We start from the raw sequence: 57671 nt of genomic DNA on the forward strand, positions 1-57671 counted from the left end.
TGATGCAGGGCCTGGGCGGTGCCGCCGCTTTTGCCGCTGCCATGTCCTCCCTGGCTCCCTTGTTTGAAGGACGTGCACGGGCGCGGGCGTTCAGCTTGTTAGGCACGTCTTTCGGGCTGGGGCTGTCTTTTGGTCCCTGGTTTTTCGGCTGGATTGTGGAGGCGCTGCAATGGCAAGGCGTGTTCTACGCGACCGGGGCTATTGGCGTGGTCGGTTTGTTGCTGGTTCTGATCAGTACCAAGCCCAGTCAGGGCGGCTCGCAGGGTGCATTGGACTGGCCGGGTGCCATCAGCTTTACGCTGGCTTTGGGCCTGTTTACTTATGGCATGTTGCTGATCCCGGAACGGGGCTGGTCCGATAGCTGGGTGCTGTCCACCCTGCTGGCCTCTGTTGTCGCCTTTGTGGGCTTTGTCTGCATAGAGCGCCGCGTTGCGCAGCCCATGATTGATTTGAGTTTCTTTCGTGACCCCGGCTTTGTGGGTGTGCAGGCTTTGGCTGCAGCCCCTGCATTCCTGTTCATCGTGCTGATTGTGTTGTTGCCCGGTCGCTTTATGGGTATTGATGGTTACGGTGCATTGGAGGCCGGGCAGATGATGGTTTGGCTGGCTGCGCCCTTGTTGATCGTGCCTTTTGTGGCGGCCTTGCTGACTCGCTGGCTATCGGCAGGCACCTTGTCCAGCCTGGGTTTGCTTCTGGTGGCCGTGGGTTTGTGGACTCTGGCTGAAGGCTTTGAGGCAGGTGGCGGTCCAGCCCTGCATCTGCCTTTATTGCTGATCGGCGTGGGTATCGGTTTGCCCTGGGGCTTGATGGACGGGATGGCGGTCAGTGTGGTCAGCCCGGATCGGGTCGGAATGGCGACGGGTATCTTCAATACGGTGCGAATCTCTGCGGATGGTGTGGCCATTGCCGTGGTCAGCGTGCTGCTGGCTACCTTGATTCAGCATCACCTGAGTGTGGACAGCACTGCTTTTACACAAGCAGCGGTTCTGGAAGCGGCCAGTCGGGCGGCTTTGGGTGAATTGCAGTTGGCCGCGCAACAGCTGCCTGGTTTGGAAGCGCAATTGACTGCCAGTTATGCCGCTTCATTTTTGACGGTGCTGCATGCACTGGCAGGCCTGGCGGCCTTGATTGCCGGTCTGCTCTTTGTCTTGTTGCGACAGCCCAAGCACGCTTTGCAAACGGCCTAGAAGACACCGCGTGCGCTGCACGCGATGCCCAAGGTGAACGGGCCCCAAACGCCTGGGACAGGTATCCAGGTTTTGGGGGCCGTTCTACACCCAGAGCGGCGGCGTGGGTGTGGGTTACGACGGGTGTTCAGGCCTGTTGTTTGGGCAAGGACAACCATTCTTCAGCAGTAATGCGGCTGATGTGCTCAGTCCGGTAGTCCTGCAGGAACGGGTTGTACCTGTTTTCCTCGGTGTGATGATGGCGAAAGCCACACTTGCTTTGCGCGATCTGCGATTGGGCATTGTTGGCAAAGTAGCCGCACCAAAGTGCTTTCAGCTTCAGCGTTTCAAAAGCGTGTCGCATCACTTCGCGCATGGCCTCGGGGATCAAGCCCTGGCCCCAGTAGGGCACGCCAATCCAATAGGCAATTTCGCCTTCTTCTTCGCCGATCTCGAAGTTGCTGTTCTTGCCGATCAGGACGCCGATGCAACCGACAGCTCGGCCATTAACTTTGTGCTCGACGGCATACACTTCGGGCATATTGAAAACTGTGCGGATAATTTCGGCACTTTCCTCAACGCTGGTATGCACCGGCCAACCTGCAATCGGGCCAACTCGCTCGTCTTTGGCGTATTCGTACAAGTCCTTGGCATCGGTGTCCTGCCAGGGGCGTAAAATAAGTCTTTCTGTTTGAAGTGTCATGTTCTTTACTCACCATTCAGCAGAAAACAGAATAGAAGCTGGCTGGTTTGGCGAACAGAGCAGGACCTTGGTAGTTTCGGTACTTTTAGCAAGTCCTGTCGGTTGCCGGGCCATGAAGGGCAGAGGAACACCATGCATCAGATTCCACAACTATTCAGCGCCAAAGATAGCTGGCTGATAGGCCAGACCACGCTGGCCGAAGGCGTGGGAATGCCTTTGTCTTTCGGTCATGCCTATATGGCCTTGATGATCTGCCTGTCGGGTCGCGCTTTGGTCAGCTTGAATTTCAAGGATCAGGTCGTACGGGCCCATGATGTGCTGGTGCTGGCCGAAGATACGATTACCTTGCTGAGACGGCGCTCACGCGGTTTCAAGGTGTTTTTTCTGCTGATGCCCAAGAACCTGGCGTCAGAAGTGGCTTATCAGCTGCCTAATTCCTTATTCGTGTTCCTGCACGACAATCCGCTGTGTGTGCCTCCACAGAAAGATCGAGCTTTACTGGCGGCCTGGTTGCTGCAACTGCACGAGATTGTGCAGACCAGCACGCTGCATCAGTACATCATGCTGCGTAATCAGCTGCAGAATTTCTTTCTACATATTGCCGAGCAGATTCCGTCCGAGTATCAGGGCGGCCAGCCGTTCAGCCGCCAGGAAATGATCAGCTGGCGGTTTTGGGAACTGGTTGGCCAGCAATGCCGGCAGCACAGAGAGGTGAAGTTTTATGCCGATGCGCTCAACATCACCCCGTTTTATCTGTCCCAGCTGAGCAAACAGTTTTTTAACGACAGTCCCAAGGCCTTGATCGACAGGCAAGTGGTTCTGGAGATCAAGGCGCTGCTTTCCTACAGCCAGCTGGCGATCGGGCAGATTGCCGATCAGCTGAATTTTGAGGATCCCTCTTATTTGTGCCGGTACTTCAAGCGCCATACAGGCTTGTCGTTGACCCGCTATCGCCAGCATGAGCAGGCTCGTTCAGGTGTGGTCGGCAAGTGATCAGCTCAAGGGTTAGTCGTGCCAGGTCAATGCGACAAGAAAATGGCGATGGTGTATGACTCAGGAGGCCAGAAGCCTGTGCGCCTGATCGATGCGTTTGGGAGTCAAACTCTAGGCAGAGCAGATTTACGGCTCACATCTTGCCAGTGAATTTGTAGCGATCCCCTGGATGCCACAGTCTGGCGTGCGTTGTGAACTGCTCGCTGGAAAAAGTGCGGCGGTCCATCACCAGACAGGGTTGCTGCTCTTTCATGTGCAGGGCCTGCGCGATTCCGGCGGGCGGCACCAGCACTTCAATGCTGTAAAAGCCGGTTGGCAAGGGGGCAACGCGCACCAAGTACTCATTAGGCGTGATCTGGCTCCAGTCCTGCTCCATGTAATCCGGCGCCATTTGCGCGTCCACCAGACGATCTTCGTACTGGATAGGCAAGCCGTTTTCGGCATGAACAATAATGGAATGAAACAGCGCTGCGCCCGGTGCAATGCCATATAGCCGCGCTTGAGCCGGGCTGGCCTGCAGCCGCTCCATGCTCAGCACCTGACAGCTGTGTTGGTGGCCGCGCTCCCGTATGTCTTGCGCGATGCTGCGTATCTCGATCAGGGTGGACTGGAATTTGGGCTGCGCGACGTAGGTGCCCGAGCCTTTGATGCGGACCAGCAGCTCATCATTCGTCAACTCCCGCAGCGCGCGGTTGACCGTCATGCGCGACACGCCAAATTGTTCGCATAAAGCCAGTTCAGTGGGGATCAGATCACCTTCACGCCATTGGCCGGACTGGATTTTCTCCAGCACAAAATTCTTGATTTGCAGGTAGGCGGGCATGCTTGGTTCAGTTGACGAATGGCTCGTCTGGGGGACATCCATTTTTATGCTTTCCTGTAGGACGTGTTCACACTCAAAAGAGTCTCGCGCAGGCCAGATCTGAGGTCGTGCACCAGGCCGCGAGTGATGCCTTCCCATGTTCGCCTTCACGGGCTTATGCAAGGCTCTCTTTATATGTATAGACAACTTGGAAAAATGACTATACATTGGCATGAGCTTACAAGAAAACCGTTGTTTTGTCGGCGCCAGGACCTGCCCTTCGGGTGTGGAAACAGCCTGCCAGATAGAACCAGCGCGTATCCAGAGACACCTCAGATGGAGGACATCACCATGCCTGATCATCACACTTTGGCGGCCAGCCACGATCCCCGTTTCGATCCTGAGCGGCAGATTCATGCCCCTACGGGTACCCAGCTCAGTTGCAAGAACTGGGTGGCGGAAGCCGCGTACCGCATGATTCAGAACAATCTGGACCCGGCTGTGGCCGAGAACCCCCAGCATCTGGTGGTGTACGGCGGCATCGGGCGTGCAGCCCGGAACTGGGAGTGCTATGACCAGATTCTGGCCAGCTTGCGCCAGTTGGAGGATGACCAGACCTTGCTGATTCAGTCCGGCAAGCCGGTGGGTGTATTCCGTACTCATAGCGATGCGCCGCGTGTGCTGCTGGCCAACTCGAATCTGGTGCCCAAATGGGCTACCTGGGAGAAGTTTCACGAGCTGGATCAGGCCGGTTTGTTCATGTATGGGCAGATGACGGCGGGTAGCTGGATCTACATTGGTAGCCAGGGCATTGTGCAAGGCACGTACGAGACTTTTGCTGAAGCAGGTCGTCAGCATTTTGGTGGTTCGCTGGCCGGGCGCTGGATTCTGACTGCTGGTCTGGGCGGCATGGGCGGCGCACAGCCTTTGGCGGCGACCTTTGCCGGGGCTGTATCGCTGACGATTGAATGCAAGCAAAGCAGTATCGACTTCCGTTTGCAGACCCGTTATCTGGATAAACAGGCGCGGGATCTGGATCATGCGCTGGAGTTGATTGCCCAACACACGGTCGCCAAGGAAGCGGTGTCGATTGGCTTGCTGGGTAATGCTGCCGATGTACTGCCCGAACTGGTGCGACGTGCCCAAGCGGGTGGTTTGAAACCTGATCTGGTGACGGACCAGACCTCTGCCCACGATCTGCTCAATGGCTATTTGCCGTCAGGCTGGACGGTGGAACAGTGGCAGGCGGCGCAGAAAGATCCGGCCCAACACGTCCGCATTCAACAAGCGGCTGCCAAGTCTTGCACAGTTCATGTACAAGCCATGCTGGATTTCCAGAAAATGGGTATTCCGGTTGTGGACTACGGCAATAACATTCGCCAAGTTGCGTTTGATGAAGGCGTGGCCAATGCCTTCGATTTCCCTGGCTTTGTGCCTGCCTACATTCGCCCCTTGTTTTGCGAGGGCAAAGGCCCGTTCCGTTGGGTGGCCTTGTCAGGCGACCCGGAGGACATCTACAAAACCGATCAAAAAATCAAAGAGCTGTTCCCCGACAATCAGCACGTGCATCGCTGGCTGGATATGGCGCAGGAACGCATTGCTTTCCAGGGCTTGCCGGCACGCATTTGCTGGTTGGGTCTGGGCGAGCGTCACCGCGCTGGTCTGGCCTTTAACGAAATGGTGCGTAAGGGCGAGCTGAAAGCGCCCATTGTGATTGGCCGCGACCACTTGGATACAGGCTCGGTGGCCAGCCCCAACCGCGAAACTGAAAGCATGCGTGATGGCACGGATGCCGTGTCGGACTGGCCTTTGTTGAATGCCTTGTTGAATACCGCCGGCGGGGCCAGCTGGGTTTCGCTGCACCACGGGGGCGGGGTGGGCATGGGCTACAGCCAGCATGCTGGCATGGTGATTGTGGCCGACGGTAGCGAGCAGGCTGCGGCCCGTCTGGAGCGGGTCTTGATTAACGATTGCGCCAGTGGTGTGATGCGTCATGCGGATGCCGGCTACGAGCTGGCGATTCAAACGGCCAAGAATTTCGGGCTGAAATTGCCCATGATCAAGTAAGAAAAACAGGACAGATAAATGAGCAAGAGTATCGAGCTTTCTCCCGGCGCACTGACTTTGGCACAACTGCGCCAAATCTGGCAGGAACCGACTGTTCTGACTCTGCCACCAGAGGCGATCGGGGCTATGGATGCGTCCTCGGCCATTGTGGCCAAGATCATCCGGGAGGGTAATCCGGCTTATGGCATCAATACCGGCTTTGGCAAGCTGGCCCAGCAACGCATTCCCGACCATGATCTGGAGCAACTGCAAAAGAACCTGATTCTGTCGCACTCCGTGGGGGTGGGCGAGCCGGTGTCCGATGCAGTGGCCCGCTTGATCATGGCCATGAAAATTGCCAGCTTGGCGCGCGGCTTTTCGGGCATACGTTCGCATGTGGTTACGACCTTGCTGGATATTCTGAATGCGGGCGTGGTGCCTTTCATCCCGTCCAAGGGTTCGGTGGGGGCATCGGGTGATCTGGCGCCCTTGTCGCACATGACCTTGACGCTGATCGGGGAAGGGCAGGCCAAGTGGCAGGGCGAATGGATGCCAGCCCAGCAGGCTTTGGCCAAGGCGGGTATCACTCCCATTGTGCTGGCTGCCAAGGAAGGGCTGGCGCTGATCAATGGTACGCAAGTATCTACGGCCCTGGCCCTGAACGGCCTGTTCCGCACCCAGACCTTGTTCCGCAATGCGATTCTGGCCGGTGCCTTGAGCGTGGACGCCGCCAAAGGCAGTGATGCGCCTTTTGATGCGCGCATCCATGAGGTCCGTGGACAGCCGGGGCAAATTTATGCGGCTCGCCTGTACCGGGAGCTGCTGGCTGGCAGCCAGATTCGTCAGTCGCATCGCGACAATGACAACAAGGTGCAGGACCCCTACAGCTTGCGCTGTCAGCCCCAGGTCATGGGTGCGATTCAGGATCTGATCACACAGAACGAACGCAGCCTGTTGACGGAAGCCAATGCTGTCACGGATAACCCGCTGGTGTTTCCCGGCAAGAATGGCGAGCCGGATCAGGTGATTTCCGGAGGTAATTTCCACGCCGAGCCGGTGGCGTTTGCTGCCGATGGCTTGGCTCTGGCTATTGCTGAAATTGGTGCCTTGGCAGAGCGTCGAGTCGCTTTGTTGATTGATGCCAGCATCTCTGGTTTGCCACCGTTCCTGGTGCCTTCTGCGGGTTTGAATTCGGGCTTCATGATTGCCCATGTGACCGCAGCGGCCCTGGCTTCGGAAAACAAGTCGCTGGCACATCCTGCCAGTGTGGATAGTCTGCCTACTTCGGCTAATCAGGAAGACCACGTCAGCATGGCAACCTTTGCAGCGCGCCGTCTGGAAGACATGGCACAGAACACGGCCGCGATTGTGGCAATTGAATTGCTGTGCGCGGCACAAGGCATTGATTTTCATGCGCCTTTGCTGACTTCCGAGCGCTTGAAGAAGGTGCAGGATGCGATTCGTCAGGCCGTGCCTTTTTACGATCAGGACCGTTACTTGGCTCCCGATATCGAGGCCCTGAAAGCCTTGGTGCTGGATGAGAGCCTGGCGGCGACGGCGGCTGATCTTTTCTAGTTTTCATGAAGTACTGCTGATTGTTTTTGTCTCCACGAACTTGTCCCTGGCATGGGTCCCCACGCCAGGGATTTTTTTGCTTCACGGCGACCCAGCATTGCATTTCTCTGGACTACGCCCTGCTGACATAAGTCCACGGTGAACACGACGGCTGCTGCGTCCCCTACGTAGGCAGGCACGGTATCTGTTATCGAGCGACGGCCTGTATTGCCAACTGAGGCGTGCCAATCAAGATGGATATAAAGCTCACAAGTCACATGGCTGTGGCGATGTGCATGCGCTATGTTCACAAGGAGGATAAGCCCGCGTGGGATGGGCGAGCGGATGGCGAATTGGCTGCTCCACGACGAGAGATTGATAAGTGTGCCCGATACGGGTATAGTTTGGAGGTCGATATGACGCGCGTTCTCAAGCGCAAAGACTTTGCGCGATGGCAGGCGGCCGAGAAGCTGCCTGATATTGCCTTGTGCAAGGCAGTTCAGGAGATGGAAAGCGGTCTGATCGATGTGGACTTGGGTGGCGCCTTATACAAGAAGCGGGTAGCTCGCCCTGGTGGTGGCAAAAGCGGCGGCTATCGCAGCTTGCTTTCGGCCAGAATAGGTAGCCGTTATGTGTTCCTGCATGGGTTCTCCAAGAGCGACAAGGGGAACATCACGCCGGATGAGAAGAAAGCGCTGCAATTTGTAGGGAAGGTGTTCCTGGGCTTGTCGCCTGAAGCCTTGTTGAATGCATTGCAGGCTGACGTGTTATTGGAGGTGCATTGTGAGCAAGATCATCGAATCGCTACGCGGCGACCTGGAGGCGCTCCAGGAGGCAGGAGCGATCGGCAAGGTGACGATGCGCGAGTTTGACGCAATTTGTCCACCGCCAGTTCGGGAGTTCGATGCGGCCGACATCAAGCGGCTGCGAGAAGGCTTGAAGTTCAGCCAGCCGATATTTGCGCTTTATTTGCATACTACGGCGTCGACCATACGCAAGTGGGAGCAAGGTGAAACCCATCCCACTGGCCCGGCACTCAAGCTGCTGAATATCATTGCTGACAAGGGCTTACAGGCCATCATTTGATTTTTTTGTACCTAAGCCTTGTTCAGTAGACTGCTCAATGTTTTTTTATAAGCCGCAAATGCCGCCTCTTCCTGAGGATGATGGCCCTCTGTCACACAGGCCTTACCACTGACGAATACATCACGAATCGGGTTGGCGTGGGCGCGTTCGGAAAAGACCAGAGCCGACAGCCAATGCTGCTTATCCAGCCCCGCCAGACTGGGGTGCTCCAGGTCAATCACCATTAAATCTGCCTGATGACCGGGGCTTAATTGCCCGCTGGCTCGCCCGGACGCCTGTGCGCCACCACGTGCGCAGGTGCCAAACAAGTAGTCCGCGACGAAAGGTTGTTGGGACGAAGTCAGCACATTGCGTTGCTGGCTGATCAATCGTTGACCATATTCCAGCAAGCGCAGTTCGGCGCGCCAGTCTACGCAGATGTGGCTGTCTGAACCTATGCCCATTCGTCCTTGCTCCGCCAGAAAGGCGGCGGCAGGGAACAGGCCATCACCCAGATTCGCCTCGGTGCTTGGACACAAACCTGCTACGGCACCGCTGCGGGCAATTTGCTTGCGCTCCTGCTCGTCAATATGAGTGGCGTGGACCAGGCACCAGCGTTCGTCCACATTGAAGTTGTCATAGAGATAGGCCACCGGACTGCTGCCTTTGATGTCCCGGCAGGCCAGCACTTCGGCTGTCTGCTCGGCAATGTGAATGTGAATCGGGTGGCGTGAGGGCAGGCTGTGCAGGCCGTCGATTAAGGTACTGATAGAACCAACGTTGGCAGCGCGCAGGGAGTGGGGTGCAACTCCGTAACGCCGGTCAGCACTCAAGGGGTGGCTGTTGTGCAGAGACTCCAGCAGGTACAGCAACTGCGTAGGGCTATTCAAAAAGCGCTGTTGATCCTGACGCGGCGCCTTGCTGCCGAAATCGCTGTACTGGTACAGCACGGGCAGCATGGTAATGGCCAGACCGCTGGCGCTGGCCGCCTCCATGACGCCTTGGGCCAGCAGGCCTATGGGTGCGTAATTCTGGCCGTCGCGCTGGTGATGCAGGTAATGGAACTCGCACACGCTGGTGTAGCCCGCTTTCAGCATCTGAATATAGAGCCATTGGGCAATGGCCTGCATGTGCTCGGGCTCCAGACGGGCAGCGAAGCGGTACATCAGGTCGCGCCAGCTCCAGAAGCTGTCCTGGCCTTGCCCCCGGAATTCAGTCAGCCCGGCCATGGCACTTTGAAAAGCATGTGAATGCAGATTGGGCATGCCCGGCAGTACGGCACCTTGCGCTGTGTGGACGAAGCCCGCCGCGTCTATAGCCTGCTGACTGGCTTCGGGCAGAACGTCTGTCAGTGTGCCGTCCTGGTCCCAGCGCAGCAGTACATTCGCTTGCCACTGGCCGTCCAGATAGGCCCAAGGGGCCCAGAGCGCTTCATGTTTTCGGGGGATGCTCATGGCGATTCCTTACGCAGGTCACGGCTGATTGTGCCTTGGTATACGACCAGGGCGCAGCGTGGCAGGCCCAGCCAGTAGGCCAGTTCGGGCAGGGAGTCTATGTCCCAGGCGACAAAGTCGGCGCGGGATCCGATGCTGAGTTCACCACTGATGTCAGGGGCACCCAAGGCCTGAGCAGCATGGCGGGTGACTCCTGCCAGGGCTTCGGGGACAGTCAGCCTGAAAAGCGTGCTGCCCATGTTCAGCATCAGTAATAGGGATGCACAGGGGGACGTGCCGGGGTTGCTGTCAGTGGATAGGGCCATCGGCACGCCGTGTTTGCGCAGCAGTTCAATCGGGGGTAACTGGGTTTCGCGCAGAAAGTAGTAGGCTCCGGGCAGCAGCACGGCCACGGTTCCTGCTTTTTTCATGGCGATGACGCCTGCTTCATCCAGGTATTCCAGATGGTCGGTGGACAGGGCCTGGTAGCGGGTCGCCATTTCCGTGCCGCCCAGATTGGAGAGCTGCTCGGCGTGCATCTTGACGGGCAGGCCCAGTGCTTGGGCCGCTTTCAAAACACGTTCGGACTGCTTCAGGTCGAAGGCAATACGCTCGCAAAAGACGTCAACCGCGTCGATCAGTCCTTCTTGTGCCAGAGTGGGCAGCATTTGATCGCAGACCAAATCCAGATAGGCATCGGTTTGCCCGGCAAATTCAGGGGGCAGGGCATGGGCACCTAAAAAGGTGGTGCGCACCGTGACCGGGCGCAGCTCGCCCAGACGGCGGGCGATACGCAGCATTTTGCGCTCGCTCTCCAGATTCAGACCGTAGCCGGATTTGATTTCAATCGCGGTGACGCCTTCGTCCAGCAAGGCATCCAGTCGGCGCAGGGCTTGGGCCAGCAGTTGGTCCTCGCTCAGGGAGCGCGTCGCTTTGACGGAGGACACAATGCCGCCACCCTGACGGGCGATTTCTTCATAGGAGGCCCCTGCCAGCCGCAAGGCAAATTCCTGGGCGCGGTTGTCGCCGTAGACCAGATGGGTGTGGCAGTCGATCAGCCCGGGGGTGACCCAGCGGTTTCCCAGCTTGTGTTCTTGAGTGGCGTCTTGCCACTGCGCAGGCAGGTCATGACGTGGGCCCATCCAGGCGATACGGTCCGCCTGTACAACCAGGCAGGCATCTTCGATGACGTACTCGGGGTCGGCGGTGGGGGCCAGGCGTAAATCGGTCCAAAGTGTGTAGCTCATCATTTCATTCCGTGGGAGCTATATAGGCGTAGACCAGCGGGGCATCAGCAGGGTCGGCCTGCAGTTGCAGGGACAAGGGGGCGGGTGTGCTGCCTGTCAGGGCTTGCCCGGCGCCCAGGGTCCAGCTGTGTGTGTCGGCCTGGAGTTGATAGCCGCCTTGCGGTGCGTATAGAAAATGCGTACCAGCGGCCAATTTCATGGAGTCGTTTCGTCCTTGCCATGCGTGCAAGCTGCCTTGGGCTCGGCCCCGGCGCAGCATCAGGTTCAAGTCCTGTGTCGGACCGAGTGGTAACAAACAGGCCATCTTGTCCTCGCCAGCGAAGGCGTAGGGCTGGAATGGATGCAGCACATGGATATCTTGCTCGTGAATCAACTGCATGTTGTCGCCCTCGATCAACATGATGTGTCGGTCTATGCCGGGGAAGCGGGAAAAATCGCCGGAGGTCTGGACCTGGGCCAGGCTGATGCGCCAGTCAAAGTGCTCATAGCCGGCATGTTCGGGATGGCACAGCACCTCGCGCGTGGTGCCGCCACCGTTTTTCCAGGGCTGCGCGGGCAGGCTGCTGATGTTTAGCAGGCGAAGCAAAGTGGCAGGGTGGGGCTGGCTCATGGTGGCATGGCTCCGGGCGGTTTTTTAATTGTATATACAATAGCTGAGTATAGACAAAGCGCGACGATCGTCTTGAAGGGCAGGCTGTTTTTTCAGGGTAAATCCCGAGCACAAACCCTTGAGCTACTTGCGCTGCAAGCCGCTTGGTGGCAAGGTATACGCTAATAAACCCGAGTCATAATTCATTCAAAGGTGCAGGATGCCTGGTTTTTTCGGCATCCTGCGTTATTTATTGCAAGCTGGAAAGTTTGCATATGAAGTATTTAATCGTTCTTCTTCAGGACTTCCCCGAATCATGGATACCCTCTCGCAGTCTTTTACCTTTTCCCAACGTGCCCAGAAACTGAGTGGCTCCGCAATTCGTGAAATTCTCAAGGTCACTGCGCGTCCCGAGATTATTTCCTTTGCGGGCGGTCTGCCCACTCCAGTCGGCTTTCCTGTCGAGGAAATGCAAAGCGCGTTCAACAAGGTACTGAGCGAGCAGGGCCGTGTGGCACTGCAATACACCACGACGGAAGGCTATCTGCCCCTGCGCAAATGGCTGGCAGAGCAAATGAGCGCTGAAGGCGCTCCTGTGGACGCCGACGAAATCCTGCTGGTGAACGGTTCGCAGCAAGCCCTGGACATGCTGGGCAAGCTGTTCATTGATGAAGGCAGCAAGGTATTGGTGGAGTCGCCTACTTATCTGGGCGCTTTGCAGGCTCTGTCTGTGTACAACCCTTCTTTTGTGGCTATTCCTACCGATGGCCAGGGCATGATCCCCGAGTACGTGTCGGCTCCTGAAGCCATGGGTGCCCGTCTGCTGTACGCATTGCCCAACTTCCAGAACCCCACCGGCCTGCGCCTGCCTCTGGAGCGTCGTCAGGACCTGGTGGAGCGATGTGCGGCTGCGCATATCCCGATCGTCGAGGACGATCCCTACGGTGAACTGCGTTACGCCGGCGAGCGTCTGCCCAGCCTGCTGTCCTTGGGCCGCAAAGCCGGTGCTACCGTGATACGCCTGGGTACCTTCTCCAAAGTGCTGGCTCCTGGTTTGCGTCTGGGCTACATCGTGGCTCCCGCCAAGATCATCGACAAACTGGTGCAGATCAAGCAGGCCACGGACTTGCACACCTCCACACTGACGCAAATGGCTGTTTACGAAGCCGTACATAACGGTTTCCTGGAAAAGCACCTGCCCAAAGTGCGCGATATTTACCAGAAGCAGTGTGCCATCATGCTGGACGCCATGGACAAGAACTTCCCGACGACGGCCCAATGGACCCGTCCCGAAGGCGGCATGTTCATTTGGGTGACCTTGCCCGAGCACGTGGATGCGACGGCCCTGCTGCAAAAGGCCATTGAGAACCTGGTGGCCTTTGTTCCGGGCGAACCTTTCTACGCCGGCAAGGACGTCAAACGCAACACCCTGCGCCTGAGCTTTGCCACCGTGCCCGAGGAAAAAATTCGCGAAGGCATCGCCATCTTGGGTAAACTCATCAAGGAAGCCTGATCGCCGTTTGGCAGGCAAGGGACGCAGACTGATGGGTCTGCGTCTTTTCATGCGCTGGCCCGGCCAGCGCTGTGGTTTTCAGCGCCGGCCATTGCGTTTTGCTTGCTCCCAGAGCATGAACAGATTCCTGGAATCCACCGCATACCCTCTGCCAGAGGGTATGCCTGTTTTCAGTCTATGGCTTGAGGCCTGGATTTAGGTTTTACCTCTATGACATCTCCATCCGCTTCGGAATCTTCCCCGCGTCCTGATCTGTCCGATATGCGCCCCAACAATGACTGGGTGGCTCGCTATTTGCCAGCATCCTGGGGGCCGTATGCCCGTTTGTGTAGGCTGGATCGGCCTGTGGGCACCTGGCTGACCCTCTTGCCCGCTCTGGCCGCTCTGGTGCAGGCAGCGGACGGTATTCCTACCCTGTGGCGTTTGGTGATCTTTTCTCTGGGCGCCTTGTTGATGCGCGGTATTGGCTGTTGCTTTAACGATATGGCGGACCGTAACTTCGACCATCAGGTTGAACGTACCCGTTTCCGGCCCTTGACCAGCGGCCAGATCACCATGCGTCAGGCGGTGATCTTCGTGCTGGCGCAGATGGCCGTGTGTGCCTTGCTGCTGCTGGCTATCAATGAGTACAGCCGTTGGCTGGCACTGGCCCTGTTCCCGATCGTGATGATTTACCCCCTGTGCAAGCGCTTTACCTACTGGCCGCAAGTGGTTCTGGGTATCTGCTTTAACTGGGGCATGTTGATGGCCTGGTCCGATACGCAGAACATGGTGCCTTTTGGCGCCATCCTGATGTGGGTGGGCGCGATTTTGTGGCAGGTGGGCTACGACTCCATCTATGCCTATATCGACATGGCTGACGATACCAAGCTGGGCCTGCACTCCACGGCTCTGCGTTTCCGCGAGGCAGGCAAAACCTGGATCAGCGGTTTTTACATCGCCGCCATGGCCTGCTGGCTGGTGGGCGGTTTTCTGCTGAACGAGCGGATTTTGTATTACATGGTGATGGCCGTCATCGGCATTCATCTGCTGTGGCAGATGCGGCAGTTTGACGTGCGCTATCCCGAACGAGGCCTGCGCCTTTTCCGTGCCAACATCTGGGTTGGTGTGTTGCTGGTGGTGGCCGCTTTGGCTGGCACGATCAGCCTGGCTTGATCCGTGTTCAAGCAATTTACGTAAAGCTTTAAAGGTTTGAAGAATGGCCTCTCCTCTTGAGTATGTCGCAACGGCGCTATTTGCCATTGCCATCGTCCACACCTTCTCGGTTCCGGTATTTGCCCGCCTGGCCAATAAAGGCGGCAGCCACTCAGGGCTGTGGCACATGTTGTCCGAGGTCGAGGCCGTGTTTGGCGTCTGGGCCTGTGTGCTGGTGGCCTATATGGCCGTTTTTGTGGATTTGCAGTCCGCTATCGAGTATCTGGAAACCCGCAACTTCACCGAACCCATGTTCGTGTTCGCGATCATGGTGGTTGCCGCCAGCCGCCCGATTCTGGAACTGGTGAACAAGACGGTGGCGGTGCTGGCGCGTGCTGTGCCCGTGTCTGACAAGATCTCCACCTACTTCATCACTATGTCGGTAGTGCCTCTGGCCGGTTCCCTGATTACCGAGCCCGCTGCCATGACGTTGGCGGCGCTGCTGTTGCACAAAGCCTATTTCCGTCATCAAGGCCATGCCGGTTTCAAGTATTTGACCGTGGGCGTGCTGTTTGTGAACGTCTCTATTGGTGGCGTGCTGACTGCCTATGCAGCCCCTCCGGTCTTGATGGTGGCCAGTACCTTTGGCTGGGACACCGCCTTTATGGCGACGCATTTTGGTTGGCGTGCTGTGATGGCCGTCCTGATCAATGCCACCCTGGTCACCCTGGTTTGCCGTAAAGCCTTGATGGAAATGGGGCAGGGTATGCCTGAAACAAAACAAGCGCAGCGCCCGGTGCCCATTACCGTCATGGCCATTCACGTGGCTTTCCTGGTGGCGATTGTGCTGGGCGCGCATCACCCCATTGTGTTCATGGCTCTGCTGATGCTGTTTATTGGCTATGCCCACTCCTACAAGCATTACCAGAACCCCTTGCTGGTGCGTGAAGGCCTGATGGTCGGTTTCTTCCTGGCCGGTCTGGTGGTCCTGGGCGGTCTGCAGAAGTGGTGGCTGCAGGATCTGCTGGGCGGCTTGTCGCCCACCGTGCTGTTCTGGGGGGCGACGGCCTTGACGGCAGTAACGGATAACGCGGCACTGACCTATCTGGGCTCTCTGGTGGAAGGCACCTCGGATATCTGGCGCTATATGCTGGTGGCCGGTGCGGTTACGGGCGGTGGTCTGACCGTGATTGCCAACGCGCCCAACCCCGCCGGTTTCTCCATTCTGAAAGGCAGCTTCCCGGATGGTGCGATCTCGCCTCTGCGTTTGCTGCTCAGTGCCATGGTGCCAACCCTGGTCGCAGCCTGCCTGTTTTTGATCTGAACCGGATGGCCGCCAGGGGCGGCCTGTCTGGCCGGGGCGAAGTTCAGTGCGATTGAACGCCAAAAGGGCTAAAATCACGGCAGAAGCGCCCCTGGGAACCCTTTGCGGTTGCTGATTGAGCGGGTCTCCGGCTTGAATTTGCTGGTTTCGACCCTACTTATTTGTATCTCGAAGTTTGTTTCGGCTTTTTGTTAGGGTGAGTCGTGCCTATCTATGCGTATAAATGCAGCTCGTGCCAATACGAAAAAGATGTGCTGCAAAAAATGTCGGACCCCGTTTTGGAGGTTTGTCCAGAATGTAACCAGCCTACCTTTACCAAACAGGTAACGGCGGCCGGATTCCAGCTCAAGGGTACGGGCTGGTATGTAACGGATTTTCGTAACCAGGGTGGCAGCAAGCCCGCGGACAGTGGCGCTACGTCCACACCCGCGCCTGCGACGACACCTTCTTCCTCATCGTCCAGCTAACACCATTTCTTATGCGCCCCTTCAAGCGTTATTTCGTCACTGGCCTGCTCATCTGGGTGCCCTTGGTCATCACCGTCTGGGTGCTGACCTTGCTGATCGAAACGCTGGAGAGCGTAGTGCCGGAGTTTCTGTCTTCGCAGGCCCTGTTCGGCCTGCGGATTCCCGGCTTTAGAATTGTGCTGGTGCTGGCTGTCTTGTTTGGTACGGGTTTGCTGGCGGCCAATTACCTGGGCCGTGCCGTTGTGGATCGTTGGGAATTGCTACTTGGGCGTATTCCTTTGGTGCGTTCCATTTATAATTCCGTCAAACAAGTCAGTGATACGGTGTTGGCACCCGATGGTCAGGCGTTTCGCGAGGCCGTTCTGGTGCAGTATCCCAGGGCCGGTTCCTGGACCATTGCCTTTTTGACCGGCACGCCGGGCGGACAAGTGGCGCAGATTCTGGGAGAGGACTTTGTCAGCGTCTACGTGCCCACCACGCCCAACCCGACTTCCGGTTTTTTCCTGATGATGCCTCGGGCGGATGTACACAAGCTCGACATGACAGTGGATGCGGCGCTTAAATACATCGTATCCATGGGAGTGGTCAGCCCTACCGAGCCGATCGCTTTGCCCCCTGTTTCTGACCAGCCGGAGGGTCCCAAAGGGACACCCCCCTTGGCTGGAACCTGAATTTTCCAATTTGCAGTTTTTACTATTTCGGAGTCATCCTAGATGCGTACGTGTTATACCGGCGAGGTTTCCAAAGAATACCTGGGCCAGACGGTCAATTTGTTTGGCTGGGTACATCGTCGCCGCGACCACGGGGGTGTGATTTTCATTGATCTGCGCGACCGTGAGGGTCTGGCGCAGGTTGTCGTCAACCCTGACAACGTTCAGGCCTTTGAAGTGGCCGAACGTATCCGTAATGAGTACTGCCTGCGCATTACCGGCCGCGTTCAGGCTCGTCCTGAAGGCACGGTCAATCCTGATCTGCGTTCGGGCGAGATTGAAATCGTTTGCGACGAAATCGAAATCCTGAACGCTTCGGTCACGCCTGCTTTCCAGCTGGATGATGACAATCTGTCCGAAACCACGCGTCTGACGCACCGTGTGCTGGATTTGCGCCGTCCGCAGATGCAGAACAACCTGATGCTGCGCTACAAAGTGGCCATGCAATCCCGTCGCTACCTGGACGACCTGGGTTTCATTGATATTGAAACCCCCATGTTGACCAAGAGCACCCCTGAAGGCGCTCGCGACTACCTGGTTCCCTCGCGTGTGAACGCAGGCGAATTCTTTGCATTGCCCCAGTCGCCCCAGCTGTTCAAGCAGATGCTGATGGTGTCGGGCTTTGACCGTTACTACCAGATCACCAAGTGCTTCCGCGACGAAGACTTGCGTGCTGACCGCCAGCCTGAATTTACCCAGATCGACTGCGAAACCTCTTTCCTGAACGAAGAGCAGATTCGCGATATTTTTGAAGGCATGGTCACGCACATTTTCCGCACTGTGCAAAACGTGGAACTGCCCAAGTTCCCCACCATGAGCTGGACTGAGGCCATGCAGCGCTACGGTTCGGACAAGCCTGACCTGCGCGTCAAGCTGGAGTTCGTGGACGTGGCTGACCTGATGCGTGAAGTGGACTTCAAGGTCTTCTCCGCACCGGCCAACGACCCCTCCTGCCGCGTGGTTGCCCTGCGCATTCCTGGCGGTGGCGCCATGCCACGTAGCGAAATCGACGCATACACCAAGTTCGTCGGTATCTACGGTGCCAAGGGTCTGGCTTACATCAAGGTCAACGATGTGACCTCGATCCCTGAAGGTCTGCAGTCGCCTATCGTCAAGAACATTAATGTTGAGGTTCTGAAACAGGTGATGGAGCGCACAGGCGCCCAGAACGGCGACCTGATCTTCTTTGGCGCTGACAAGGCCAAGATCGTGAACGATGCGATTGGTGCCCTGCGTATCAAGATCGGTCACAGCGAATTCGGTAAGGCGAACGGTCTGGTTGAAGAAGGTTGGAAACCCCTGTGGGTGGTGGACTTCCCCATGTTCGAATACGACGAGGGCGAAAACCGCTACTTTGCAGCTCACCACCCCTTCACCAGCCCCAAAGACGGCCACGAAGACCTGCTGGAAACAGATCCCGGCAAGGCCTTTGCCAAGGCTTACGACATGGTGCTGAACGGTTGGGAAGTGGGTGGCGGCTCGGTCCGTATCCACCGTGCTGACGTTCAAAGCAAAGTGTTCAATGCCTTGAAGATCGGCCCTGAAGAAGCACAACTGAAGTTCGGCTTCCTGCTGGATGCGCTGCAATACGGCGCACCTCCACACGGTGGTCTGGCTATGGGTCTGGATCGTCTGGTCACCCTGATGGCCGGTGCCGATTCGATCCGTGACGTGATTGCTTTCCCCAAGACACAGCGTGCTCAGTGTCTGCTCACCCAGGCCCCATCGGCTGTGGACGAGCAGCAGCTGCGCGAGTTGCATATTCGTCTGCGGGCTGTTGAAAACAAGTAAGTCAGAACGGGGGACGGCGTGTCAGTGATTCGGGTAGTTAGCTACAACATTCACAAAGGCCGCTCGGCTTCGGGCAAACGGGAGTCTTTGGCGGATCTGCGCCTGGGACTTTACGGCCTGTCTCCCGACTTGTTGTTCTTGCAGGAAGTGCAGGGGCGTAACCAGCTGCAAGGCAGTCTGGACGCCCAGCACGAATCCCTGGCCGCTGCCTTGCGCATGAATACGGCTTACGGCTGCAACGTGGTTCGCCCTCATACGGACCACGGCAACGCCTTGCTGTCGCGCTTTCCCATTCTGCAGTACGAAAACCAGGACATTTCCGACCATCGTATGGAGCAGCGCGGTTTGCTTCATGCCGTCATTGATGTCGATGGCCGTCCGGTGCATTGCATTGTGGTGCACCTGGGATTGTTCAACAGCGGCCGAGTTCGTCAGGTTCAGGCCTTGCTCGATCGCATCAAGCGCATTGTCCCTGCGGACGAGCCCTTGCTGATTGCAGGCGACTTCAACGACTGGAATAACCGCCTGGCACCCATCTTTGTGCAGCAGCTGAATCTGTACGAGGTATTTTCGTTCTCGCCTCGTGGTCAGGCCGATAACCGTTTCCGACTGCGTCAGCCCATCAAATGGCTGCGTACCATGCGCAAAAGCGGGCTGGTCGTGCCGGATCAAGGCATTCAGCTGGGCGTGAACGGTGCCGCACGCATGACGCCACCGCCTCGTACCTTCCCCGCGGCATTTCCCTGGCTACGTCTGGATCGCGTCTACCAGCGTGGTTTTGCAGTGCGTAATGCCCGTGTACTGGTGGGAGACCCCTGGAAACAGTTGTCCGACCATGCCCCCATCCTGACCGAGCTGGAGCTGCCGTAAAGGGGCGTTCAGTGGTTTCTTAACGCATAGGCCTAGCAAGCATGCCGAGTCTGAAGCGCGATCCACTATGGCACGAAGGTAATCAAATCACCTTGCTGCAAAACGGCCAGGAGTTCTTTCCGGCCATTTGCGAAGCTATCGATCAGGCGAAAAAGCGTCTGCATCTGGAAACCTATATCTTCAACCTGGATGACAGCGGTCACAGCGTTCTGGACGCCTTGCGACGAGCCTGTGAGCGGGGTGTACGCGTACGTGTGGTGATTGATGGCTTTGGCAGTGATGTGCATGCCTTGCAGATTGCCGAACAGTTGAAGGCCATGCGTGCCCGCTACCGGATTTATCGCCCCAAACCCCAAGGGTGGCGCGAACCGCGCTTGTCCTTGCGACGTTTGCGCAGACTGCACCGGAAAATGCTGGTGGTCGATGAGCGCATTGGATTTGTGGGGGGCATCAATATTCTGGACGACTTTGATGAGGTGCCCCTGATCAATGGACAGGGCAGGCCGCGCTTTGATTTTGCTGTACGCTGCGAAGGGCCCATTGTCGACGATATGGTGCGTGCTCAGCAGGCTTTATGGCTGCGCATGGCCTGGCGCAGACGCAAGGATTGGGACAGCTTCACCCAGCGCTTTACCCTGTGGCGTGAATGGCGCAAGCGGCGTCAGGCGCGCAAGAAGGCGGAGCAGGCCGGGCAGGTTTTTGAAGGAGTACGGGCCTGCTTGCTGCTGCGGGACAATGTGCGCCATCGGCAGCAGATTGAGCAGGCGTATCTGCACTTGCTCGGCAAAGCGCAGGAGCAGGTGGTGCTGGCCAATGCCTATTTCTTTCCGGGCCGTACCTTGCGTCGCCGTATCGAACAGACGGCGGAACGAGGCGTGCGGGTGCGTTTGTTGCTGCAAGGCCATGCCGAATACTTCCTGCAATATCGGGCCTGTAGATTCATGTACGGGAAGTTGCTGGATCATGGCATCGAACTGTACGAGTACAAGGCCAGCTATTTACACGCTAAAGTCGCCGTTATCGACGATTACTCCATGGTGGGCTCGTCCAATCTGGACCCGTTCAGTCTGCTGTTGGCGCGCGAGGCTAATGTGCTGATTCAGGATGTGCCTTTCACCCAGGACCTGCAGGCCAAGCTGGAGTACGAGATCGAGCATAATGCAGCGCGCGTCTACCCGGAGCAGTATCAGCGGCTGGGTTTGTTCAGTCGACTGGGCGATTATCTGGCTTATGGCATGTTGCGCCTGGGCGTGCTGCTGACGGGTAAATCGTCCTTGTATTGATGCCTGCCAGGTGATTTGTACGGGTCTTTACCCATACAAGGTGCCGCCAGCCGGGCAGCGCCTTATAAAATACTCTCTATACTTTAAGAGTTTGGTCCCGAAGGACCGAGTTTGCCGTAACCATAATTACTTTTACCCGGAGGGTGGACCACATGAAAACACGTGCAGCTGTTGCCTGGAAAGCGGGCGCTCCGCTAACGATTGAAGAGGTCGATCTGGCAGGTCCCAAAGCGGGCGAAGTGCTGGTCGAAATCAAGGCGACGGGCATTTGCCATACCGATTACTACACCTTGTCGGGTGCTGATCCAGAAGGTTTGTTCCCAGCGATTCTGGGCCATGAAGGTGCAGGCGTGGTGCTGGATGTAGGTGCTGGCGTGACTAGCCTGCGTCCCGGCGATCACGTGATCCCTCTGTACACGCCCGAGTGCCGCCAGTGCAAATCCTGCCTGTCGCGCAAGACCAACCTGTGTACCGCGATCCGTTCGACTCAGGGCAAGGGCCTGATGCCCGATGGCACCTCGCGTTTCTCCATTGGCGGCAAGCCAGTGCACCACTACATGGGCACATCGACTTTCGCTAACCACATCGTGGTGCCGGAAATTGCCTTGGCCAAGATTCGTAACGACGCACCTTTCGACAAGGTGTGCTACATCGGCTGTGGCGTGACTACCGGTTTGGGCGCTGTGCTGTTCACCGCCAAGGTGGAAGCGGGCGCTAACGTGGTGGTGTTCGGTTTGGGCGGTATTGGCCTGAACGTGATCCAGGGCGCCAAGATGGTCGGCGCTGGCAAGATCATCGGAGTGGACATCAACCCCGAGCGCGAAGCCATGGCTCGCCAGTTTGGCATGACCGATTTCGTGAACCCCAATGAGGTTGAAAACGTGGTCGACCACATTATTCAACTGACTGACGGCGGCGCGGATTACTCCTTCGAATGTATCGGCAACACCAAGGTGATGCGTCAGGCACTGGAGTGCTGCCACCGCGGCTGGGGCCAGTCCATCATTATTGGTGTGGCCGAAGCCGGTGCCGAAATCTCCACCCGACCGTTCCAGCTGGTCACAGGTCGCGAATGGAAGGGCTCTGCCTTTGGTGGCGCTCGTGGCCGTACCGACGTCCCGACCATTGTGGACTGGTACATGGATGGCAAGATCAATATCGACGATCTGATCACCCACACCTTGCCGCTGGAGCGCATCAACGAAGGCTTTGACCTGATGAATGCCGGTAAATCCATCCGTTCGGTGGTGATGTACTGATAGACGTCGCTTGAGAAGGGCGCAGGCAGTCGCCTGCACTCTTTATCCCGGTTTCAGAGCTCGTATGCTGCCCTTGGGCGTGCCACGGGCTTTGGGCCGGATCTGCAATTGAGAACACGAGGGGGCTATGACTCAGACACTGGAACTGCTCAACGAACACCGCTGTTTTAATGGTTGGCAGCGCTACTACCAACACGCTTCGCAGACAATTGGCCTGCCCATGCGTTTTTCTGTGTACATGCCGCCGCAACTACAGGCCAGCGCTCAGAAAGGGGCTGCCAGCCTGGCAGAGGCTATCGGGCAAGGCCGTGTGCCTGTGCTGTTTTTTCTGGCCGGCCTGACCTGCACGGAAGAAACCTTCATGATCAAGGCCGGTGCCCAGCGTTACGCTGCCGAGCACGGCATCATGCTGGTCACTCCTGATACCAGCCCGCGTGGTGCTGGCGTGGACGGGGAGGACGATGGCTGGGATCTGGGAACCGGTGCCGGTTTCTATCTGGATGCCACTGAGTCCGGCTGGAGCAAGAATTACCGCATGGAAAGCTATGTGACCCAGGAGCTGTTTGATCTGGTCACGACCATCTTGCCCGGCGACGCCCGCCGTGTCGGTATCTTTGGTCACTCCATGGGCGGGCACGGTGCCTTGACGCTGGCTTTGCGCCACCCTGGCAAGTACCGCTCCGTGTCGGCCTTTGCGCCCATTGCGGCGCCGACCCGCTGCCCTTGGGGCGAAAAGGCCTTTGGTGCCTATTTGGGTCAGGATCGCCAGGCTTGGGAACAACACGACGCCAGTGCCCTGATGGCCAAGACCAGTACGCCGTATCCTGCCGGTATCTTGGTGGACCAGGGCTTGAGCGATGCCTTTCTGGCCGAACAACTGTATCCGGAAGTATTCGAGCAGGCGTGCGAGCAGGCCAAACAGCCTTTGACCCTGCGCCGTCACGACGGCTATGACCACGGCTACTATTTCATCTCGACCTTCATTCAGGACCATCTGAATTTCCACGCCGAGCGACTGTGATCGCTGGATAAACAAGGTCGCACTTTGTTATTTTCAGGTGGGCGTTAAAGCGTTACTCTCAGGCAGCCACGGTTTTTTGCCTGTTTGTGGCGTCCTGCCCACCGATTTGCCGCAGTTTTCCCTCAAGTAGTGAACTTTTTCTTGCTGCGACGCTCTTATTCCTGTACTCGAAATTTTTAGCACTCCAGACCATCGAGTGCTAAACTCAATGATTGTTGAAATACGTTTTCTGCGGTTTGAGAGCCTTGTTTAGTGCTCTCGCCGGCTGACTTTTGAAGGATTTTCCATGACACAACAAGCGAACGCTTTGGCCCTGACGTCTGGTAATGAACTCGTCGCCGCCGTGTCTAATCCAGGCGCACTGGGGACGATCGAAGCGTATATTTCTGCTGTTAACCGCCTGCCCATGCTCAGCGCCGAACGCGAAACCGAGCTGGGTCAGCGCCTGCGCGACCAGGATGACCTGGATGCTGCGCGTGAACTGATTTTGTCGCACCTGCGTCTGGTGGTCTCCATTGCCCGCCAGTACCTGGGTTACGGCTTGCCGCATGCCGACCTGATTCAGGAAGGTAACGTGGGCCTGATGAAGGCCGTCAAACGCTTTGACCCCGATCGCGGTGTACGTCTGGTGTCCTTTGCCGTGCACTGGATCAAGGCCGAGATCCACGAATATGTCGTGCGCAACTGGCGCATGGTGAAAGTGGCCACCACCAAGGCCCAACGCAAACTGTTTTTCAATCTGCGCCGCATGCGTCCGGACGGTCAAACGCTGGATACGGCCCAGGTAGACGCGATTGCACGTGAACTCGATGTGCGTCCTCAGGACGTCAGCGAGATGGAAGTGCGTCTGTCCGGTCACGATATGGCCCTGGAAGCCCCGGCCAACGACGACGATGACAATTTCGCGCCTATCTCCTACCTGTCCGATGAAGGACACGAGGAACCCACACGCGTGCTGGAGCGTCGTGCCCAGGATATGCTGGAAGGCAGCGGCCTGGAAGAAGCGATCGACACGCTGGACGAGCGTTCGCAGCGCATTGTGCGCGCCCGCTGGTTGCAGGACGATGGCGGTGCCACCTTGCACGATCTGGCCGCCGAATTCGGCGTGTCGGCAGAGCGTATCCGTCAGATCGAAGTGGCGGCGTTCAAGAAGCTGCGCGTCGCCTTGGCGCCTGCGGCTTGAGTCGTTTTAAAGAGTTACAACTTTTTGGGGGAATCCGAAGAACTTAAGCTGATTTTCGCGGACTAAACAATACATTTGCTGATTTTTGCCACCTATGCAATTCGGCATTTGCGCATCCGCTTCGGCTTCTCCTCTTCCCCTCCCTTTTGAAGCGGATGTTTACGGGACACCAGCTAGGTGTCCCTTTTTTTTGTCCTGATTTTTCAGCTGTTTTGCCTGCCGAGTCAGCCCGACCCAGTAGGCAAAATCGATCAGAAGGTCAAAGCGGCACGCAGCCAGACGGTGCGGCCAGGATCATTAAAGCGGCTTGCTGCGCCAAAACCAAAACCACTGTTCCCGGCCAGATTCAGGTGTTCGCCGTAAGTCTTGTCGAACACATTATCCACACCGGCAGTCAGGGACAGATTGCGGTTGATCTTGTAGCCGCCATACAGCGACAAGGTACTGAAACCACCTGTAGGCCCGAAGTCGTAACCCACCACATTCCCTTGTCCCTGCGAATAGCGATTTTGCTTGGCTACAATGCGCCAGACACCGCCGGCAGACCAGGGGCCTTGCACATAATCCGCTGTCAGGCGCAGATCGAGCGGGGGCATTTGCGGCAGGGCTCGGCCATCCGTACTGTTACGGCCCCAGGCGTAGGCCAGGCTGCCGCCCAAAGTCCAGTTGGGCGTCGCTTTCCAGTCCGCACCCAATTCGCCACCCATGATGCGGGCCTTGACGTTTCTGGCCTGGGTTTTCATGCCCATCATGCCACCGGGCAGGTAGTCGAACAGGATGTAATCCTGGATCTGGCCAATATAGGCAGAGGCCCAGGCCGAGACCGTTTCATCCTTGTACTGAGCACCAAAATCCAGCTGTGTGGTCTTTTCAGGCTGAATGCCCAGGAAGGCACTGGCGCTACCTTGCGGGCCGCTGGCCGGGGAAATCAGCTCCCAGTAGTCCGGCATGCGTTGGACATGGCCAATACCGGCGTACAGGCTCAAGGGCAGGGAATCCAGATCATGCTCGATACGCAGGAAAGCACTGGGCAGGGTTTCTCTACGGCGCTCGTTCGCACCGGGGTTGGGCTTGCTCATCATGCCACTGCCCAGGCTGGGTCGCAGGTCGCGGGCACTGGCCCAATCCAGACGTGCGCCACCAATCAAACGGCTGGCGTCGTTCAGGTCCCAACGGGCTTCGGTGAACAGACCAATATTGTCGAACTCGGCATCTTTCACCCAATCCTGATCGCGGTAGTCCTGCATGCCCATGCCACTGCGTTTGCGATGGCGGCTGCGCATCAAATCGGCACCTGTGGTCAAGGTCAGGTCCTCGCTCAAGGCCCAGTCCATGCTTAGACGGCCACCCCAGGTCAGGCGGTCCACATTGGAGGCCATAGGCATGGACATGCCTCCTCCCGGTTTGAAGGTGCGCAGCCCGTAGTTGTCCATCACGTGATCGGCGTAGTTGTAGTAGAGCTGGGCCTCTACATTGCGCAGCACGCCTTCGTGCATATCCTTCTTGAAACGCAGACCCAAGGTTTCACGCTTGAATTTTGTGCCATCCATGCCACGACCAGCATAGCGGGCATAGCCGTCGCCTGTGCCTGCACTGAGCTCCAGCAAGGTATTGGCATCCGGCGTCAGGCCAATGGCGACGTCCGTATTCCATTTCTTCCAGCGCGAGGGCACACGTTCGCCATCACCGTCCTTGTAGTCCTGAGCGCGATCTTGATTGGCAGTCAGGCGGGCATAGTAAGAGGCATTGCCAGCCGCAAAGTCCACATTGCCTGCGTGACGGCCAGCCGAACCGCCCAGAATACTGGCGTCCAGCGTGGCGTCGTTCTCGGTAAAGCCGGGCGCTTTGCGCTCGAAGCGTACCGTTCCGGCAGAAGCACCCGGGCCCCAGCGCACGCTTTGAGGGCCCTTGATGATGGTCAGTTCATCAAAGGATTGGGGCGAAATGTAGGAGGTCGGCGCATCCATGCGTGACGGGCAGGCACCGGGCATGGAGCTGCCATTGGTCAGCACATTCAGACGCGAGCCAAACATGCCGCGCAGCACCGGGTCCCCGTTGCTGCCGCCATTACGAATGGCCGCAAAGCCAGGAATGGTTTTCAAGTAGTCCGTGCCGTCGCTGGCAGGCAAGGGCAGGCGGGGCAGTTTGGGGTTGGTGCTGAACTGCAAAGGGGATTCAGGAGCCACTCCGGTCACTACGATAGGGCTGAGTTGTTCAATAACGGTGGATTGGGCCAGGGCAATAGAAGGCACGCAGGCCAGCACACCGGCGCTGATCAGGCCGGGGTTTATTAATTTCTTCATGACTAAATTCCGAAGAGCAGCCGTCGTCCAGCGGCAAACCCGCTTGGGCGATGGCAACAAAGGAGAAAAGGCGTGGCGGCAGAGCCGAACGCGGGGAATCAGGCAGGAAGAAGAGAGGGTGGGGCGCGTTGCCCCACAGGCGGGCCACGAATAAAGGCCTGCGCCAGAGCGGGGCTAAGAGGGGGAAGCAGCAAGGGCCGGAACTGGCCCAGGCTCAAAGGCGTGACGATAGCAATCGGCGCGGGCGTCAATGCGGCTTGCAGCATGACGCAGAACGGACAGGTGGCGCTGGTGGTAGCCTCGTCCGAATGGGACGTGGTGTCCTCTCCTAACAAGGCCGCCCAGTGCTGAATCATTTCAGGGGGAAGGCTTTGTCCTGAAGGTAGACAGAAGGCCAGCGCATACCCCTGATCTGTCTGCTTGGGCATATAGCCCGCAGGGACCATGCCGCGCAGCACCACAGCCAGCAACAACAAGCACAGGCCCAGACGATGGGGCCAGTGAGTCGCAGCGAGGAAGGTGCGCGGGAAATTCATGATGCGAAAGTATAACGAGTTATGTCAGACGTGAACTTGCGCTGGCGCAGATTTTGGCTTGCCGCCGTATCACCGTCCATTTGTGTTTCTGAATGCGGGTCCATAGGCCAAAAAACGTAAATTTTGCGAGAAAAAGATAATTCGGCGGCTGTGTGTCCGGAAAAAGGCGCTATTCTGATTCATGCGGAAAGCGGGGGGATTTTCCGTGCCGATCTGGCCTGCCCATGCCTGAATGCGTATGTACATGCCGATCGACTCAATGCCGATGACAAAGGATGTCGCGATGCAGATTGGGCAGTTTGTTTTTGGGTTGGCAGGCCTGCTGGGGCTGGTTGCCTTTATGCCGCCTTTGGCTGGACGCTTGCGACTGCCGTACTCCGTACTTCTGGCCTTGATCGGCTTTGCGCTGGGCATTTTGCTACACCTGCATGCCTGGGCGCCCAAGATGGTGTCCGACTTCCTGGATACCTTGCAGGCCTTTGACATCTCCTCCGAGACCTTTCTCTACGCTTTCCTGCCCATCCTGCTGTTCGAGACTTCGCTGGCCATGAACTTGCGCCGCCTGCTCGACGATATCGGCGCCATCTTGATGATGGCCATCGTGGCCGTAGTGGTCTGTACCTTTGCCGTTGGCTACGCCTTGAACGCGGCTTCGTCTTATGGTCTGGTGGTCTGTTTGATGTTGGGCGCGATTGTGGCCACGACGGACCCTGTGGCCGTGGTGGGCATTTTCCGTGAAGTGGGTGCACCCAAACGCTTGTCTACCTTGGTGGAAGGCGAGGCTCTGTTTAACGATGCGGCTTCCATTGCCTTGTACTCCGTGCTGTTGGCAGTCTTGACGGGGGGTGGGGAATTAAGTGGCAGCAAGGTGTTGGGCAGCTTCCTGTTCAGTTTTCTCGGCGGTGGTGTCGCGGGTTTCTTGATGGGTCGTCTGGCCAGCGGCCTGTTTGTGCTCTTGCGCGGTTGGCCGGCTGCTGAAGTCACGCTGACCATTGCCTTGGCGTACCTGGCCTTTTTTGTATCCGAGCACTATCTGGGCGTCTCCGGTGTGGTCGCCACGGTCATTTCCGGCCTGGTGGTGGGCTCGACAGGCCGCACCCGCATGTCGCCTGCGACCTTCGAGCTTCTGAGCAGCTCCTGGACCCAGATGGGTTTTCTGGCCAACTCCCTGATCTTCTTGTTTGCCGCCATGCTGATTCCACGCCTGATGGCTGAAATCACCTGGATGCAGATCGGCCTGGTGGCCTTGCTGTTTGTGGTGACCTTGCTGGCACGGGCCGTTATGGTGTTTGCCGTTCTGCCCTTGCTGGGGCGCACCCGCTTTGGCACCCGAGTCAGTCGCCCCTATCGGGTGGTGATTCTGTGGGGCGGCCTGCGTGGCGCTGTTTCCCTGGCACTGGCCCTGGCGGTTACGGAACAGCACGCCATTCCGCATGATGTGCGCCAGTTCATTGGGGTGGCCACCACGGGCTTTGTGTTGCTGACCCTGTTTGTGAACGGGATCAGTTTACGCCCCTTGATTCGTCGTTTAGGCCTGAATCAGCTGACCCCGCTGGAGCGCCACTTGCGCGATCAGGCGGTGAGTCTGGCCTTGGAAGAGCTGCGCGACAAGACCGAAGAACTGGGTCGGCAAGAGCAGATCAAGCCACAGGTCATCGAGCGCCTGTGTACGGTGTTCGATGCCAGTCAGGCCGGTGTGGCATCCGGCCAGATCCAAAGCCTGACCGAAGCACAGAAAGTAAAAATGGGGATGGCGATTCTGTCGGCCCGCGAGGTGGAGCTGTTTTACGAACTGCTGAAATCGCAGATTGTGGATTGGAAAACCGCCGAGTCCTTGTTGAGCCGCGCCGAACGCATGAACGATACGGTGCGTCTGGCTGGTTTGGCCGGTTTCGAGGCCGCCATTGCCAATGATTTGCGCTATTCTCGAGGTTTCCGGTCTGCTTTGCGCTTGCACTATCTGTTTGGCCTGCAAGGCTGGCTGGTGCGGGAACTGGACAAGCGTTTCTCGAACCTGATCGCCAAGCGCTCGGTGGCCCAGCGTCTGATACGTTTTGCCGAAACCGAGCTGGCTCCTTTACTGGGACAACAGGCTACGGGCACGATTGTGCAGGCTCACAAGTTGCGTCTGTCTCAACTGGAAGACGCTTTGCATTCCTTGACGCTGCAATACCCGGTGTTCGCGCAGTGGCTGCAAGAGTCCTATTTGGCGCGCGTCGCCGCTTCGCAAGAACGCGCCCACTACCGCACCATGTTGTCCCACTCTCTGATTACCAGCGAGATGTACGCTGATCTGGTCAAGCAGATCACACAACGCTGGCGTTATCTGGACGAGCGTCCCACGCTGGACATGACCATGAGCGCCATGGAACTGATTGCCCAGGTGCCCATGTTCGATGGCATTTCCGAGCAAGCCAAGAAGGAGCTGGCGCGACGTTTACGCCCACGTCTGGCGCTGCCAGACCAGAAAATTCATCTTCGTTATGGTGGCATGCGTGTCATGTTCTTTGTGGCGTCCGGGGCGCTGGAGCTGACTTTGCCTGATGGTAGCCTGGTGGAACTGGGGACAGGGCAAACGATTGGTGAAGTCAATGTCGTGGAACATAGCGACCACGTTGGTGAAGTGCGCTCCCTGGGCTATAGCCGCTTGCTGATGCTGACTGAGCGTGATTTCGATACCTTGCGCGGCAAAGATCCCATCTTCAGTGAAAAGATCGAGGCCGTGGTGCGACAGCGCCAACGCGCGTATCAAGTGTGGCAGGAGTTCGAGTCCGGCCAACGCCAACATGAGGAACTGCCACCGCTGTTTGGTTTGGCTCATGCCTTGAGCGAGGCAGAAAGTTTTGTCGGCCCGCCTTTACCCCCGGACTGGGTACGACAGGCGCAGCCCCCCGAGGGACAGGCATAAAAAAAAGCGAGCCGATCATGGCTCGCTTTTTTATTGGGCGTGATCAGATCAAGCGCACCCAGTGATCCAGCAGCAATGCCCCAAACAAGACCGCCAGATAAATAATGGAAAAGCGGAACAGCTTGCGAGACAGTTCATCGCTGTAGTTGCGGTGCAGTTGGTGGGCGTATTGAATGAAGCGTGCGCCCAGCAAGATAGCCGCAGCCAGGTACAACGGCCCGCTCATGCGGATGATAAAGGGCAGCAGGCTGGAGGCCATCAGGATGTAGCTGTAGAGCAGCACATGCAGCGTCGTAAAGGTCTTGCCGTGGGTGACGGGTAGCATGGGCAGGCCGGAGCGCTGGTAGTCGTGTTGACGGTAGAGCGCCAGGGCCCAGAAGTGCGGCGGCGTCCAGATGAAGATGATCAGCACCAGCAACCAGGCCTCAGCCGGTACGGCGTTGGCAATGGCGGCCCAGCCCAAAGCAGGTGGCATGGCACCGGACAAACCGCCGATCACGATGTTTTGTGGGGTCAGGGGTTTGAGAATCACGGTATAGATCACCGCATAACCAATGAAGGTGGCCAAGGTCAGCCACATGGTCAGCGGATTCACCCAGTAATACAGCACCAGCATGCCCATGCCGCCCAACAAACCGGACATGGCCAGCACTTGCGGCGGGGTAATGGTGCCGCGTGCCGTACCGCGCCGAGCGGTGCGCAACATGCGGGCATCAATCTGGCTTTCGATCAGGCAGTTGATGGCAAAGGCGGCAGCCGCCAGCATCCATATGCCCAGCGTACCCGCGACCACGGTGCCCGGATCGGGCAGGCCGGGAGCAGCCAGAAACATGCCGATAACGGCACAGAAAACAGCCAGCTGGGTGACTCTGGGTTTAGTCAGTACCAGATACTGGCGCAGGAGCGAGGCGGGAGCCAGGGTAGCGGTGTTTGTCATACTGTATTCCTTGGGGGACAGTCGACTTGCGGGAAAGCCGTACCAACAGGGTGACGCAGCATAAAACGAGACCGGCAGCTCCCCCATTATGCAGGACGGCAATCAAAAGAGGCCATTGGAAAAAGATCGTGGTTAACCCCGTGATGAGCTGGGCCAGCAGCAGCAAAAGCACCAAAGTCGCGGGGCGACGCAAGATGGGATCGGCGCGTAATTTCCACGCAACGGAACCCAGAACCAGAAACACCAGAAAGGCCATATTGCGATGGACCCAATGGATGGCGGTCAGCGCGGCCTGGGAAATCATCTCACCGGAAGGCAGCTCGCCCAACGCGCGAAACAGCGAGAACCCGCCGTGCAGATCCATCTCCGGTATCCATTGACCGTGGCATTGCGGGAAGTCCATGCAGGCCAGCGCCGCGTAGTTGGTGCTGACCCAGCCACCCAGACCAATCTGAATCGTCAGCAGGATAAAGGCCCCGATCAGCCAGGGTCGCCAACGGCGGGTTACAGGTGAGACTGGCGGTCCTGGGTTTTCGCGCACGGCCAGCCAGGTCATCAAGGCCAGTACGCTCATGCCACCCAGCAAGTGAGTGGTGACAATAATGGGCATCAGCTTGTGAGTGACGGTCCAGGCACCAAAGGCCCCTTGCACGCACACAGCCAGTAAGGTGAAAGCCGCCAGCCTGGCCGAATGCCCCAGCGTATGGCGATGCCGCCATGCCATCCAGACAATGGCAATGATCAGCATGCCCAAAGCCGCGCCCACGTAGCGGTGGATCATTTCAATCCAGGCCTTGCCCCAACTGACCGGGCCATAGGGCATGGCTTGATAGGCTTGTTCGATATGTGCGCCCGCGCCCAGCGGCGTGAGCTTGCCATAGCAACCGGGCCAGTCCGGGCAACCCAGGCCCGAATCTGTCAGACGCACAAACGCGCCGAACATGATCAGGTCCAGGGTCAGGAACCAAGTCAGGTAAACCAGCTTGCGGTAGCGTTGGCGGATATCGGCCATGAGCTTATCCGATGCGTGAATTGTTCAGCAGTTTGCGAATGTCGGTGCGAACCTTGAGCGGGTCGGCATCGTCGGGGAACAGCATCATCAAATTGCCATTGGGGTCGATGATCCACATGCCATTTTTGACAGCTTGTTCAGGGGCCTTGCCAGTGGCTTCAGGGGCCAGGAATTCGGCCAGCTGGCGCGGATCGGCGCGCAGCATATGCGTACCTTGATAGGCCTCCAGAATTTGCTCGGTTGGCTGGCCCTGGTCAGTCACAAACCAGACGCGTGCCAGGCGTTCCACGTTCTTGCCTTGGCTGGCGTGGGAGTTGCGCAGAATGAACAGCTTGCGCACGCAGCTTTCGGGGCAGGCGCTTTCATCGGCACTGACCAGCACCCAGCGGCCTCGCAGCGATTGCAGATCAAAGGCCTCGCCTTGCAGATTGCGCAGGGGCAGTGCGGCAGGTTCAGGCACGCTGCGTTGAGGCTGAATCAACTGGCCGTAGGCATTGCTCTCGTCTGGCCGCAGTCCCAGTGATGGCATGTAGTAGGCAGCCAGTGCAAACAGTACCGGCGCCAGACTGATCGCCAGCAGCAGATACAGCGGAGTCATGGAACGCGGGCGGGTAGGGGGTTGAGTCGTGTCCACGTCAGGTTTTCCTTGTAGGGGCAGAGTTGAGTCTGGAGCGTCGCAGCCATTTCCACGCTACACCGATCCAGGCACACAGGGCAATCAGGGCAAAACCGAACCATTGCAGTGCGTAGCCACGGTTCTTTTCAAAGTCGATATTCGGGTCGGGCCAATTGGTTTGCAGCTCCGAAGCGGGAGCCGTCTGGGCCAGCACGCGCGGCAGCACAGGCAGATCAATGCGGCTGCGCAGATCTTCCAGGGCCAGGTTCTGCACGACGGGGGGCGTGCCAGACGGGTCGGGCAAGTGTGCAGGCAAGGGGCTGCTACCCAGCTCAAACAGACGCGGTACGCGCTCCATCAACTCGCCGGAAATGGTTTCGGAGCCGGAAGGAGCAGCCGGAACGCTAGGGGTTTGCCCCGGTACGCGAGCCAGCCAACCACGTAGCACGAGCAGGCTGGAGCCCGCCAAATCGCCCTCATCCAGCACAAAAGGGGTGGCAATCCAGTAGCCCGGCTTACCTTTGAAATTGCGATTATCCAGGAGTACAGTTAACTCACTGCGCCAGGAGCCGTGCACCGCGACAGACTGCCACAAGGCACCTTTATCCAGGCTGGCCTGGGAATCAATATGAAGGGGAGCTTGCTGGCGGCCTTGTTCCATTTGTTGCGCCAGGCTTTGACGTTCCTGCGCGCGGCTCAGTTGCCAGCGCCCCAGGCTAATGAACAGCAGCATCAGCAAACCCAGACAAACCAGGGCAAGCAGGGATCGAGTCGAAGAAGAACGAGAATTGTTGCTGGACATCCATTCAACCTGAAGCGGGGGAGACGTAATGCGTGTGCTAGTCCTGATCGTGTTTCTGGGGATTATTGTTTCGCTGGGTTCGGCCCTGGTGTATTTGATGCGGGACCGGGGTAATTCCAATCGCATGGCCTATGCCCTGACCTGGCGAGTGGGCTTGTCCGTGGCCCTGTTTCTGTTTGTGTTGCTGGCCCATCATCTGGGTTGGATTGAAAGCACTGGCGTGCCTTTGGTTTGAAGTAAAAATCCAGGCCCGAAGACACGGGCCTGGAGCATGAATGCCTAGAACCAGTACACGTACAGATACAAGCCCAGCCACACCACGTCCACAAAGTGCCAGTACCAGGCGGCCCCTTCAAAACCAAAGTGGTGCTCGGCGGTAAAGTGCCCGCGCATCAGCCGTATCAGCATCACCGTCAGCATGGTGGCACCGATAATCACGTGAAAACCGTGAAAGCCCGTCAACATGTAGAACAAGGCTCCGTAAGCGCCGGAAGTGAACTTCAGGTTCAGTTCGGCATAGGCGTGCATGTATTCGTAAGCCTGGCAGGCCACGAAGGCAAAGCCCAGCGCAACCGTCATGAACAGCCAGAAAATAGCGCTACTACGCTTGCTGGCTCGCAGCGCGTGGTGAGCAATGGTCAGGGTGACGCCCGAGGTCAGCAGCAAGGCCGTGTTGATCGTAGGCAGCCACAGCGGGCCTACGGTCTGGAAAGGAGCAACAGTGCCCGCCGGGCCTTGATTTGGCCAGGTGCCGGTGAAGTCAGGCCAGAGCAGGGCGCGGTGATCCAGGTCGCTGAGCAGCGGCGTGGCAATTTCGCGGGTATACCAAAGTGCCCCGAAAAAGGCCGCAAAAAACATCACTTCGGAAAAGATGAACCAGGACATGCTCCAGCGATAGGAGATATCGACACGGGTGCTGTTCAGACCCGTTTCAGACTCGCGCACGGCGTCGCTGAACCAGAAGAACAGCACCAGCAAGAAGCTGAGAATCCCGACCAGAAACACCCAGAAGCCGCCCGGCCAGTTATTGATCCAGGTCGCCGCACCCAACAGCGTCAGGCACAGGGAAAGGCTGGCGCGTACCGGATGCCCCGACAAGCCGGGGACGTAGTAATACGGCGCCTTGGACGGGTGAGCCGTAGTCTCGACATGCATAGTGTTCTCCTTCGGGTCATGTGCCCTGGGGCGCAGTATCCGGCCAGGGTTCAGCTGGCCTGACCAATGAACCAGCGGGCCACCATAATCAGGCCCACAACGAAAACAACCGTGGCGATCAAGGCGGCAATAATCAGATAGACCGGATTGATCTTGGCAATGTCCTGCTCATGGTCACGACCACGACGGACTCCAAAAAAACCCCAGGCAATGGCTTTCAATGTCTGGAAAAAACTGAGCTTGCGCCGTGTGAGGTCCCGAAAATCGTCATCCATATCACTGTCCTAAAAATTGACTGCCTTTTAGAAAGGTCCAGGCCATGACGGCAATGACGAACACGGCCAGGAGCAATCCCAGACGGCGGTTGCGACGGCGTTGTTCGGGGGTCATACGGCGTTCCTCCAGTGTTACTTGACGACAGGGGGTACTTCAAAGGTGTGGTGCGGAGCGGGCGATGGAACAGTCCACTCCAGACCTTCGGCACCTTCCCAGGGTTTGGCGCTGGCCACTTCGCCCTTGCCACGCGCCGCCTGGATCACGATGTAGATCAGCAGCAATTGCGACAGGCCGAACCAGAAGGCGCCAATGGTGGCAATCTGGTGGAAGTCCGTGAACTGACCGGCGTAGTCCACATAACGACGTGGCATGCCCGCCAGACCCAGGAAGTGCATCGGGAAGAAGGTGACGTTGAACGAGATCATGGTGGACCAGAAGTGGATCTTGCCCAGACGCTCGTTGTACATGCGGCCGGTCCATTTGGGCAGCCAGTAGTAGGCACCGCCAAACAGGGCAAAGAGCGATCCGGCCACCAGCACATAGTGGAAGTGGGCCACCACGTAATAGGTGTCGTGTACCGCAATATCAATCGGGGCCACGGCCAGGATCAGGCCGGTAAAGCCGCCAATCGTGAACACGAAGATAAAGCCGATGGAAAACAGCATGGGCGTTTCAAAGGACAGCGAGCCGCGCCACATGGTGGCTACCCAGTTGAAGATCTTCACCCCGGTCGGAATGGAGATCAGCATGGTGGCATACATGAAATACAGCTGCCCGGTTACCGGCATCCCCGTGGAGAACATGTGGTGGGCCCACACCAGGAAGGACAGAATCGCGATGGCGGCGGTGGCGTACACCATGGAGGCATAGCCAAACAGGGCTTTGCGCGAGAAGGCAGGTACGATGGCAGAGACAATGCCAAAGGCCGGCAAGATCATGATGTAGACCTCGGGGTGACCGAAGAACCAGAAGATGTGCTGGTACAGAACCGGGTCACCACCACCGGCGGCGTTAAAGAAGTGTGTACCGAAGTGACGGTCCGTCAGCAGCATGGTCACGGCAGCGGCCAGCACGGGCATCACGGCAATCAGCAGATAAGCGGTAATCAGCCAGGTCCAGCAAAACAGCGGCATTTTCATCAGCGTCATGCCAGGCGCGCGCATGTTCAATACCGTCACCACAATATTGATGGCCCCCATGATGGAGGACGCGCCCAGAATGTGGACCGCGAAAATCGTGAAGTCCATGCCTGGTCCCATTTGCAAGGACAGCGGGGCGTACATGGTCCAGCCACCGGCAGGCGCGCCGCCAGGCACAAAGAAGGACGCGGTAAACAGAATCGCGCCTACGGGCAGCAGCCAGAAGCTGAAGTTGTTCATGCGGGCAAAAGCCATGTCCGATGCGCCAATTTGCAGCGGAATCATCCAGTTGGCAAAGCCCACAAAAGCCGGCATGATCGCGCCGAAAATCATGATCAGGCCGTGCATGGTGGTGAACTGGTTGAACAGCTCTGGCCGGAAAAACTGCAGGCCCGGCTGGAACAGTTCGGTACGCAGCAGCAAGGCCAGCACGCCGCCCTCCAGCAACATCACAAAGGAGAAGATCAGGTACATGGTCCCGATGTCCTTGTGATTGGTGGCGAACAGCCAGCGACGCCAGCCGCTAGGGGTGGCATGGGCATGATGGTGATCATCATGTCCGCTCGGGTTCGCTACATGGTCGACGGTGACGCTACTCATGCTTGACTCCTTGCTGCACTCCCCCTGGCCGTAGTCAGGGATAGATTGATAGTGTGATAGGCGGCGCGCGCAAAATTAGCGCTGTTCCTTGACGTCGGCGGGCATCACGACAGGGTCAGGCCCTTTGCCAGCGTTGCCCCAGGCATTGCGTGTGTAGGTAATGACCGCAGCAATCTGTACATCGGTCAGTTGATTGCGGAAGGCGGCCATCGCGGTGCCAGGGTGACCATTCAACACCGTGTCGATCTGGCCTTTCTTGGGGGCGAGCACAAATTTCGTATCGCCATCCAGAGCGGGGAAGGTGCCGGGCACGCCCTTGCCGTTGGCCTGGTGGCAAGCCACGCAGTTCTGCGCAAAGATCTGTTTGCCGCGCTCGGTCAATTCGTCCTTGGTCCACTCTTTATTGGGATCGTCGGCCTGGGCAGTCATCAAGTCGTTCTGCTCCTGGGCCCACTTGTCGTAGTCTTCTTGCGCCATCACTTGCACCACGATGGGCATATAGGCGTGGTCCTTGCCACACAGCTCGGCGCATTGACCGCGGTAGGTGCCGACCTTGTCCGCACGGAACCAGGTATCGCGCAAAAAGCCAGGGATGGCATCTTGCTTGACGCCAAACTCGGGCACCATCCAGGAGTGGATGACGTCCTCGGCCGTCAGCATGACGCGCACTTTCTTGTTAACCGGCACCACCAGTGGCTTGTCCACTTCCATCAGATAGTTCGGGCCAATGGGTTCGCGGCCTTCAATCTGGGCGCGCGGGGTGGACAGGTTGGACAGGTATTTCACACCCGTGGCCGGACCGTCCAGATACTCGTAGCCCCATTTCCACTGATAGCCAGTGACCTTGACGGTCAGGTCGGCGCTGCTGGTGTCCTTCATGGCCACCACGGTTTTGGTGGCAGGCAGTGCCATGCCGATCACGATCAGGAAAGGGATGATGGTCCAGGCCACTTCCACACCCAGGTGTTCGTGAAAGCGGGCGGCAATCGCGCCCTTGGACTTGCGGTGCCGGATGATGGAATAGAACATCACGCCGAACACGCCAATAAAGATGATGGTACAGATGATCAGCATCATCCAATGCAGCCAGGCAATGTCCTGGGCGATGGGGGTAACCCCGTTATGCAAATTGAGCTGATTGACACGGGGACCACCCTCCATGTGGGTGATCTGAGCCAGGCTTGGCCCTGCCGTCGAACAGGCGGTCAGAGCAAATAAACTTCTCCACATCTTCATTGTTGTCCCTCTTTTGGTGTTGCCATGCCAAACCGGGGTTCGGCTGCGTCAACGCTCCGAAAAATCCAACGCTGGAAGAAACTGCTGTGTTGCAGTGGCGGGCTTGTCGCAGCTAAGTGCTGGTCCGCTCGAAGTTTTTAGTAGCTTATCTGTTCACGGAAATTATATAGAACTTGCTTTAGCCTTCAAGGGCAGGGTATGTCCCTAGAAGACAAGGTTGGACTAAACGCTACAAAAGCCGTAATGGGACAAGGCTTGAATTACAATCGCGGACTATGACTTTGTTCCAGAACCGATCACTTACTCAGGCCCTGCGTCAGCGCATGGCCAGCTTGACCAGTCAGCTGCAACAATTGCCCCCGCCTGGCAGCCGTCCTGTCACTGTTGATGGGCGCGTTGCCGGATGGATCACCCCCAAGGCTGCTCGTTGTATCGAGCCTTTGCCAGGGGTCTCGATTGAAGAAGATGTCTTGCGTCTGAGCGATTGCCCCAGCCAGGAATTGAGCTTGGCTCAGGTCCTGGATCAGGTCGCCTTGCGTTTGCAGGAAGGCGGTTGCATTCGGGCCTGGCGTGACGAGTTGCTGGACGTGGTCGGAGAAGGGCAGTGCCTGTCGCGCATTGAACGCGGTGCGGTACGGCCCTTGGGCTTTTTGACGCAAGCCGTGCATTTGAATGGCTGGTCCACAGACGGCCGTATCTGGGCCGCACGTCGTTCACCCACCAAGTCAACAGACCCGAATATGTGGGACACGCTGGTCGGTGGATTGGCGGTCAGTGGTGAATCGCTGCATACCTCTCTGATACGCGAAAGTTATGAAGAAGCGGGGTTGGCCGAGTCCGTGCTGGACAATTGCACCCCCTTGCGTGTGTCCTTGCGCATGCACCGTCGCCTGCCGGAAGGCTACCAAGTGGAAAATGCTCTGGTTAGCGATTGCGTGCTGGCCGACGATGTACGGCCCTGCAATATGGACGGCGAGGTTAGTGAGTTTCGCTTATTGACGCTGGATGAAGCCTGGCAAATGATAGAAGCAGATTTGTTCACCCTGGAAGCGCAAGTGGTGCTGATCGACAGCATCAAGCAGCATCTGGAACAGCTGGCCTGAACCTGGGAATCACCGGGCAGGCACCAACCCGATGGGAGCTACGCATGAACCCGAATCCTTTTGGTATACCTGATTTCAATGCCCTGGGCGGCGGCAACAATCCCTTGCTGCGCAGCATGGACATGATGGCGCAGGCCTGGAAAAACATGGCCAGCGGTGGTGCGGGCGATTTGAGTTCGGGCATGATGCCCAGCTTGTCCCCCGATGATCTGGATCGTCGTATTCGTGACTTGCGTGCCGTGGAAAGCTGGTTGCAGCTGAACCTGTCCATGCTGAGCACGACTATCCAGGGTCTGGAGATTCAGCGCTCCACCTTGGCGGCTATCAAGACCATGGCACAGCAAGGTACGCAGGCTGCGGGCGGGAAAAATCCCTTTGAAGCCTTTATGGCCTTCAATCCCATGACGGCAGCGGCGGATAGCGCGGCTGCCTCAGATTCCAGGTCTGGGGCCAACAAGCCGGAAGCGGCATCGCAAACGGCATCTCAGCATGCTTCGGCACAGCCTCAACAAGCTGCGCCACAGCCCGAAGCGGCTGCCAAGCAGGACGCCCCAAAAGATAAACAGCCCGGTGCCCAGCAGGACGCCGGTGCAGGAAATCCCGCTGCACAAGCGTGGTGGAACATGCTGCAACAGCAGTTTGATGCCATGGCGACCGCCACAGCCGCATCAATGCAGCAGGTGGAAAATTATCGTCAGCAGGCGAGCAAGGCTAAAGCGGCAGGCTCGTCGGCCAAATCCTCCAAACCGGCAGCTGCCAATGCCCAGACTTCGGCCAAGACCAGTGCTCCGGCAGCAGCCAAGCGGGTAAAAACGGCAGCGAAAGCCGCCACTAAAACTGCGGCCAAGGCGGCCACCAAAACGGCGGCTAAAAAAACCGCCACGCGCAGCACCAAAAGCAGTACCAAAAAGAACTGATCGACCAACCTTGTAGGTAAATTTTTATGCTTAATATCGTGATTCTGGCAGCAGGCATGGGCAAGCGTATGCAGTCTGACCTGCCCAAAGTACTGCATCCTATCGCCGGCAAATCCATGCTGGCCCACGTGCTCGACAGCGCACGTGAACTGGAGCCGGAAAAAGTTGTGGTCGTGGTGGGTCATGGCGCCGAGCGCGTTCAGCAAACCTTCGCACAGGCCGAGCTGGCCTTTGCCTTGCAACAACCTCAGCATGGTACGGGCCATGCAGTGCAACAGGCCGTGCCTGAACTGGTCGGTGGCGACCAGGAAGATGACGCCACGCTGGTTCTGTATGGCGACGTTCCTCTGGTCCAGGCTGACACCTTGCGCCGCTTGCTGCAAGCCCGTGGGCAAGGCGTGGCCGTGCTGACCGAAACGCTGGCAGACTCCACAGGCTACGGCCGCATCATTCGCGGTGCAGATGGCACCGTACAACGCATTGTCGAGCACAAGGATGCCAGCGAAGCCGAGCGTGCCGTGAAGGAAGTGAACACCGGCATTCTGGTAGCCCCGACGGCGCGCCTGAAAGATTGGCTGACCCGCATCACCAACGACAACGCTCAGGGCGAGTACTACCTGACCGACATCATTGCCTTGGCGGTTGCCGATGGCGTGCCCGTGCAAGCTGCTCAGCCAGCTGCTGGTTGGGAAACCCTGGGTGTGAACAGCCGCATTCAACAGGCCGAGCTGGAGCGTCTGTGGCAAGCAGAACAGGCTAGCCGTCTGCTGGAAAAAGGCGTGACCTTGGCCGACCCGGCCCGCTTTGATCTGCGCGGCACACTGGAGTGTGGCCGTGATGTGTTCATTGATGTGGGTTGCGTGTTTGAAGGCAAGGTTGTGTTGCAAGACGGCGTGCGTGTCGGCCCGCATAGCGTGCTGCGTGACGTGACGATTGGTGCCGGTACGCAAATCGAAGCTTTCAGCCATCTGCAACAAGCCCAGGTTGGCGAAGAAGCCCGTATCGGCCCTTATGCCCGTCTGCGCCCTGGTGCTGTTCTGGCCAATCACACCCACGTGGGCAACTTCGTGGAAATCAAGAACACCCAGCTGGGTGAAGGTTCCAAAGCCAATCACCTGGCCTATATCGGTGATGCCGATGTGGGGCAGCGTGTGAACATTGGCGCAGGCACCATCACCTGCAATTACGATGGCGTGAACAAGTTCCGCACCGTGATTGGTGACGATGCCTTCATCGGCTCGGATACGCAACTGGTGGCTCCGGTGACGGTAGGCCGTGGCGCAACGATTGGCGCGGGTACGACCCTGGTGCGCAATGCACCGGATGATCAGCTGACCTTGTCGCGTTCGGAACAGCGCAGCGTGTCCGGCTGGAAGCGCCCGGTTCGCAAATCTTGATGTGTGTTAGCCCATCTTCGGTATCCCTCCCTTTGCATCGCAAGGGGAGCATTGCTGCTTGCTCTTGTGGCACACAGTGCCCGGATGGGCTGATTCTGGATCGTCGTCATGCGCATTCTGCAGCTTAACTTCGAGCGCGGCTGGCGCGGTGGCGAGCGGCAAACCCTGCTGAGCATCCAGCAGATGCAACAGGCTGGTCATCAGGTCAGTCTATTGGCCCGACGTGATGAAGAGTTGGCCAAGCGTGCTAAAGAGCAGGGCGTGAGTGTGGTGGAATGCGCCTCCGTGGGTGCCGCGCTGCGCTATTTACTGGTGCATGGCCGGGGTTTTGATATCGTCCATTCCCAAACCGCGTCCTGCATGAGCTGGCTGGCCTTGCTGCATTTCTGGTTGCCCAAACGGGTGGTCTTTACGCGCCGAACGGCTTTTCCGATTGACCGCAAACGCGTCGAGCAACGTAGCGGACAGCAGCCAGACAGTGCTTTGACTTCCAAGGAACGACGCACGCGTTGGAAGTGGCGCAAGGCGGATCGTTTGGTAGCGATCAGCCAGGCAGCAGCGGCAGAGCCGCGTCGCCTGGGCTTTTCCGTAGATGTGATTCCTAGTGCCATCGAGTACGTCGAGCAGGATGAGGCCTATGTGAACCACTTGCGGCTGCGGTGGAATCCGCAGGGCTTGCACGTTCTGGGGACGATGGCGGCACTGACGTCCGAGAAAGATCCCCAGACTTTGATACGCGCGATTCATGCCTTGTATCAGCGTCGTCAGGACTTTGTGTTTCTGCATTTCGGTGCGCCTGGCTCCGAGACCTCGGCGGCAGAGGAACTGATTGCGCAGTTGGGGCTGGAAGGCTGCTACAAGCTGGCTGGTTTTGAAGCCCGCCCCGAACAGGCTTATCGCTTGATGGACGGCTTTGTCCTGAGCTCCCGTCATGAAGCCCTGGGCTCCAGCGTTCTTGATGCGTTCGTGTACGGCGTGCCCGTTACGGCCACGATGGCGGGCGGTTTGAGTGAGCTGCTGGATAATGGCCGTGGCAAGTTATGCGCGGTAGGGGATGCACAAGCCATTGCACAGGCTCTGGATGACACTTTGAGCAATCCGACAGCAGCGCGGCAACAGGCAGCGCTGGCGCATCGCTGGGTGCAGCAGGAGCATGACCCCGCTGTCATGGCGCAGCGTTACTTGCGTCTGTATCAGCAACTGGTACAGCAACGTGTACGGAACTGAGCCCGGCTTACATCTTTGGTGCAGGTAAAGGCACCCGCGTCTCGAACTTGGCCTGATGAATCGAAAAGAAGCTTCGTATATTGCGGATATTCGCCTGACTGGTGAATAAAGCGTGAGCCAGCTTGTGATACGCCGTCATGTCGCTGACTTGCAAGATCACAATGAAATCCACCCCGGTCGAGACGCGATAGCATTGCGTCACTGCTGCTTCGGGGGCCATCAGGCGCTCGAAGTGCTGCAGGTATTCTTCACCCTGACGGTCCAGCGTAATCTCCACAATGGCCGTCAAGCTGGGGCCCAGTTGCTCCGGGTCCAGCAAGGCAACCTGCCTGCGAATTACCCCTTGTTCACTTAAACGACGTACTCGCCGCAAGCAGGTTGGGGGAGAGGCGTGCACGCGCAAAGCCAGCGCTTGATTGCTGATGGAAGCATCATTTTGCAGCTGCTCCAGAATGCGTAAATCCAGCTCGTCCAGTTCAATCATGACAAGGTTTATCTATCTATGATGAAATAAAATTCCGTTAAATAAATTTAATTTATCTTTTCTTTCATATTGATTATTAAATGAAATTTTAATTCATTTCAAAGAAAAAATAGACATAAAATTTTTCGTGATTCAGATCAGAATAAGCGGATTGAATTGATTAGTTGGCCCACCGAAGGGGGCCATGAACAGGAGTTGGCTATGTGTGGAATTGTTGGCGCGGTAGCGCAACGCGATATTGTCCCCGTGCTGCTGGAAGGTTTGAAGCGTCTGGAATACCGGGGCTACGATTCTTGCGGCGTTGCTGTTCATGCGCAGGGCCAGTTGTTGCGGGCACGCAGTACTCAACGCGTGGCCGAACTGCAAGAGCAGGTCAAGGCAGATCATCTGCAAGGCTTTACCGGCATTGCTCACACTCGCTGGGCAACCCATGGCGCGCCTGCTACTCATAATGCTCACCCGCACTTCTCCGGCAAGGGCAAAGCACGTATTGCGCTGGTGCATAACGGCATCATCGAAAACCACGACGAACTGCGCGCCGAGCTGCAAAGCATTGGCTACGTGTTCGAGAGCCAAACCGACACCGAAGTGATCGCCCACCTGATCGATCATCTGTACAACGGGGATCTGTTCGAGGCCGTGCAGCAGGTCATCCGTCGCTTGACCGGTGCTTATGCGATTGCCGTGTTCTGTCAGGACGAGCCACATCGCGTGGTAGGTGCTCGCCACGGTTCGCCTTTGGTTGTAGGTGTGGGTCAGAATGAAAACTTCCTGGCTTCGGATGCCTTGGCATTGGCCGGCACCACCGATCAAATCATCTACCTGGAAGACGGTGATGTGATTGATCTGCAGATCAATAAAGTGTGGATCATGGACAAGGACGGCCGCGCCGTCGATCGCCCTGTACATACCGTACATCTGCACACCGCAGCCGCTGAATTGGGCCCATACCGCCACTTCATGCAAAAGGAAATCTTCGAGCAGCCCCGCGCTGTAGGCGATACCTTGCAAGACATTGAAAGCGTCACACCCGAGTTGTTTGGTGACCAGGCCTACAAGGTTTTCCAGGACATCGACAATGTGCTGATTCTGGCTTGCGGCACCAGCTACTACGCCGGTCTGACCGCTCGCTACTGGATTGAGTCTCTGGCCAAAATCCCCGTCAATGTGGAAATTGCCAGCGAGTACCGCTACCGCGACAGCGTGCCCAATCCGCGCACTTTGGTGGTGACGATTTCCCAGTCCGGCGAAACGGCTGACACGCTGGCCGCCTTGAAACACGCCCGCAGCCTGGGCATGGAACAGACCCTGACCATCTGCAACGTGGCCACCAGCGCCATGGTGCGTGAGTGCAAGCTGTCCTACATCACCCGTGCTGGCGTGGAAATTGGTGTGGCTTCCACCAAAGCCTTCACCACCCAGTTGACCGCCTTGTTCCTGCTGACCATCGCGCTGGCTCAAGTCAAAGGTCACCTGAATCAGGAGCAGGAAGGTGACTACCTGAAAGCCCTGCGCCACCTGCCTACCGCTATCGCTGCCGTGCTGGCTCTGGAGCCACAAATCATGGCGTGGGCAGACCGTTTCGCCAGCAAGGAAAACGCCTTGTTCCTGGGCCGTGGCATGCATTACCCCATCGCCATGGAAGGCGCGTTGAAACTGAAAGAAATCAGCTACATCCACGCTGAAGGCTATCCCGCTGGTGAACTGAAACACGGCCCTCTGGCCCTGGTTACCGAAGCCATGCCCGTGGTCACCATCGCCCCACGCGATGAGCTGCTGGAAAAGCTGAAATCCAATATCGAAGAAGTCCACGCACGCGGTGGTGAGCTGTACGTGTTTGCGGACGCCGATACCCGTATCGGCAGCAGCGAGCGTGTGCATGTGATCCGTATGCCGGAGCACTACGGCAAGCTGTCCCCCATCTTGCACACCGTGACCTTGCAATTGCTGGCTTATCACACCGCTTGCTCGCGCGGCACGGACGTGGATAAGCCACGGAATTTGGCCAAGAGTGTGACTGTCGAATAAGTTTTTCAGATTACATCGACCGTAAAGAGCCGCTTATGCGGCTCTTTTTGCATTCTTCGCCGTTTGGCAATTTTCGAGTGGTTTTTATAGGGAACTAAATCCTGCGAAAGAGGGTGAGCCTTGCCTGAAAGCCAGTTTATGTGTCGCTGCAAACACACACCGCTAGCGGATTTTGCAGCTCACACTCTATAATTGATAACGATTCTCATTATCTAGCGGTGCGGAGTACCCTCGTGTCATCTTCAGTTCTTCCCTTGTCAGGCATGTATTCGGCCGAGTCGGTCGAGTCACTGTACTGCGACCACCATAGTTGGTTGCAGCGCTGGCTGCATCACCGCTTGGGTGGCGCGGACCAGGCGGCTGACTTGGCGCAGGACACCTTTGTACGTTTGTTAAGCAGCCGTTCTCGCTGGCAATTTACCAGTCCTGGCGAGGCCCGCGCCTACTTGCGCAAGACGGCACAAAACCTGTGCATCAATCTGTGGCGACGTCAGGAAATTGAACAGGCCTGGCTGGATATTCTGGCTGCTACACCCGAGAACTTTTACCCTTCGGCAGAACGCCAGGCCATGATTTTGCAGGCGCTGGAAGAGATCAGCGCCATGCTCAGCAGCCTGTCTCCCAAAGCGGCCAAGGCGTTTACCCTGGCCGTCATTTGCGAGATGACAGACGATGAGGTCGGCGCGGAAATGGGCATTTCCGGCCGCATGGTGCGCAAGTACGTGGCACAAGCCATGTTGGGCTGCATCAGCCTGCATGCTTGCCAGACCGTCGCCGAATTGCGTCAGGAACCTCAATACTAAGCCTCATGAAGCACGGCTCCAGTTTTTCTTCTCCCGCTACACCTCCCCACGCCGTTTTGATGCAAGCCGCTGAATGGTATGCCTGCCTGCGCGATGGCAAAGCCAGTGCGGCGCAGCGCTCTGCCTGGCAGAACTGGCTCAAACAGGACGAGATGCACAGCACCGCTTGGCGTTATGTGGAGGAAGTCAGCCGCAGTTTTGAGCCAGTGCGTACCGCGCCGGATTCACGTCGTGTGGTGGAGAAATTGCACACGGCCAACGAGCGTTTGCATCAGCGCCGTCGCGTTCTGGCCAGCGTGGCTGCGCTGGCAGGAACGGGGGTTCTAAGTTGGCTGGGCTGGCGTCAGTCCTGGCTGCCATCCAGTGTTCTGGCCCTGGCCGCCGACCATTCCACACAAACCGGCGAGCAGAGCCAGATTGTGCTGGCAGATGGCTCCCGGCTGTGGCTGAACACCGCCTCTGCGATTGATGTGCAGTTCACCGCGCAGGCTCGCCATATTGTTTTGATCTCCGGCGAGATCTTCATTCAGACGGCCAAGGACGATACGGAAAGACCTTTTACCGTTCAAACCCCGCAGGGCAATATGCGGGCCTTGGGCACGCAATTCAATGTGCGTATGGACAAGGACTGTACGCAGCTGGCGGTCTACGAAGGGGCTGTGCAGGTGTCTACGGCAAAAGGTCAAAACACCGCCACGGTACAGGCGGGCAAGCAGGTGCACTTTAGTGCGCAGCGTATCCGGCAAAGCATGGACGCCGATCAGGCGCGCGAAGCCTGGACCCAAGGCGTGCTGGTGGCTGACAACATTGCCTTGCGTAGCGTGATCAAGGAATTGAGCCGTTACCGCAAAGGCTATCTCGGTGTAGATGAGGCAGTGGCCGATCTGAAGGTCTATGGCAGCTTCCCCATTCATGACACGGACCGCGTGCTGAAAATGCTGGCTTCAGCATTGCCGATTCGCATCGATCAGCCCATGCCCTGGTGGACCAGTGTGCAAGCTCTGGATTGATTGAGCAGGGCATTTCACCAACGATGGTCATAAATAATAAAAATAAAAACCTATCAGATTCAAAGGCTTGCCGGATTTTGGCCCAAAAATCTCAAAAAAGATGCAAAAGCAGGTTCCGGGTTTTGGAGACTTGGTGGTTTTAGACAGTAAGAGGACCTGATTGGCGTGAGGCCAATGAAGCAGGAGGCAGCCCGCCGTGGCTGCTCAGTACTGAACATCAACGCAAGAACATCGTTCAGGTTCATCGTTTTTATTGTGACTGACCCGTGTTTTTGAAGGATGTCTCCTTATGCATCGTCGCCCCGATCCCCTTTCCCTGTCCAAGGATGCAGGATCGCATTGCGCCCCTTTGCGTCCACTGGCCTTGGCCCTGTATGTCTTGATGGCCGGTAGCGCGTTTATTGCCAGTACCACGCCTGCCCAGGCGACCACGCGAAGCAGCCCGACGGCAGACAAGACACAGCGTTATGACATACCAGCAGGCCCCTTGAGCCGGGTGTTGATGCGCTTCTCGCAAGAAAGCGGGGTCTACCTGGTCGGCGCAGGTAGCGTGGCCGAAGGCAAGCAAAGCTCGGGCCTGAAGGGGAATTACAGCGTGGTGCAGGCTTTGGATACTTTGCTGGCAGGCACGGGCATTCGTTACTCGCGCGATGCCAGTACGGTGAACTTGTGGCCCGTCACGGAAACAACTCAGCTGGAACCCGTGCGTGTCAAAGGCACCCTGAATCGGGCGACTGAGGACACCGGCCTGTACACGCTCAATGGCACCAGCAGCACCGCTACTCGTTTGAATATGGACACCCAGCACACGCCGCAGTCGGTCAGTGTGATGACGCGCCAGCAAATGGACGATTTCGGCCTGACCAGCTTCGATGATGTGATGAACTTTACCACTGGCGTGACGGCCAATACGGCCGCGGTGGGAGGCGGGTTTCAGTTTCAGGCCCGTGGCTTTGACATCAGCAATGTGCAAGTGGATGGCGTGCAAAGCAGCTACCGTGCTGCCGGACGTGGAGCATTCAATCCTATTTCTCTGGATATGGATTTATACGACCGTGTGGAAGTCGTGCGCGGAGCGACAGGTTTGTTGTCGCCTACCGGCGAGCCCTCCGCCTTGATCAACTTGATTCGCAAACGTCCGCAAGCAGAATTTGGCGGCAAGTTAAGCGCCCACTACGGCTCCTGGAGCGACAAACGCGTGACGGCGGATGTGACCGGCCCGCTGACTGAAGACGGCCGTTTGCGTATGCGTGTTATTGGTTCGCGCAAGCAGGCGGACTCCTTCATGGATCGCCAGGACCACAAGAACGATTTGCTGTCCGGCATGCTGGAATTTGACCTGACAGACAGAACCTTGCTGACCGCTGGCTACGACTACCAGACCGCCAAGCTGCGAGGCGAAGGCAATATGGGTGTGCCCTTGTTTACCAGCGAGGGCGACCGTATTGACGTTTCGCGCTCCATGTCGCTGGTGCCGGATTGGACCTACTGGGACAAGAAGCATCAAAACGCTTTCTTCTCGGTCGAGCATGAGTTTGAAAACAAGTGGAATGCCAAGCTCAGCTACAGCCATCAACGTGACGATGGCGATGCCCTGATTACTGGCCTGGGGCAGGGCGTGAATCCGGTGGTGCGCCCGGACGGATCCGGTATAGGCATCCGCGCCAACCTGGCCGCCAATGGCTATCGCCATCAGGACAACCTGGAGTTGTCGGCCAATGGTCCTTTCGAGCTGTTTGGCCGCGAGCACCAGCTGATGTTCGGTTTTAACGGCACTCGCAAACGTGACACCACGTATACCATGCAGGTCAGCGATACCCGCAACTGGTTCATCCCCAATATTTACGACTGGGACGGCTATATGCCCGAGCCCAGCGTCAGCCGCACAGGTGAATGGAACCGTGTCCACACACGCGAATACGGTTTCTTTGCCGGTACGCGCTTGAACATTATTGATCCCTTGAATGTGATCATGGGCCTGCGCTTGTCGGATTACAAAACCTACCGTGATAACTACGGTAAAACCGGCCAGTTCACTGGCGTGTCCAACGAGCTGCGTAACCGCAATGAAATTACGCCGTACTTTGGGGTGACGTATGACATCAACCCGAACCTGACGGCCTACGCCAGTTATACCCGCCTGTTCCAGCCGCAAAGCTACAAGGACATCAACGAGAACTTCCTGGATCCCATTACCGGGGTTAACCGTGAAATTGGTTTGAAAGGCAGCTTGATGGAGGAGGCCCTGCAGTTCTCCCTGGCCGCTTTCGAGACCCGTCAGAACAATCTGGCCGTGCTGGACCCTTCGGTGCCGGATGACTTCCTATTGCCTGATGGCAGCCGCCCCTTCGTGTCTTCGGGCGCTGGCAACAAAACCAAAGGTTTTGAAGTGGAGCTAAGCGGCGCACTGACCAACAACTGGAATGTGTTTGCTTCTTATAGCTACGCCAGCACTAAAAACGGTGAAGGCGAGCGGATCAACACCTACATTCCCAGCCAAACCTTCCGTCTGGGCACCATGTACCAATTCTCCGGTGCGTTGCAAGGCTTGAGCGCCGGCGCCACCGTGAACTGGTTTGGCAAGCGTGATCTGTGGACGGCTGGCCGTCCTTATACGGCCAGCAACGGCAAGGCGCTGGAAGACACCCACAGCAGCTATGCCCTGGTGGGTCTGCATGCGGACTATCGCGTCAATTCGCACTGGAATGCCAAGCTCACGGTAAACAATTTGTTCGACAAGCGTTACTACGACAACTTCGTGATCTTCCGGGCCCGCTATGGTGCGCCGCGCAACGTGCACTTGTCGATCGACTACCAGTGGTAATTCCTTTTTCCTTTATCTCGAGCCTACCCTTATGACGCCAATTACGACTCGCCATCTTGTTCGTGGTCTGTACCTTGCTGTTGCAATGGCCTTGTCCACGGGCTACGTACACGCCAAGACTCCTGCCCCTGTGGGCTACCAAGCCGTTACCCAAGCACAGATCATGCAAAAACCGACTGCCGCCGAAGTTCTGGAAATTGTCTTCAGCCCCGCTCAATCCAGCTTGTACGTGTCCTCGCCCAACTGGAAGGACGAGACCTTGTCGCGCACGCTGGTGCTGGACCCCAAGACCCTGGAAATCAAGCAAGAGATTCCCATGGAGGCCAAGAGCTTTGGAGTAGCCCTGGATGATGCCGCCAACCGCCTGTATCTGACTCAAGGCTTCAACGGCACGATTGCCGTGGTTGATACCGTCAAGAACGAGGTCATCAAGCGCATTCGGGTGCAGGAAAAAATCAATTTTCAGGACACCATCAACGCGGCTGATTTTGGCCAGGCACGCAAAGACGGTTTGCTGAAGATGATGGAGCGTTTCAAGATTACCGAGGACTTCCAGTACAAGACGCGTGAACTGGTCGTGGACAAGAAAAACCACCGTGTGTTCGCGCCTGGCTTGGGCCTGGGTTTTGACAGTGTGCTGTTCGTGGTGAATACCCGGACATTGGAGCTGGAAAAAGTGCTGCCAGGCTTTGGCTATAACGTCGTGGGCATCACCCTGGACGAGGCCAATAACCGCTTGTTTGTCTCCAATATGCAGGGCCAAATCATGGTGGTAAATAGCCAGACCTTGAACATCGATCAGGTCTGGGAAATTGAAGCCGACCAGTTGCTGAACCTGGCGTATGACCCGGCGCAGAACCGATTGTTCGGGGTGGACCAGGGGATTGACCGTGATGACGCGCGTAACCTGCATCTGGAGCGTGAATACAAGCGCCGCAGCGCTGGTCATCAAGTGTTTGTGCTGGATGCATCCAACGGTAAAACCCTGGCAACCATGCCTACCGGCGAAGTGCCTATTGGTGTGCGTTTTGACGCCGAATCCCAGCGTCTGTTTGTCGCTAACCGAGGCGGTGTGCGCGAGAAAGAGGGCAAGGGTTCGGTCAGTATTTTCGATACGGTGAACTACAAGCCGCTGCAAACCATTGAGCTGGCTCCACACCCCAACAGCCTGGAATACATCCCCGCTGAAAAAGCCTTGTATGTGTCGGTGAAGAACGACGGTAACAGCAAGGAAAAAGGGACTAAAGAGCGTATGGTGCGCATCCAGTTCTAAAAGGCCAAAGCAGCCTGATTGATTGACAAGGTGGGATCCAAAGCCCGGGTTCGGCGTCATGCTGAACTCGGGCTTTTTTACGCGTATGGATTGCTTGCGAAATTTATTTGTAATCTATAAGATTAGATATCTAATCAAATGACATGTTCCATGTGGAAAGGGTGAAACAGTGCTGCAGTCTTGCGCTGCACGCAGTTTCTTTGTTGCCCCACCTGTAAACGCGACATATCCAATTCTTCAGTCCCTATTACGTCTCCTCAGTGAAAGGAAAACAGCCCATGTCTCATTATTTGATCGAGCTTTACACGCCTAATGCCAAGTGGAATGCCTTGCCCGTCGAGCAGCGCCAGTCCTTCCTGGCAGGTCTTCAGGAGGCGATGGGAGGCCTCTCAAACCTTGGTATTGAGGTGCTGGCTCTGACCGCTACCGAGCACGATATTGACCAGGCCAGTGAGCACCGCTTTATGGGTGTGTGGCGCTTCCCTGATCAACAAGCTTGCCAGGCTTTGCTGGCTGGCATCAAAGCCAGTGGTTGGTACGAGTATTTCGACCATGTGAATGCGGCGGGGGCAGAAGGAGGTTTTGCTCAACATCTGGCGGAGTTGGCGAAAGTCTGACTGCTTCATTTGTATTGGGAAGATCAGAAGAGATACGCTGTGCAAGGGGCGGCCCATGTGAGCTGCCTCTGTAAAAAAGGTATTGGTTGCATCGATAGCCAGTGCGAATTAATCGATTTGTCCCCCTTGGTATGCCTCTCTACGATGACTAGTAACAATAAGGAGGCAAACCATGACAGCGTATTTTTCCAACCCGGTTCGGACCTGCTTCGGCCCGGGAAGTTTGAATGAAATTTCTACCTTGGCGGCCAACAAGAAAGTCACCTTGGTGACCTTTCCGGAGGCTCGTGGACTGGGTTTGGTTGAGCGTATCGGGAATTTGCTGGGCGATAGGCTGATTCATGTTGTCGAAGATGTGCAGCCAAATCCCGATGTCAGTTATTTGAAGGATGTCTACGAGTCCTTCTGGCAGCAAGCCGGGCAAACGGACATTGTGCTGGCCGTGGGCGGGGGCAGTGCCATTGATACGGCCAAGGCGCTGATTGTGGGGACTCAGACGGGCACCTTCCAGGAACTGCTGGATCTCTTGTCCACCGGCAAGGCTTTTACTCCTGTTCAGGCCAAGTCCTTGATTGCGGTGCCTACGACCGCAGGGACCGGCAGCGAGGTCACTCCGTGGGCCACGATCTGGGATCAGCAAGCACAGAAAAAATACTCTTTGCATCTGGAACAAACCTGGCCTGCCGTTGCCATTATTGATCCGGAGTTGATGCTGACAGTACCGGAAAAAGTGACAGTCTCGACCGGGCTGGATGCCTTGTCGCACGCCCTGGAGTCGATCTGGAATGTGAATGCCAACCCCATTTCCGACACCTTTGCGGTCTCTGCCATTCAGGACATCCTTACCTATTTGCCCTTGCTGCAGAAGGATCTGGGTAATATCCAGCTGCGCTCCAAAATGGCGCTGGCGGCCTTGAAAGCGGGCATGGCGTTTTCCAATACCAAGACCGCCCTGGCGCACTCCATCTCTTACGAAATGACCTTGCGTCACGGCTTGCCGCATGGCATTGCTTGCTCCTTTACCTTGCCCTTTGTACTGGGCCTGGCCTGGGGCTGTGATCCATCCCGGGATCTGGTGTTTGAAAGCCTGTTTGGCCCTGATCGCAAGCAGGCTCAAGCTCACTTGCGGGACTTCTTGCTCAGTGTGGGCGTCAAGACCGAGTTTGAGGACTACGGCGTAGGGCCGGACGAGCAGGCTGCCATGATTACTTATGCCATGCAGGGTGCACGCGGCAAGAACTTTATCGCCGCCTGAGTCATAAAAAAACGAGAGACAAACGAATGAAGGGAGAGAGGAAAGATTCCCCCCCTTCTCATACCGCATGAATAGAGCATTCCTCTGGCCTGGCTTGCCAGCAGCGGGGGAGTGAAAGGAGCTGGTTATGAATCACGCAACAAGTCTGTCGGGGGCCACGGCGGCATCCGGGTCTTCGTTTCGTCGGGCCCAATGGCGCATGCTGCTGGCCGCGATGTTCTGTTATCTATTTTTCTATACCGGGCGGCAGACTTTCGGGTTTGCAATTCCGGGTTTGAAAGAAGAGTTTGGCTTTAGCAGTGCTGCCCTGGGCTGGGTATCGGCCGCCTTGTTATGGGCCTACGCCATTGGAAAAGCCATCAATGGCAATCTGGCGGACAAGTATGGCGGTCGTCGCATCATGTCTGCTGGCGCGATTCTGTCGTGTGGTGCGAACTGGGTAGCCAGCTTTGCCACCGGTTTTTTCAGCCTGATCATTCCCTGGGGTGCCAATGGCTACTTTCAGGCGCTGGGCTGGGCACCGGGCAGTCGCCTGATCTCCAACTGGTGGGGTGTGTCCGAGCGCGGCAAGGCCTATGGCTTATACGTGTTTGCTGCAGGCTGTGCGTCGATTCTGTCGTATGTCACCTCGATCGTGGTGATCGATGTCATGCATCTGGACTGGCGCTGGATTTTCCGGCTGCCCGTATTGCTGATGTTGCTGGGCGGAATCGTGTTTTATCTGGTTGCTCGCGAGCGGCCAGAGGATATGGGTTTTGAGCCTTTGGCCGATACGGGAGTGGCCAATGCCAACGATCAGGCCAAGGCGCTGGAAGGGGAGAAGGAGTCCTCCTGGGAGCGTTACAAGGCTGTTCTGAAAAACAAGCGCCTGCTGATTGCGGCCTTGTCCCTGGGCTTTCAGAATGCAGCCCGATACGGCTTGATTGTCTGGGTGCCGGTCCATTTTCTGGGCGCGGACTGGAAGACGGGCGACAGCCTGATTGATCCCAAGTGGATCACGATCGCTCTGCCAGTGGGCATGGCCGTTGGAGCGCTGAGCAATGGCTGGATTTCAGACCGCCTGTTTGGCTCCAAGCGTTACCTGGCCATCATGCTCTATACGAGCCTGGGTGCCTTGACCAGCCTGTGGATGTGGACCTTGCCGGTTCATAGCACTTTGGGCCTGGTGGCGCTGTTTCTGTGCGGTTTCTTTGTGTATGGACCCGCTTCCAGCTTCTGGGCCTTGTGTCCCGATCTGGTGGGAGCCAAACGTTCGGGCACGGCAACCGGTGTCATGAACTTTTCTTCCTATCTGTTCGCCGGTCTGGCCGAGCCCATGATCGGGAGCGTCCTGGATTCGACGGGGGATACCTCGCTGATCTTTGTGATTGTGTTGATTGCGTGTGCCTGCAGTGCGCTGGTGGCACTATTCATACGTCGTTAATCATCACTCCTGAGGCTTGTCCATGCACCAGTACCACAAATGGTTGAGATCGTTTTACGCCGTCGCCCATACCGGCGGTTTCACCTCGGCCGCACGTTATCTCAGCATTGGGCAGCCTACCGTCAGCGAACAAGTCCGGGCTTTGGAAAAGCGTTTTGATGTCGAGCTGTTTTATCGCTCCGGCAATCAGTTGGAACTGAGCTCGGCCGGACAGCAGCTCTACGAGATCACCAAGCCCTTGTTTGATCTTGAAGAGGAAGCGGTGCAATTGCTGGAGAGTTTCAAGCAGCGTAAATCCGGCCTGTTGCGAGTGGGGGCGGTCTCGCCACCTATCGCGATGGATCTGATTTTCAAGCTGGGGCAGAACAATCCGGATATTGAATTGAAAACCTACTTTGCCTCGGCCAGCGAGGTGCTGGAAAAGCTGTACGACTTTGATGTGGATGTGGCCTTGCTGGCGCATCCCAAATCAGATCCAAGCTTGTACACCCGGCTTTACCATCGCTATCCGGTGGTGGCTGTGGTGCCCGAAAAGCATCCCTGGTGCTCGCAGGGTCGGGTATCGGTTCAGCAGCTTCAGGATGAGCCTGTCGTGCTGAGGGAGCAAGGTTCACGCACCCGCCAGATTATTGAGGAGGGTTGCAGGCAGCATCAGATCAGGATCAATTGCGTGATGGAACTGAACAGCCGCGAGGCCATTGTGCATGCCATACGTAAAGGGCTGGGCATTGGTTTTGTCTCAGCGCCGGAGTATGTGGATATTCCCGGTACCCGGCTGATCACGTTCGACCAGCATCCTTTTTATATCGACTACTACCTGTGCTGCCTGGAATTACGAAAAGACCGACCACTTATTAATGATTTGTTCATGGATCTGGAATCCACCCATTAGCTTGTTTACACCGCATTTCGCGTTTGGAGAACGATGATGACGTATCAGCAACCTCAACAAGTACAGGCCGTTATTTTTGACTGGGCAGGCACTGTCGTTGATTTTGGCTCTTTTGCACCCACGCAGATTTTTGTCGAGGCTTTTGCCGAGTTTGGTGTGCAAGTGTCCCTGGAAGAAGCTCGTGGCCCCATGGGGATGGGCAAGTGGGATCACATTCGCACCTTGTGCAATGTGCCCGAGATTGCCGAGCGCTATAAAGCCAAGTTTGGCCGTGTCCCCAGCGACGACGATGTCACGGCGATTTACGAGCGCTTCATGCCTTTGCAGATCGAAAAAATTGCCGAGCACTCGGCCCTGATTCCGGGGGCACTGGAAGTGATCTCCAACCTGAAAAGTACCGGTGTCAAAGTAGGATCGTGTTCTGGCTACCCCAAAGTGGTCATGGATAAAGTGGTCGAATTGGCAGCGAAAAATGGCTACATGGCAGAATGCGTGGTCGCAACGGATGAGGTGCCCAATGGCCGCCCGTACCCGGCTCAGTCGCTGGCCAACGTGATTGCCTTGGGTGTGTCGGACGTGGCCGCCTGCGTCAAAGTAGATGACACCTGGCCCGGCATTGTGGAGGGGCGCAGTGCCGGGATGTGGACCGTGGCACTAACCTGCTCGGGCAATGCTCTGGGTCTGACCTACGACGAGTTCAAGAAGCTGCCTGCCGACAAGCTGCAAAGCGAACGCGAGCGTATTGGGGCCATGTTCAGCGATTCGCGCCCGCATTATCTGATCGATACCATTGTTGATCTGCCCGAGGTGCTGGCAGACATCAACCGCCGCTTGGCCAATGGGGAGATGCCTCAAAGCAGCTGATTTGAGGTATTTGCGAAATCCAGGTTTGGCATCATGCTGGACCTGGGTTTTCTATCTCAAACAAACACAGTACTCAACAAATAGTACGAGCTGCAGCCGCCTAGCACGCCTAAGAACAGGCCGCCGCGATTCCAGTAAGCCAGAAGGGCGGTGATGCTGAGAGCAAGCAGAGCAGGTATGGCTGCAATTTGTATTTCCTGCATGAAAATATAAACAAGGAAATTTAGAAAAACAGCTGACGGTAAGATCGTCTCCATCCATTTGGCAAGCCTATCAGGAAACTGAAAATTAAAAGCCACGGGTAAGACTCGAACTAGCAGGCTGGTTAAAAAGAGTGCGGCGATTGAACTACTGATTCCTTCATTCACGGGCTTTCCATTTATCTAAAAGTAGGGCGCTGATCATTACGCTAGGGAGCCAAAAATATGTTGCTCCAAGCAAGGAATAGAAAGCGATCGCCAAGGCCATGCATAGGGCAATCAACACAATCTGCTTGCGGTAAATGCCGATGATTCTTGTCTTCAGTTGCAGGGCAGACAGATAGACAAGCACCACACTGGCGGGAAAACCAAGATGAATATTGGTGCTCAGCCAGGCAGGTGGAATGGACTTGGCAATGACTGCTCCCAACACCCCTGAAACTACCCAGAATGTGAATATGGTGAGTCGTATGCAGATAGTCTCTGCCACAGTGTCGTTATTTCTTTCCGTGGCATACGCCTCGTCCCCCAGCATGTGCGACACCAGAACCCGAGAGACAAAGGGCTTGGGCAGCCGCTTGCCAGTTGTGAGGGCAATAGGAAAGTAGCGGCAGTTAATAGATGCGCAAATAATCAGTATTGTCAGAAAACTGGCGTTGGACTCAGCCAGCGGTAGTACAGCAAACTGCCCGCTACCCGTAAAACCCAGCAGACCAGCAGCCAGAATTTCAAGAGTGCTCCAGTCGGCTCGATACGCTAAAACGCCGAACAACATGCTCACAGGAACAATAGCCAGAGCGGATGGAAGCACTCTGAGAGAGGACTTTAGGTGGAGTGAGCTGGCTTTCTGGCTCAGGCTTGGGCGTGCTTCTATTTTTGGGGAGTCGGGCATATGCTTAGGCCATAGAAGCTTGTTCGTGAGTGGGGCCGTATGCGCGGTTTTTCCAGCGGTTGATTTCAATGACCCATATATCTCGGTAACCGATATCACCTTCTTCCGGTTCTATATTGCTGGCGTAATGAATGAAGCGTTCATCATCAATCAGAATGGCTTGGTTTTCTGCCAAGGTAGTGCGGAACAAAACTTCGCGAGTTTGGGGATCGATGACCTGGGTTTCACCACCCTTCACATTACTTCTCTTTGCTATCGCGATAACGCTGAATTCATGACCATCCCTATGCGGTCCTTCGGGGACCGTGATGCCTTTGTAGTCGGCATTTGCGGTGACCCGGATCTGGTTCACATTAATCTGAAACATCTGAGTGAGATCAACGGGTAACTCATCTAAGACCGCAGCAATCAACATTGTTGGGTCCCCAACAATTTGTTCTCGGTGCCGAGCCACTCCACCTGCTTCTGCTAGCCGTATGTAGTGGGCAGACTGAACATATTTTCTCTGGGGTAGGGGAGCGAAAACCCACTCGTTTGCTTCCCAGTACCCTATGTATTGGGTCAAGCGAATTTCCCTAAGCCTACCTAAACTATGCATGTCTCTTGGCATGTCGTTGAATGAGTTCAATAGGCTTTGGGGTACCTCAGGCATAGTGATCACACAGTATCCGTGCTCGGCGTAGTCGTGGTTCACACTTTTTCCAAGAACAGTTGTTTCAGCTATAGGAGTCATTTTTTGTCCTTTATTGGGCGGGCTTGAGATCGAAAGTGGCAATTTCATATGGCTGC

At 57.0% G+C, this 57671-nt stretch carries 53 protein-coding genes and 1 pseudogene (3 of these 54 cut by a window edge); 33 read left to right on the plus strand and 21 right to left on the minus strand.

All coding sequences use genetic code 11. The annotated features are described in order from the left end of the window. Window positions 1-1187, plus strand: the 3' portion of a protein-coding gene (locus MID00_RS08820; protein WP_254500186.1) for an MFS transporter. 325 nt of this gene lie to the left of the window's left edge; only the last 1187 of its 1512 coding nucleotides appear in the window; the start codon falls outside the window, past its left edge; the stop codon is at window positions 1185-1187. A gap of 127 nt (window positions 1188-1314) precedes the next feature. On the opposite strand, the gene MID00_RS08825 is transcribed toward MID00_RS08820, so the two are convergent. After that, window positions 1315-1869 carry a GNAT family N-acetyltransferase gene (locus MID00_RS08825; protein ID WP_009457416.1) on the minus strand — a complete coding sequence of 185 codons (555 nt, stop codon included), beginning with the start codon at window positions 1867-1869 and terminating at the stop codon, window positions 1315-1317. A 132-nt stretch (window positions 1870-2001) separates the two neighbouring features. Between MID00_RS08825 and MID00_RS08830 the strand changes: the two genes are divergently transcribed. After that, entirely contained in the window at window positions 2002-2862 is an 861-nt protein-coding gene (locus MID00_RS08830) for a helix-turn-helix domain-containing protein (protein WP_254500187.1), read from the plus strand. Between the two features lie 133 nt (window positions 2863-2995). On the opposite strand, the gene hutC is transcribed toward MID00_RS08830, so the two are convergent. Next, the gene (gene hutC / locus MID00_RS08835; RefSeq protein ID WP_230940569.1) at window positions 2996-3685 is read right to left on the minus strand and encodes a histidine utilization repressor; all 690 of its coding nucleotides are present in this window, start codon (window positions 3683-3685) and stop codon (window positions 2996-2998) included. Between the two features lie 315 nt (window positions 3686-4000). On the opposite strand from hutC, the gene hutU reads away from it, so the two are divergent. The 4 genes and pseudogenes from hutU (at window position 4001) to MID00_RS08855 (ending at window position 8350) form a co-directional block, all read left to right on the plus strand. Then, entirely contained in the window at window positions 4001-5731 is a 1731-nt protein-coding gene (gene hutU, locus MID00_RS08840) for a urocanate hydratase (RefSeq protein ID WP_254500188.1), read from the plus strand. Window positions 5732-5749: 18 nt separating this feature from the next. Next, a complete protein-coding gene (gene hutH / locus MID00_RS08845; RefSeq protein ID WP_060185493.1) occupies window positions 5750-7285 on the plus strand; it encodes a histidine ammonia-lyase in 1536 nt (511 codons plus the stop codon). Between the two features lie 395 nt (window positions 7286-7680). Next, window positions 7681-8061 (plus strand): annotated as a pseudogene (locus tag MID00_RS08850) (type II toxin-antitoxin system RelE/ParE family toxin); the annotation flags it as partial. After that, entirely contained in the window at window positions 8048-8350 is a 303-nt protein-coding gene (locus tag MID00_RS08855) for a DNA-binding transcriptional regulator (RefSeq protein ID WP_031233072.1), read from the plus strand. The pseudogene MID00_RS08850 and the gene MID00_RS08855, both read left to right, overlap by 14 nt. 11 nt (window positions 8351-8361) lie before the next feature. Here MID00_RS08855 and MID00_RS08860 read toward each other — a convergent pair whose 3' ends face one another. Genes MID00_RS08860 through MID00_RS08870 form a run of 3 tightly spaced genes read right to left on the minus strand, consistent with a single transcriptional unit; the run spans window position 8362 to window position 11619 of the window. Further along, on the minus strand, window positions 8362-9783 hold the full coding sequence (locus MID00_RS08860; RefSeq protein WP_254500189.1) for a formimidoylglutamate deiminase: 1422 nt from the start codon (window positions 9781-9783) through the stop codon (window positions 8362-8364). Further along, the gene (gene hutI / locus MID00_RS08865) at window positions 9780-11009 is read right to left on the minus strand and encodes an imidazolonepropionase (protein WP_009457440.1); all 1230 of its coding nucleotides are present in this window, start codon (window positions 11007-11009) and stop codon (window positions 9780-9782) included. Before hutI ends, MID00_RS08860 begins: the two co-directional genes overlap by 4 nt. A 4-nt stretch (window positions 11010-11013) precedes the next feature. After that, window positions 11014-11619 (minus strand): HutD family protein, encoded by a 606-nt coding sequence (locus MID00_RS08870; RefSeq protein ID WP_254500190.1) that lies wholly within the window; start codon window positions 11617-11619, stop codon window positions 11014-11016. 295 nt (window positions 11620-11914) lie between these two features. On the opposite strand from MID00_RS08870, the gene MID00_RS08875 reads away from it, so the two are divergent. The 11 genes from MID00_RS08875 to rpoH all read left to right on the plus strand — a co-directional run bounded on the left by MID00_RS08875 (window position 11915) and on the right by rpoH (window position 24153). Then, window positions 11915-13111: a PLP-dependent aminotransferase family protein gene (locus MID00_RS08875; protein ID WP_254500191.1), complete on the plus strand. Its 1197-nt coding sequence runs from the start codon at window positions 11915-11917 to the stop codon at window positions 13109-13111. 210 nt (window positions 13112-13321) lie between these two features. Beyond that, a complete protein-coding gene (gene ubiA / locus MID00_RS08880; protein ID WP_009457445.1) occupies window positions 13322-14266 on the plus strand; it encodes a 4-hydroxybenzoate octaprenyltransferase in 945 nt (314 codons plus the stop codon). 43 nt (window positions 14267-14309) lie between these two features. Continuing rightward, a complete protein-coding gene (locus MID00_RS08885) occupies window positions 14310-15569 on the plus strand; it encodes a putative Na+/H+ antiporter (RefSeq protein WP_009457459.1) in 1260 nt (419 codons plus the stop codon). A 203-nt stretch (window positions 15570-15772) separates the two neighbouring features. Then, a complete protein-coding gene (locus MID00_RS08890) occupies window positions 15773-16036 on the plus strand; it encodes an FmdB family zinc ribbon protein (protein ID WP_009457460.1) in 264 nt (87 codons plus the stop codon). Window positions 16037-16047: 11 nt separating this feature from the next. Then, on the plus strand, window positions 16048-16707 hold the full coding sequence (locus MID00_RS08895; RefSeq protein ID WP_009457462.1) for a DUF502 domain-containing protein: 660 nt from the start codon (window positions 16048-16050) through the stop codon (window positions 16705-16707). Between the two features lie 42 nt (window positions 16708-16749). After that, window positions 16750-18537 carry an aspartate--tRNA ligase gene (gene aspS, locus MID00_RS08900; RefSeq protein ID WP_009457464.1) on the plus strand — a complete coding sequence of 596 codons (1788 nt, stop codon included), beginning with the start codon at window positions 16750-16752 and terminating at the stop codon, window positions 18535-18537. A gap of 18 nt (window positions 18538-18555) precedes the next feature. Further along, window positions 18556-19407, plus strand: coding sequence for an endonuclease/exonuclease/phosphatase family protein (locus MID00_RS08905; RefSeq protein ID WP_009457467.1), 852 nt, complete (start codon window positions 18556-18558; stop codon window positions 19405-19407). Window positions 19408-19448: 41 nt separating this feature from the next. Then, window positions 19449-20690: a cardiolipin synthase ClsB gene (gene clsB / locus MID00_RS08910; protein ID WP_035269720.1), complete on the plus strand. Its 1242-nt coding sequence runs from the start codon at window positions 19449-19451 to the stop codon at window positions 20688-20690. 152 nt (window positions 20691-20842) lie between these two features. Further along, window positions 20843-21949: an S-(hydroxymethyl)glutathione dehydrogenase/class III alcohol dehydrogenase gene (locus MID00_RS08915; protein WP_022983664.1), complete on the plus strand. Its 1107-nt coding sequence runs from the start codon at window positions 20843-20845 to the stop codon at window positions 21947-21949. A 127-nt stretch (window positions 21950-22076) separates the two neighbouring features. After that, window positions 22077-22970 carry an S-formylglutathione hydrolase gene (gene fghA / locus MID00_RS08920; protein ID WP_254500192.1) on the plus strand — a complete coding sequence of 298 codons (894 nt, stop codon included), beginning with the start codon at window positions 22077-22079 and terminating at the stop codon, window positions 22968-22970. Between the two features lie 286 nt (window positions 22971-23256). Further along, window positions 23257-24153: an RNA polymerase sigma factor RpoH gene (gene rpoH / locus MID00_RS08925; RefSeq protein ID WP_009457472.1), complete on the plus strand. Its 897-nt coding sequence runs from the start codon at window positions 23257-23259 to the stop codon at window positions 24151-24153. 251 nt (window positions 24154-24404) lie between these two features. Here rpoH and MID00_RS08930 read toward each other — a convergent pair whose 3' ends face one another. Both MID00_RS08930 and MID00_RS08935 read right to left on the minus strand, forming a co-directional pair. Beyond that, window positions 24405-26456 carry a TonB-dependent copper receptor gene (locus MID00_RS08930; RefSeq protein WP_254500193.1) on the minus strand — a complete coding sequence of 684 codons (2052 nt, stop codon included), beginning with the start codon at window positions 26454-26456 and terminating at the stop codon, window positions 24405-24407. 98 nt (window positions 26457-26554) lie between these two features. Beyond that, window positions 26555-26992, minus strand: coding sequence for a DUF2946 family protein (locus MID00_RS08935; RefSeq protein WP_060185486.1), 438 nt, complete (start codon window positions 26990-26992; stop codon window positions 26555-26557). A gap of 283 nt (window positions 26993-27275) precedes the next feature. Here MID00_RS08935 and MID00_RS08940 point away from each other — a divergent pair, with 283 nt between their 5' ends. Beyond that, entirely contained in the window at window positions 27276-29900 is a 2625-nt protein-coding gene (locus MID00_RS08940) for a cation:proton antiporter (RefSeq protein WP_022983663.1), read from the plus strand. A gap of 43 nt (window positions 29901-29943) precedes the next feature. On the opposite strand, the gene cyoE is transcribed toward MID00_RS08940, so the two are convergent. The 4 genes from cyoE to MID00_RS08960 are packed head-to-tail and all read right to left on the minus strand — an operon-like array spanning window position 29944 to window position 33267. Continuing rightward, window positions 29944-30837 (minus strand): heme o synthase, encoded by an 894-nt coding sequence (gene cyoE, locus MID00_RS08945; RefSeq protein ID WP_022983662.1) that lies wholly within the window; start codon window positions 30835-30837, stop codon window positions 29944-29946. Further along, on the minus strand, window positions 30776-31849 hold the full coding sequence (locus MID00_RS08950; RefSeq protein WP_022983661.1) for a heme A synthase: 1074 nt from the start codon (window positions 31847-31849) through the stop codon (window positions 30776-30778). The genes cyoE and MID00_RS08950 overlap by 62 nt, the downstream gene beginning before the upstream one ends. Before the next feature lie 4 nt (window positions 31850-31853). Further along, entirely contained in the window at window positions 31854-32483 is a 630-nt protein-coding gene (locus MID00_RS08955; protein ID WP_254500194.1) for a hypothetical protein, read from the minus strand. Between the two features lies 1 nt (window position 32484). Next, entirely contained in the window at window positions 32485-33267 is a 783-nt protein-coding gene (locus tag MID00_RS08960; RefSeq protein WP_254500195.1) for an SURF1 family protein, read from the minus strand. A 28-nt stretch (window positions 33268-33295) separates the two neighbouring features. On the opposite strand from MID00_RS08960, the gene MID00_RS08965 reads away from it, so the two are divergent. Next, window positions 33296-33502, plus strand: a complete 207-nt coding sequence (locus MID00_RS08965) for a twin transmembrane helix small protein (RefSeq protein WP_009457485.1) — start codon at window positions 33296-33298, stop codon at window positions 33500-33502. A 44-nt stretch (window positions 33503-33546) separates the two neighbouring features. On the opposite strand, the gene MID00_RS08970 is transcribed toward MID00_RS08965, so the two are convergent. The 5 genes from MID00_RS08970 to coxB all read right to left on the minus strand — a co-directional run bounded on the left by MID00_RS08970 (window position 33547) and on the right by coxB (window position 37673). After that, window positions 33547-34422 carry a cytochrome c oxidase subunit 3 gene (locus MID00_RS08970; protein ID WP_009457487.1) on the minus strand — a complete coding sequence of 292 codons (876 nt, stop codon included), beginning with the start codon at window positions 34420-34422 and terminating at the stop codon, window positions 33547-33549. 50 nt (window positions 34423-34472) lie between these two features. Continuing rightward, window positions 34473-34697 (minus strand): DUF2970 domain-containing protein, encoded by a 225-nt coding sequence (locus MID00_RS08975; protein ID WP_003805158.1) that lies wholly within the window; start codon window positions 34695-34697, stop codon window positions 34473-34475. A gap of 1 nt (window position 34698) precedes the next feature. Continuing rightward, window positions 34699-34812 (minus strand): cytochrome oxidase small assembly protein, encoded by a 114-nt coding sequence (locus MID00_RS08980; protein ID WP_009457495.1) that lies wholly within the window; start codon window positions 34810-34812, stop codon window positions 34699-34701. Between the two features lie 17 nt (window positions 34813-34829). Beyond that, window positions 34830-36437, minus strand: a complete 1608-nt coding sequence (ctaD, locus tag MID00_RS08985; protein ID WP_009457496.1) for a cytochrome c oxidase subunit I — start codon at window positions 36435-36437, stop codon at window positions 34830-34832. Window positions 36438-36512: 75 nt separating this feature from the next. Then, the gene (gene coxB / locus MID00_RS08990) at window positions 36513-37673 is read right to left on the minus strand and encodes a cytochrome c oxidase subunit II (protein WP_009457497.1); all 1161 of its coding nucleotides are present in this window, start codon (window positions 37671-37673) and stop codon (window positions 36513-36515) included. A gap of 275 nt (window positions 37674-37948) precedes the next feature. Here coxB and MID00_RS08995 point away from each other — a divergent pair, with 275 nt between their 5' ends. From MID00_RS08995 to MID00_RS09010, 4 genes are all read left to right on the plus strand, one after another. Next, window positions 37949-38776, plus strand: a complete 828-nt coding sequence (locus tag MID00_RS08995) for an NUDIX hydrolase family protein (RefSeq protein WP_009457498.1) — start codon at window positions 37949-37951, stop codon at window positions 38774-38776. Between the two features lie 44 nt (window positions 38777-38820). Further along, a complete protein-coding gene (locus tag MID00_RS09000; protein WP_254500196.1) occupies window positions 38821-39693 on the plus strand; it encodes a PhaM family polyhydroxyalkanoate granule multifunctional regulatory protein in 873 nt (290 codons plus the stop codon). Window positions 39694-39719: 26 nt separating this feature from the next. Next, entirely contained in the window at window positions 39720-41090 is a 1371-nt protein-coding gene (glmU, locus tag MID00_RS09005; protein WP_254500197.1) for a bifunctional UDP-N-acetylglucosamine diphosphorylase/glucosamine-1-phosphate N-acetyltransferase GlmU, read from the plus strand. A 108-nt stretch (window positions 41091-41198) separates the two neighbouring features. After that, on the plus strand, window positions 41199-42317 hold the full coding sequence (locus MID00_RS09010; protein ID WP_254500198.1) for a glycosyltransferase family 4 protein: 1119 nt from the start codon (window positions 41199-41201) through the stop codon (window positions 42315-42317). Window positions 42318-42324: 7 nt separating this feature from the next. Here MID00_RS09010 and MID00_RS09015 read toward each other — a convergent pair whose 3' ends face one another. Next, on the minus strand, window positions 42325-42801 hold the full coding sequence (locus tag MID00_RS09015; protein WP_250756284.1) for an Lrp/AsnC family transcriptional regulator: 477 nt from the start codon (window positions 42799-42801) through the stop codon (window positions 42325-42327). Between the two features lie 201 nt (window positions 42802-43002). Here MID00_RS09015 and glmS point away from each other — a divergent pair, with 201 nt between their 5' ends. From glmS to phnX, 10 genes are all read left to right on the plus strand, one after another. Next, the gene (gene glmS, locus MID00_RS09020) at window positions 43003-44829 is read left to right on the plus strand and encodes a glutamine--fructose-6-phosphate transaminase (isomerizing) (RefSeq protein ID WP_022983659.1); all 1827 of its coding nucleotides are present in this window, start codon (window positions 43003-43005) and stop codon (window positions 44827-44829) included. 233 nt (window positions 44830-45062) lie between these two features. Continuing rightward, window positions 45063-45632, plus strand: coding sequence for a sigma-70 family RNA polymerase sigma factor (locus MID00_RS09025; protein ID WP_336973611.1), 570 nt, complete (start codon window positions 45063-45065; stop codon window positions 45630-45632). 59 nt (window positions 45633-45691) lie between these two features. After that, the gene (locus MID00_RS09030; protein ID WP_200914617.1) at window positions 45692-46642 is read left to right on the plus strand and encodes a FecR domain-containing protein; all 951 of its coding nucleotides are present in this window, start codon (window positions 45692-45694) and stop codon (window positions 46640-46642) included. A gap of 289 nt (window positions 46643-46931) precedes the next feature. Further along, on the plus strand, window positions 46932-49466 hold the full coding sequence (locus tag MID00_RS09035; RefSeq protein WP_254500199.1) for a TonB-dependent siderophore receptor: 2535 nt from the start codon (window positions 46932-46934) through the stop codon (window positions 49464-49466). A gap of 31 nt (window positions 49467-49497) precedes the next feature. Then, window positions 49498-50739 carry a YncE family protein gene (locus MID00_RS09040; RefSeq protein WP_254500200.1) on the plus strand — a complete coding sequence of 414 codons (1242 nt, stop codon included), beginning with the start codon at window positions 49498-49500 and terminating at the stop codon, window positions 50737-50739. A gap of 278 nt (window positions 50740-51017) precedes the next feature. Then, window positions 51018-51356 (plus strand): DUF6616 family protein, encoded by a 339-nt coding sequence (locus tag MID00_RS09045; RefSeq protein WP_250756280.1) that lies wholly within the window; start codon window positions 51018-51020, stop codon window positions 51354-51356. A 172-nt stretch (window positions 51357-51528) separates the two neighbouring features. Continuing rightward, window positions 51529-52611 (plus strand): iron-containing alcohol dehydrogenase PsrA, encoded by a 1083-nt coding sequence (psrA, locus tag MID00_RS09050; protein WP_203145342.1) that lies wholly within the window; start codon window positions 51529-51531, stop codon window positions 52609-52611. 127 nt (window positions 52612-52738) lie between these two features. Next, entirely contained in the window at window positions 52739-54034 is a 1296-nt protein-coding gene (locus tag MID00_RS09055; RefSeq protein ID WP_254500201.1) for an MFS transporter, read from the plus strand. A gap of 22 nt (window positions 54035-54056) precedes the next feature. Continuing rightward, the gene (locus MID00_RS09060; protein WP_250756279.1) at window positions 54057-54926 is read left to right on the plus strand and encodes a LysR substrate-binding domain-containing protein; all 870 of its coding nucleotides are present in this window, start codon (window positions 54057-54059) and stop codon (window positions 54924-54926) included. A 36-nt stretch (window positions 54927-54962) separates the two neighbouring features. Next, entirely contained in the window at window positions 54963-55790 is an 828-nt protein-coding gene (gene phnX, locus MID00_RS09065) for a phosphonoacetaldehyde hydrolase (RefSeq protein ID WP_035269761.1), read from the plus strand. A gap of 56 nt (window positions 55791-55846) precedes the next feature. On the opposite strand, the gene MID00_RS09070 is transcribed toward phnX, so the two are convergent. Beyond that, window positions 55847-56158: an AzlD domain-containing protein gene (locus MID00_RS09070; protein WP_009456887.1), complete on the minus strand. Its 312-nt coding sequence runs from the start codon at window positions 56156-56158 to the stop codon at window positions 55847-55849. Next, window positions 56151-56765 carry an AzlC family ABC transporter permease gene (locus tag MID00_RS09075; RefSeq protein ID WP_031233066.1) on the minus strand — a complete coding sequence of 205 codons (615 nt, stop codon included), beginning with the start codon at window positions 56763-56765 and terminating at the stop codon, window positions 56151-56153. The genes MID00_RS09070 and MID00_RS09075 overlap by 8 nt, the downstream gene beginning before the upstream one ends. A gap of 121 nt (window positions 56766-56886) precedes the next feature. Then, on the minus strand, window positions 56887-57671 hold the 3' portion of the coding sequence (locus MID00_RS09080) for a 2OG-Fe dioxygenase family protein (RefSeq protein ID WP_254500202.1). Its footprint extends 43 nt past the window's final position; the window shows 785 of its 828 coding nt (coding positions 44-828); its start codon lies off the right edge, out of view; the stop codon is at window positions 56887-56889. Continuing rightward, a protein-coding gene (locus MID00_RS09085; protein WP_250756278.1) for a radical SAM protein crosses the window boundary here: on the minus strand, window positions 57626-57671 show its end. The gene runs 1451 nt beyond the window's last position; only the last 46 of its 1497 coding nucleotides appear in the window; the start codon falls outside the window, past its right edge — the gene reads right to left on this strand; its stop codon occupies window positions 57626-57628. Before MID00_RS09085 ends, MID00_RS09080 begins: the two co-directional genes overlap by 89 nt.

Source organism: Alcaligenes sp. NLF5-7, assembly GCF_024266725.1.
GTDB classification, from domain to species: Bacteria; Pseudomonadota; Gammaproteobacteria; order Burkholderiales; family Burkholderiaceae_B; genus Alcaligenes; species Alcaligenes phenolicus.

Coding starts and splice junctions, on each gene's coding strand:
- hutU (WP_254500188.1), top strand. CDS start 4,001: ATGGAGGACATCACCATGCCTGATCATCACACTTTGGCGGCCAGCCAC.
- MID00_RS08965 (WP_009457485.1), top strand. CDS start 33,296: ATGCGTGTGCTAGTCCTGATCGTGTTTCTGGGGATTATTGTTTCGCTG.
- MID00_RS08825 (WP_009457416.1), bottom strand. CDS start 1,869: ATGACACTTCAAACAGAAAGACTTATTTTACGCCCCTGGCAGGACACC.
- psrA (WP_203145342.1), top strand. CDS start 51,529: ATGACAGCGTATTTTTCCAACCCGGTTCGGACCTGCTTCGGCCCGGGA.
- MID00_RS08915 (WP_022983664.1), top strand. CDS start 20,843: ATGAAAACACGTGCAGCTGTTGCCTGGAAAGCGGGCGCTCCGCTAACG.
- coxB (WP_009457497.1), bottom strand. CDS start 37,673: ATGAAGATGTGGAGAAGTTTATTTGCTCTGACCGCCTGTTCGACGGCA.
- MID00_RS09035 (WP_254500199.1), top strand. CDS start 46,932: ATGCATCGTCGCCCCGATCCCCTTTCCCTGTCCAAGGATGCAGGATCG.
- MID00_RS08860 (WP_254500189.1), bottom strand. CDS start 9,783: ATGAGCATCCCCCGAAAACATGAAGCGCTCTGGGCCCCTTGGGCCTAT.
- MID00_RS08830 (WP_254500187.1), top strand. CDS start 2,002: ATGCATCAGATTCCACAACTATTCAGCGCCAAAGATAGCTGGCTGATA.
- MID00_RS08960 (WP_254500195.1), bottom strand. CDS start 33,267: ATGTCCAGCAACAATTCTCGTTCTTCTTCGACTCGATCCCTGCTTGCC.
- cyoE (WP_022983662.1), bottom strand. CDS start 30,837: ATGACAAACACCGCTACCCTGGCTCCCGCCTCGCTCCTGCGCCAGTAT.
- clsB (WP_035269720.1), top strand. CDS start 19,449: ATGCCGAGTCTGAAGCGCGATCCACTATGGCACGAAGGTAATCAAATC.
- MID00_RS08980 (WP_009457495.1), bottom strand. CDS start 34,812: ATGACCCCCGAACAACGCCGTCGCAACCGCCGTCTGGGATTGCTCCTG.
- MID00_RS09015 (WP_250756284.1), bottom strand. CDS start 42,801: ATGATTGAACTGGACGAGCTGGATTTACGCATTCTGGAGCAGCTGCAA.
- ctaD (WP_009457496.1), bottom strand. CDS start 36,437: ATGAGTAGCGTCACCGTCGACCATGTAGCGAACCCGAGCGGACATGAT.
- MID00_RS09045 (WP_250756280.1), top strand. CDS start 51,018: ATGTCTCATTATTTGATCGAGCTTTACACGCCTAATGCCAAGTGGAAT.
- fghA (WP_254500192.1), top strand. CDS start 22,077: ATGACTCAGACACTGGAACTGCTCAACGAACACCGCTGTTTTAATGGT.
- MID00_RS09000 (WP_254500196.1), top strand. CDS start 38,821: ATGAACCCGAATCCTTTTGGTATACCTGATTTCAATGCCCTGGGCGGC.
- MID00_RS09055 (WP_254500201.1), top strand. CDS start 52,739: ATGAATCACGCAACAAGTCTGTCGGGGGCCACGGCGGCATCCGGGTCT.
- hutH (WP_060185493.1), top strand. CDS start 5,750: ATGAGCAAGAGTATCGAGCTTTCTCCCGGCGCACTGACTTTGGCACAA.
- MID00_RS08875 (WP_254500191.1), top strand. CDS start 11,915: ATGGATACCCTCTCGCAGTCTTTTACCTTTTCCCAACGTGCCCAGAAA.
- rpoH (WP_009457472.1), top strand. CDS start 23,257: ATGACACAACAAGCGAACGCTTTGGCCCTGACGTCTGGTAATGAACTC.
- hutC (WP_230940569.1), bottom strand. CDS start 3,685: ATGCCCGCCTACCTGCAAATCAAGAATTTTGTGCTGGAGAAAATCCAG.
- ubiA (WP_009457445.1), top strand. CDS start 13,322: ATGACATCTCCATCCGCTTCGGAATCTTCCCCGCGTCCTGATCTGTCC.
- MID00_RS09060 (WP_250756279.1), top strand. CDS start 54,057: ATGCACCAGTACCACAAATGGTTGAGATCGTTTTACGCCGTCGCCCAT.
- MID00_RS08885 (WP_009457459.1), top strand. CDS start 14,310: ATGGCCTCTCCTCTTGAGTATGTCGCAACGGCGCTATTTGCCATTGCC.
- glmU (WP_254500197.1), top strand. CDS start 39,720: ATGCTTAATATCGTGATTCTGGCAGCAGGCATGGGCAAGCGTATGCAG.
- MID00_RS08970 (WP_009457487.1), bottom strand. CDS start 34,422: ATGCATGTCGAGACTACGGCTCACCCGTCCAAGGCGCCGTATTACTAC.
- MID00_RS08895 (WP_009457462.1), top strand. CDS start 16,048: ATGCGCCCCTTCAAGCGTTATTTCGTCACTGGCCTGCTCATCTGGGTG.
- hutI (WP_009457440.1), bottom strand. CDS start 11,009: ATGAGCTACACACTTTGGACCGATTTACGCCTGGCCCCCACCGCCGAC.
- MID00_RS09075 (WP_031233066.1), bottom strand. CDS start 56,765: ATGTTGTTCGGCGTTTTAGCGTATCGAGCCGACTGGAGCACTCTTGAA.
- MID00_RS09030 (WP_200914617.1), top strand. CDS start 45,692: ATGCAAGCCGCTGAATGGTATGCCTGCCTGCGCGATGGCAAAGCCAGT.
- MID00_RS08935 (WP_060185486.1), bottom strand. CDS start 26,992: ATGAATTTCCCGCGCACCTTCCTCGCTGCGACTCACTGGCCCCATCGT.
- MID00_RS09010 (WP_254500198.1), top strand. CDS start 41,199: ATGCGCATTCTGCAGCTTAACTTCGAGCGCGGCTGGCGCGGTGGCGAG.
- MID00_RS08995 (WP_009457498.1), top strand. CDS start 37,949: ATGACTTTGTTCCAGAACCGATCACTTACTCAGGCCCTGCGTCAGCGC.
- MID00_RS08940 (WP_022983663.1), top strand. CDS start 27,276: ATGCAGATTGGGCAGTTTGTTTTTGGGTTGGCAGGCCTGCTGGGGCTG.
- MID00_RS08870 (WP_254500190.1), bottom strand. CDS start 11,619: ATGAGCCAGCCCCACCCTGCCACTTTGCTTCGCCTGCTAAACATCAGC.
- MID00_RS08930 (WP_254500193.1), bottom strand. CDS start 26,456: ATGAAGAAATTAATAAACCCCGGCCTGATCAGCGCCGGTGTGCTGGCC.
- MID00_RS08975 (WP_003805158.1), bottom strand. CDS start 34,697: ATGGATGACGATTTTCGGGACCTCACACGGCGCAAGCTCAGTTTTTTC.
- aspS (WP_009457464.1), top strand. CDS start 16,750: ATGCGTACGTGTTATACCGGCGAGGTTTCCAAAGAATACCTGGGCCAG.
- MID00_RS08950 (WP_022983661.1), bottom strand. CDS start 31,849: ATGGCCGATATCCGCCAACGCTACCGCAAGCTGGTTTACCTGACTTGG.
- MID00_RS09040 (WP_254500200.1), top strand. CDS start 49,498: ATGACGCCAATTACGACTCGCCATCTTGTTCGTGGTCTGTACCTTGCT.
- phnX (WP_035269761.1), top strand. CDS start 54,963: ATGACGTATCAGCAACCTCAACAAGTACAGGCCGTTATTTTTGACTGG.
- glmS (WP_022983659.1), top strand. CDS start 43,003: ATGTGTGGAATTGTTGGCGCGGTAGCGCAACGCGATATTGTCCCCGTG.